This window comes from Roseburia yibonii (genome assembly GCF_014297335.1).
GTDB classification, from domain to species: Bacteria; Bacillota; Clostridia; order Lachnospirales; family Lachnospiraceae; genus Roseburia_D; species Roseburia_D yibonii.
This window is the reverse complement of record NZ_JACOQH010000012.1, coordinates 1-50624: the sequence shown is the minus strand read 5'-3', so window position 1 is coordinate 50624 and position 50624 is coordinate 1. Positions and strand designations below refer to the sequence as shown.

The following is a 50624-nucleotide window of genomic DNA, read 5'->3' as shown; positions in this document are numbered from 1 at the left end:
CAAAGCAATCACCCCGAAGGGATCAAGCAAAGCGCTTCGTTCGACTTGCATGTGTTAAGCACGCCGCCAGCGTTCATCCTGAGCCAGGATCAAACTCTCATGTTTAAAAGTTGATTCTTTCAGAATTTAGCTTGGCTAAATTTCCGTATCCAGTCCCGAAGGACCGTTACTGTTTTTGGGTGCGTCTTCTTTTGAAAACGCTGCGATTCTGCATTTGAATCGCGTTCTTTGAATTATTCTCTTACGAATCTTTCAAGGTTATTTCACTGTTCAGTTTTCAATGTCCTTTTGTTTGTGCTCTCTTGCGACAGCTTGTTTAGATTATCACATCTCAGCGTTGCTGTCAAGTGCTTTTTTGAAAAGTTTTTTGTTTTGTCATTTTTCTTTTCTAATCCAGCACTTGTTATCGCACATTTGCTCTAATTGTTTATCTGTCTAACACAATATCTATCAGACAGCTTAGATATAATAGCACGCAGAAACATATCTGTCAACCTTTTTTTGACATTTTTTGATATATTTCTGCGTGCCGCTTATTTTTTCTTATTTTATTTGCATAAAGCCATACAGAACCAGCGTTTAGTCTAATTTTCCGCCTTCTACGACCAGACTGTCGATATCTACTTCTGTTCCGTATACCGGTTCCAGAGTCTCTTTATAATCCTGATGGAAGAACTGCTCTCCTGCAAGAGATTCAATTTCACTGTTTACCCAGTCTAACAGCGTCTTATTGCCCTGTGCAACAGCAGGCGCAATCGTATCCTGATTACCGATAGAATCGATTCCTACAGAAAACCCGTCATTCTGAAGTGCCCAGGCAAGAACCTCGGTATTGTCTGTGGAGAGTGCGTCTCCTCTGCCGTCAAGAAGCGCATTATACGCGTCTGCGTACTGATCGAATTTCAAAAGGTTTACCTCCGGGTAGTTTTCTGAGAAGTATGCCTCTGCGGTTGTTCCCTTTGCAACGATCAATGTCTTACCGTTTAACTCATCTGCAGATGTGATCAGCGCATCATCCGGTGATACAACACCAAGTGCCACTTTCATATAAGGCAGACAGAAGTCTACGGATTCCGCACGCTCATCTGTAACGGTAAAGTTTGCGAGGATCAGATCTACTTTTCCTGTTTTCAGGTATTCCACACGGCTTGCCGGCTCTGTTGAAACATATTCTACGTCCACGCCAAGATCTTTTGCCAGACGATCCGCAAAATATACATCATATCCCTGATAGTCTCCGTTTTCATCTACATATCCAAACGGGTTTTTGTCGCTGAATACACCGATGGTGATCTTGCCGCTGTCTTTGATCTCATCCAGTGTACGATACACAGATGCACCTGCTGTCTCTGTGCCTGCTTCCGCATTTGCGGAATCGTTGTTGCTGCTTCCCTGGGATCCGCATCCTGCAAGTAAGGATACAGAAAGTCCTGCCGTAAGCAGTAAAGAAACTAATTTCTTCATAATAGAATCCTCCTTTTATTTGACCTGGTCAAATGTAAATGTATGCAAAAACCGACGCGCGCGCTCGGTCTTCGGCCTGTTAAAAAATTCTTCCGGAGCCCCTGTCTCCACGATCTCTCCGCCATCCAGAAATACGATCTTATCCGCAACCGCGCGCGCAAACTGCATCTCATGCGTCACGATCATCATGGTAGATCCACTCTTTGCGAGCTCCAGCATAACATCAAGTACCTCACGTACCATTTCCGGATCAAGTGCTGCGGTAACCTCATCAAACAGCATGATCTCCGGCTTCATGATCAGTGCGCGCACGATCGCCACACGCTGTTTCTGACCGCCGGAAAGCTGTCTCGGATACGCGTCTTTCCGTTCTAAAAGTCCGACACGCTCCAGAAGTTTCTCCGCTTCCGCCTCTGCCTCTTTTTTATTTCTCTTTTGCACCTTTGTCGGTCCAAGCAGGATATTATCCATCACTGTCATATGCGGAAACAGATCATAGCTCTGGAATACCATTCCTATCTTCTGCCGCACTTCGCTCCATTTTGTCTTTCCTTCTGAAATATTTTCGCCATCCAGACAGATCTCGCCGGACTGGATCGGTTCAAGCCCGTTGATGCAGCGGAGAAATGTACTTTTTCCGCAGCCGGAAGGTCCGATCAGCACCACCACTTCACCCTTGTGAATATCCAAAGAAACATCATTTAAAATCGTTCCTTCTCCATAGTCTTTATGCAAATGGCGTATTTCCAATAATTTTTCCGTTTCTTTCATTGATTGCTCCCTCAATTCTTCCATTTTTTCTCAAGCCTTCCAGCCAGCATGGAAACCGGCCAGCATACCAGAAAATACATAAAAAATATCGTCACATAGATCCAGAGCGCTGAATCCGGCACGGTATATCGGTTCGCCTCTATGATCTGCTGTCCAACCTTCAACACTTCCACCACACCGATCATAACGATCAGGGACGTTGTCTTTATCATTCGCGTAGCAAGATTGATCGACAGCGGGATCAGTCTCCGCAATGTCTGCGGAATGATGATATAGCGGTAGATCTGTGCATTCTCCATTCCAAGTGCCGCCCCGCTCTCATACTGATGCTTCGGGATCGAGATGAGCGCACCACGCACCAGATCTCCCATCTCCGCGGTTCCCCACAGGGTAAATACGATAACTGCGGATGTTTCCCCGGAAAGATTGAGCCCGAATGCTTTGGTTGCGCCGAAGTACACTAAAAACAGCAGCACCAGCTGCGGCATGATCCGTATAAACTCCAGATAGACACGGCTCAGACATTTGGTCACCGGGTTTTTAAATGTCATAACAACTCCAAGCAATATACCGAGCAGGACCGATAACAGAATAGAGACCAGAGAAAGCCGGATCGTTACCCAGAGTCCTCCGAGCAGTCTTATAAAATTATTTCCCATAAACAGAACTCTAATTCCCAAATCCTGCATAACGAAGTCTCCTTTCCAGTATGGATGCGATAATAGAAATTGGCAGCAGGATGATCAGGTACGCGATCACGAGCATAAGCAGAGATTCTTCTGTTTTATAATACAGACCGATCAGATCCTTTGCCACATACATAAGATCCGCCAGCGCCACAACGCTGAACACAGATGTCTCTTTGATCAAAAAGATCACATTCGCGCAAAGTGCCGGAACCGAAGTCGATAACGCCTGCGGAATGACAATATAACGCATCACCTGACTGTGTTCCAGCCCGATGCTGAGTCCCGATTCAAACTGAATCTTATCCACCGATTCCAGTCCGCTTCGGAATGCCTCTGCCATATAACTGCCTCCCAAAAATGTCAGTCCGATCACTGCACATGTCTCGGATGTCCAGACAATCCCCATCTTCGGAAGTCCGAAATATAATAAAAAGAGCTGTACTAACAGAGGGGTATTTCTGGAAAGTTCTATATATACTGCCACAATTCTTTTTAGCACCGGAACCTTATAATACTGAATCAACGCACAGACGAGCCCTGCCACCAGCGAAAGCAGGATTCCCGCGATGCTAAGCCGCAGTGTCAGTTTCGCCGCTTCCACATACATCGGTGCATATTGTGTCATAAATCCTATATCCACGCCTTTTTCCTTCCTTCTTTTAATTTCCATGTATTCATACCAAATTACTATGAATGCTAATACAAACCGTCCAAAAAGTCAATAGCTTTTTTTGTATCTTATAGCAAACAAAATTCCCCGGACAACACCGGGGAATTTTCATCACTTCTTTCGAAATTATTCTATATTATAAAATATGTTTAATCGTCATATCCGTTCGGATTGTTTTTCTGCCATCTCCAGGAATCTGCACACATTTCTTTAATTCCGTATTTTGCTTCCCAGCCAAGTTCTTTCTTTGCCTTTGACGCATCGGAGTAGCAGGTTGCGATATCTCCGGCTCTGCGTGGTTTGATCACATACGGGATCTTGATGTCATTTGCCTCTTCAAAATTCTTTACAATATCGAGAACGGAATATCCGTGTCCGGTTCCGAGGTTGTAGATGCAAAGGCCAGCTTTCTCCTCGATCTTCTTCAATGCCTTTACATGGCCGATCGCAAGATCTACTACATGGATGTAGTCACGCACTCCGGTTCCGTCCGGTGTGTCATAATCATTTCCAAATACCCCAAGCTCTTTCAATTTACCAACAGCGACCTGGGTGATGTACGGCATCAGATTGTTCGGGATACCATTTGGGTTTTCTCCCATCAATCCTGACGGATGCGCTCCGATCGGGTTGAAGTAACGGAGCAGGATCACATTCCATTCCGGATCTGCTTTCTGCATATCGGTCAGGATCTGCTCTAACATGGACTTGGTCCAGCCATACGGGTTGGTACACTGTCCCTTCGGGCACTCCTCTGTGATCGGGATCTGTGCCGGATCACCGTATACGGTTGCAGAGGAAGAAAAGATGATGTTTTTGCATCCATGCTGGCGCATCACATCCACAAGTGTCAATGTACCTGTAATATTGTTGTTATAGTATTCCCATGGCTTCTGCACGGATTCTCCGACTGCCTTTAAGCCCGCGAAATGAATACAACTGTCTAAGGATTCTTTTTCGAAAACCTCATTCAGTCTGTCGCGGTCTAAGATATCTCCTTTATAAAAAGTGACCTTTTTTCCGGTGATCTGCTCGACACGCTCTAAGGATTTCTCGCTGGAATTGCTCAGGTTGTCATATACCACCACATCATATCCAGCATTTAAAAGTTCCACACAGGTATGGCTTCCGATAAAGCCAGCCCCTCCAGTTACCAAAATTGCCATAACAAACATCTCCTTTTATCTGATCTTTTATGATTCTTCTGTTTCATTTCTGTAACTTTAGTCTAACGTCATTTTCCTTTTTCGTACATAAACAAATGTATAAAAAATATGTAATTATGTTGCATGACGATTCTCCGCATCTTATAATATAACTCATAAGACGAATTTTCGTTTCTTTTATTCTATCATAAAGGAGGCTTTGGATGAACCAGAATTACAAAAATTCCTACAAAGTATCGGAAAGGGGACTGGTCTCCCTGTCTGTTTATAATGTCGGTTTCCAGAAATGCGACCCACTTTACCAGTGGGGCCCCGGCATCCGGGATCATTACCTGATCCATTACATTATATCCGGCTCCGGAACCTATATCGTGGGCAAACAGCAGTATCACCTGCAGTCCGGCGACACTTTTTTAGTCTATCCAAATACGGAAGTCACCTATTTTGCTGACAGGGAGGATCCCTGGGAGTACTGCTGGGTCGGATTTACCGGAAGCGACGCTTCCATTATCTTAAACGCCACCGATTTCACCAGGGAACAGCCGGTGATCAAGGATACGCCGGAGGGCGACGCGATCAAATGCCAGCTTTTGCACATTTACGACGCCAGGGGAAATGAATTCAAACACGCCGTGGAAATGACCGGGCGCCTTTACACCGCGCTTGCACTCTTTATGCACAATGCGACCAAAAACACAGAAAACGCTTCCGTCAACCAGTATGTCCAAAAAGGCATCGAATACATTTCCGCCAATTACTCATACCCAATCACCGTGGAGGATATCGCGTCCTATGTAGGATTGAGCCGCAGCCATCTGTTTCGTTCTTTCGAGACCGTACTCGGGCAGTCCCCGAAGGAATATCTGACGGAATTTCGCATGAAGCAGGCCTGTTATCTTTTAGAACACTCCAGCCTGTCTGTCACCGCGATCGCCATTTCGGTCGGTTTTGACAACAGTCTTTATTTTTCCAAAACCTTTCACCGCGCAAACGGTCTCTCGCCCCGCGAATACCGTCAGTCAAAAAAATCCCCGTAGGCATCATCTGCCCACGGGGATTTCCGTTATCCGCAATTACGCAATCTTTGTTTTTGCAAGTTCTGCTAATGTTGCAAATCCTTCTGCATCATTTACTGCCATTTCAGCAAGCATTTTACGGTTCATTTCTACACCGGCTAATTTTAAGCCATACATGAATCTGCTGTAAGAAAGTCCGTTCATTCTGGCTGCTGCGTTGATACGAGCGATCCATAACTGTCTGAACTGTCTCTTTCTTTCTTTTCTACCTGCATAAGAACTTGTAAGGGCTCTCATAACAGACTGTTTTGCTACTCTATACTGTTTAGATCTTGCGCCTCTGTAACCTTTTGCTAACTTTAATGTTCTGTTATGTTTTTTCTTAGCGCCTAATCCGCCTTTGACTCTTGCCATGGTTTTATTCCTCCTTAACTAATTCCTATAAATATGGTAAAATCTTCTTCATGTTCTTAACGTTGGTTGCATCCGTCATAGCCGGTTTTCTAAGATTTCTCTTATTCTTTGTTGTCTTCTTCGTTAAGATATGTCTCTTGTAAGCTTTATTTCTTTTTAACTTTCCTGTTCCTGTAACTTTGAAACGTTTTGCAGCTGCTCTGCTTGTCTTCATTTTTGGCATTTTATGTTCCTCCTTTAAAATAAGTTATTTCTTTTCTGCCAGCACCATACTGATACTTCTTCCTTCTACCTTAGGTGCCTTTTCTACGACTGCCACATCTGCCAATTGCTCGGCAAAATCGTCCAGGATATGTTTGCTGCTCTGCATATGAGCCATTTCCCTTCCACGGAAACGTAAAGTAATCTTTACCTTGTTCCCCTTGGCAATAAATTTCTTCGTTGCATTGACTTTGGTATTCAAATCATTTGCTTCAATATTCGGAGATAAACGAATCTCTTTGAGCTCAACTGTTTTCTGCTTCTTTTTCGCTTCCTTCTCCTTGCGCGCCAGTTCATATCTGTACTTTCCGTAATCGATAATCTTGCATACCGGCGGCTTTGCAGTCGGAGCGATCTTTACCAGATCGAGTTCCGCTTCCTGAGCAAGCTTGTAAGCATCTCTCGCTGACATGATCCCAAGCTGTTCTCCGTTCTCTCCAATGAGACGAACTTCCTTATCTCTGATTTGTTCGTTGATCATTAACTCGCTAATGTCCGTGCACCTCCAAAAAATGATATATAATGCATAAAAAAATGTGGATAGGCAGTCTATCCACAATCAAACGAGTCGTTCTTCACGCTTTAAACAGAAACCATAGTCACGCATTTGTGCTAAGGTGAGAGTGGATATACTCTACTTTTTCCAAGCAACATTGACAGAATAACACAAAACAGGATACCCGTCAAGTATTTTCTGCCGGTGGCGGGACTTGAACCCGCACGACCTTGCGATCAACAGATTTTGAGTCTGCCTCGTCTGCCAATTCCGACACACCGGCATGTTGCATATCGGGCTTTTTGCCCGAACATATGGTATATTATCATATCCCATTTGTAATTGCAAGCAGTTTTTTTGTGTTTTCAGCTTGTAAGATCTGATTTTTTTCCTTACAATAGATACGATACTTTTGTTTCTAATTTTACAAGGAAAGAGAATCCAGACCATGAATTACAAAACACCGAAAAAGCTGGCTGTCATCCAGGATATGGCAGGCATCGGACGCTGTTCTTTGAGTGTCGCGCTTCCCGTTATCTCCGCGTGCCACGTTCAGGCATGCCCGATGCCGACTGCCTTATTTTCAAACCACACCGGCTTTCCAACCTATTATAAACACGATTTCACCCCGCACATTCCGGATTACCTGGATGCCTGGAAGAAATTAGACCAGCATTTCGACGGGATCTACTGCGGCTATCTCGGCAGCTCCGCACAGATGGAACTTATTTCCTCTTATATTAAAGAGGAAATATCTCTTCTGCCGGACACCCGTATCATGATCGATCCGGTATTCGGCGATCACGGACAGCTCTATCACGGTCTGTCCGACGACTATGTTTCTGCCATGCGCAGTTTCATCCATTCTGCGGATCTCATCACCCCGAATCTGACGGAAGCCTGCTTTCTGACCGGCACACCGTTTTGTGAGACGGAATGTTCTCCTTCCGTGCTTCACGCTCTGGGGGAGCGTCTGTGCGCGCTTGGTCCCTCCCGGATCGTGATCACCGGCATCCGGGATGGTGACTTTTTTGTTAATTTTACGTTTGATGCCGAACATAGCACATCGGACAGCTGCCGTGTTCCGGTAAGCGGAAGTTCCCGGCCGGGAACCGGTGACATTTTCGCGTCCATCGTCACCGCAAAGCTGCTCGCCGGCGTTCCGCTCAGTGAATGTGTAAAAACAGCAGCAGACTTCATCGCCGCCTGTACCAAAGCGTCCGATGAAGCCTGCGTGCCAGTCCGTGACGGTGTGATCTTTGAGCATTTTCTTTCTCTGCTCGCGACCTCCGGCCACGATCTCTATTAACTTTTCAGTAACCGGGTCTTTACATGTCTGCCGGATCTTTCATATCCTCTAAGATATCAAAGCAGTCAAACGTCTTAAAGTAATCTTCTGGTGTCTCCGCACGGCGGATCAGCTGTGTGGAGCCATCTTCCTTCAAGAGGATCTCCGCATGTTTTAATTTTCCATTGTAATTGTATCCCATGGAATAGCCATGCGCACCTGCGTCATGGATCACCAGAAGGTCTCCGATATCTACCTTCGGCAGCATACGGTCTACCGCGAATTTGTCACAGTTTTCACATAAGGATCCTGTCACATCATATTTGTGGTCGCACGGCTCCTCTTCTTTTCCCATAACGGTAATGTGATGGTATGCTCCATAGATCGCCGGACGCATCAGATCTACCGCGCAGGCATCCACACCGATATAATCTTTGTAGGTGTTCTTTTCATGGATTGCCTTTGTTACCAGACATCCGTACGGTGCAAGCATAAAACGTCCCATCTCTGTATAGATCGCAACATCTCCCATTCCGGCCGGAACCAGGATCTCCTCGTATACTTTCCTTACACCCTCTCCGATCACACGGATATCATTCGGTGTCTGATCCGGTTTGTAGGCAACACCGACTCCGCCGGAAAGATTGATAAAGCTGATCGAGCAGCCTGTTTTCTCACGGATCTCAAGCACCAGTTCAAACAGTGTGCGCGCCAGTGCCGGATAATAATCATTTGTAACCGTGTTGCTTACGAGGAATGCGTGGATACCAAAACGCTTTGCTCCTTTTTCTTTTAAAATACGGTAGCCTTCGATGATCTGATCTTTGGTAAATCCGTATTTCGCATCACCCGGATTGTCCATAATACCGTTGCTGATCTCATAAACTCCGCCCGGATTGAAACGGCAGCTGATCGTCTCCGGAATATGTCCGATCGCTTTTTCAAGGAACTCAATATGGGAAAAGTCATCCAGATTGATGGTCGCTCCGATCTTGTCTGCAAATACAAATTCCTCTGCCGGTGTGTCATTGGAGGAAAACATGATCTCCTCGCCTTTAAAATGCAGTGCGTCCGCGAGCATAAGCTCTGTGAGGGACGCACAGTCGCATCCGCATCCGTACTCTTTTAAAATGTTTAAGATAAACGGATTTGGTGTTGCCTTTACCGCGAAATATTCACGGAATCCCGGGTTCCAGGAAAATGCTTCCTTTACCGCCTGCGCGTTGGCGCGGATCCCTTTTTCATCATAGAGATGAAACGGGGTCGGATATTCTTTTATGATCTCATCTAATTTTTCCTTTGTTACAAATGGCTGTTTTTTCACTTCTTATTTTCTCCTTTCGTCCATTCAATCAGTTTTATTTCATTTTTTAATGAATCTTTAAAAATCTGAACAAAATTTGTCTGTCCGGTATACAGGCAGCTGCTGCCGTCTCCCAGCCCGACTTCTCCGGTCAGCACATGTGTGGAATCCGTGATCACACCAACCTGATAATCTTTCACCTGCGTCTCATAGACACGCGCGTGCTCCGGCATCTCCGTCCTGTCATCCGTGAGGATGACGACCTTGATCCCTGTCCGGCACATTTCTTCCAACTGTGGCAAAAACGATCTGATGACCGCATGCTCGGCTTTCAGGTATACCCTCTGCTCTGCCCGGGAAAGCATGCTTACGATCTTATCCGTGATCCTGTCATCCCCGGCAACCGTAAGATATCCTTCCGCTTCCGCCTTTTCCTTTGGCATGTAAAGCGTCAGTTCCTCTTTCACCCGCGTGAGCGCCCGGATCTTGTTTTCGCAGAACTCCGAAACCTCCACCGCTGTATAGCGGGTCGCAGCGCCTTCTTCCGGATATGCCGCGCCTTTATCCACCAGCCCTGCCAGTGCATTGTAGGCATTGGATCTGGAAATTCCCGTCTGCTTTGCCACTTCATATCCTGTCTGTGTCCCGGATACGACCAGTGCCAGATATACCGTCGCTTCCTGTCTGGTCAGCCCGAACTCCATCAGCTTTTCTGTCAGTTGATTCGCATCCATTTCCTGCTCCTTTTTATAGTGGTACTTTACAGGAATACTATATGGTCTTTTCCATGTCTTGTCAAGGTTTTTCCGACGTTTTTCTTTTTGTCTATTTCCAAAATACCCGATTTATGCTAAAATAGCAATAACTGTGATAGATTTTATCGACAACGAAAACACGGCACCACAAAGGAGACATGTTATGCAGATAAATTTCATCCCCAAAACATCAAACCGCACGGAGCTAAAACTGCCAAACAGCACGGAGCAATCCAATGACGGTTCCTTTTCTTCCGTTTTTAACGCGCAGAACAGCGAAACCACACTGGAATCCATCTTCAAGGAAGCTTCCGATACCTACCAGGTTCCGCTCTCGCTCTTAAAAGCAGTGGGAAAACAGGAATCCAACTTCAACCCAAAAGCGACCTCACGCTGTGGCGCGCAAGGGATCATGCAGCTTATGCCTGCCACTGCCGCAGGACTTGGCGTGACGGATGCCTACGATTCAAAGCAGAATATCATGGGCGGCGCGAAATATTTGAGCGAGCTGCTCTCAAAATACGATGGCAATACCACGCTTGCGCTTGCTGCCTACAATGCCGGCAGCAATAATGTCGCAAAATACGGCGGTGTTCCTCCTTTTAAGGAAACACAGGATTATGTGGTAAAAGTTACTTCCTATATGAAAAACGGTGTCACGCTCCCGGATCAGACGGTCTCTGTCGCATCCGAAAATATCGATGAAGAGCTTCCGACCGATGAGGCGGAATCCTCTTTTACACTCACCGCCAGCCGTGAGACCCCGGATGCTTCCGACGCGCTTGACGAGTTGTTTTCCTATAATGACTACTTAAAGTTCATCGATATCTTTTTGAACAATTTCCTGGACACGACTGCGAATCTCGCAGCTTCCGAGCAGGATAAAAAAGATGATTCCAACGACAGCTACACTGCCTATCAGAATATGCAGTCACGCGCTGCCATGGAAAATCTGTTTTCACGCAGCGAAGAAATATAAAAGGAATGTTTCAAAAAGGAAAGCCGGAGAATCGATCGATTCCCCGGCTTTCCTTTTCTCGTTGCTATTACAAAAACCGCGAAGACTGTATCTGCAATCTTCGCGGTCCTATTCGTAAGCTGCCTAGCGGACTTGAACCGCCGACCTCCGCCTTACCAAGGCGACGCTCTACCAGCTGAGCCAAGGCAGCAACTGAAAAACTCAACTCGTTTAATATACTATAAGATTCACCATATGTCAACAATAATTTTTCAAAAAATCAATTTTTTTGTCTTTTAAAAGCTTCTCAGTTTATCACTGTCGTCATCGCTGTTTTTATCAACCGACTGTATCTTCACATAATAGCCATAGCTGTCATTTACCTTTACAAAAACGCGGTCTCCTACCTTATGTCCGAGAATCGCTTTTCCGATCGGTGATTCAATGCTGATACGTCCCTCCAGGGAATTTCCACGCACCGTAGTGGTCAGCTTGAACTTTTCCACCTCATCATCCTCTTCAAAATAGATTTCCACAATATTATTGACGCCGACTTCATCCTCACCGGAATCATCTGATACGATCTGCGCGGTCTTTATCATCCGTTCCAGATAACGGATGCGGCTCTCATTTTTGTTTTTATCTTTTTTTGCCGCATAGTACTCAAAGTTCTCGCTCAGATCTCCCTGCGCTCTCGCCTCTTTGACTGCCTCGATCGCTTCCTTGCGCACGACCAGCTTGCGGTATTCGATCTCCTCTTCCATTTTTTTGATATCTTTTTCTGTCAGCTGATTATTCATTTCCTGATTCCCCGCTTTCCCATAATTTTCCATTGTAATAATCCAATAACAGGCGCACCACGCGGCTGTAACTCACCATACCGTCGGACACCCCGTTTGCTTTCAGGTTGCTCTGTAAAAACTTATCTGTAGCCTGGTTCGCAGTCTCTGTGGACACGACCGCTTTTTTCTCCACGCGTTCCCACGCCTCATCTGTCAGGAACACAATATCCTTTAATACCCACTCATTGACTGCAGGCAGCGCAGCCCGTTCTTCCTCCGAGGCGACCTTCTTTACTTCCCCTGCCACATAATTTAATACGCTTAAATACCCGCTGTACTGTAAGAACGGATCCTCGGACTGTATGCATGCAAGAAATCCGAAATAATTCGCCTCATCTTCTAAGATCACGCCCTTTAAATGCGAAAATTCATGACAGATCGTCGCCGCGTCATTCATAAGATACATTGTCCCGTTATAATTTGCCTCTAACGTAAACGGGAAATAGATGCCGCAGAGATACTGCTGGCTCATAAAATCAGACGACGCGATCTTTTTCGGGTTCGGATAATAACCGGAAAGATACGGATATTCCGTCCCCAGATTCTGCATTGCGGTTTTGCACGCCGCATACATATCGCCCCCGTAAACCACATTTCCGTCTGCATCACGCTGCATCATGCCGGACAGCTCATTTGCCCTTGTGACAAGTTCCTGATAAACCAAAAGCAGCTCTTCTTTTCCGTAAGTCCGGTTATCGTAATACTCCTCCTCCACGGTCGGTGCATGATACAGGACAAAACAGTTGAGTGTCTCTGTAAGCACTACCCAGGCAATGACCCATACCACAAAGCGAAAGTAACCTCTGCGGAATTTTTTCATCTTTTCAGAACGAAACACCAATGCTGTCACAGGCAGCACCAATGCAAATAAAATAACAAAAATGCCACAGTAAATCAGTATTTCCCCTACTGAGAAGGGAAATACCGACATCACTCTGGCAAGCGTATTCGTCCACAGCGGAAAGATATACCGCCGATACCATGACACCGCCGGTTTGCAGAACCACGATACCACATTGATCAGTACCGCCGCGCAAAAGAGCGCGGCTAAAACCTTGTTTTTTCTTTTCATGTTTCTTTCCTGTGCTTATTACTGCGGGTTCTTGATGCAGCAGCTGTCCGCGATCGTATTGCGCAGTTCTGCCAGATCCCCGCCATCCGGCTTACATCCAATGACAAATACATAAGTAGAAACCGAATTGGTCATAATATTAAATCTGGTCTGATAATCGATACCGTCCACCGAGAACACACCTTCAAATGTCAGGTATGTGTAATCTCCCTTGGTCGTCATCGCAAAGTTATCACCCGTATAATTGTAAAGTCCCATCTGTCCAAGGATGCTTGAACAGCTGTCCATATCCGTGATCGTTGCGAGCGCTTCCTTACTGATTCCGGAAAGTCCTGTCTTTGCATAGATAAACGCACGGTCATTCCGGTACAGGCTCTGGTTATCCGCCTGCATCAGGTTATTTCCGTAATCAAAGGTAAAATACAGATTGTCATTTAAAAAGGTCATGTCATCCACATCCACATAAGACAGGGTGACATCGGTTCCATTGGCATGCATTGCGGTAAGATCTGTTTTATACTCTTCGTTTCCGGCAGCCATTGCTGTCTTTTCCTTGAAACGCATATTGTCTACCATGTAATCTCCGATCGCCTTTACGGTCGCCGCATCCAGTGTGGCATTTCCGAAGATCAGGTTTAATTCCTGTTTTCCGTTTAACAGTGCATAGTATTCTCCCTGCCAGGTATGCTGTTCCGCAACACCATTGATCGTCGCGGTCTTATTTAACGGCGTGTCAAAGCTTACGGATAAGGTTCCGTTGTCCCGGTCTGTGATGACCGGCTCTGTCGTCAGACTGAACGCGTCATTGTTGCCGCCCCACTTCAACTGCGCATCACTTAATGTAACGGAATCCGTGATATTGCTGGTTCCATCTTCATTGGTATATACACATCCTTTTTCGCCTACTGCGTAACCCGCAACATAGAAGAAATATCCGGACGCGTCATAATACTGGTACTCCGAATCTTCCGGCTCACAGATGATATAATTGTTCCAGTCATCCTCTGTCGCCACGCCTCCACGATATCTGGTCGGGTCGATCAGTGAAGACGGCACCGGCATTTCAACGCCCGCGCGGTCAAGATCCATCATGATGAATGAGACATCTGTCCCGTTAATGTTTTCCGTGAATGTTTCTCCGATCTGATGGGAAGGAAGCGTCTTTGCCGCTTCTTCGGTCGCGCCCTCTGCCGCCGTCTCTGTTCCTTCGGTCTGATCCGCGCCTTTCGCGCCACATCCGCCTACCAGTCCTGTCATCATCCCTGCTATCAACATTACTGCTACCAGTCTTTTTTTCATTCTATCTCAACCTTTCTTATTCGCATTTCATTTTTATTACAATTCTATTACCAATTTATAAAAACTTTTCATACGTTTTTTATTATATTACGCTTCCCCACTTCAAATCAAGTTTTTCAGCCGAAAATTCACAAGATTTCATAAAAATATCACATTTTTAATTTTATTTTTCCAGACGTTTCCAATTTTTTACTAATTTATTTTCTGTTTCTGTCGAAATAAATATCAGAAGTATATATTCAAATACAAATTCCAGGGAGGGAATTTTATGAGTTTAACGATCAATGCCAATCATTCTTCCTCATATTACCTGAGGAATTTTTATTCTTCCAACCGCAGTGCGGCTTCCACAGACAGTTACCGCAGCAGATCCTCCAATCATACGCTGGTTCTCGCTGATTCCGAAGCTTTAAAAAAGGCAGCAGAGGCACTGTCTGATCTCGACTACGATGACAGCGATGAGGCAAACGGTGGAGATATTTACAACAGCATCACTGCTTTTGTGACTGCCTACAACAATTTTATGGACTCTTCTTCTTCTTCGGATTACGGTTACATCAAGAATCAGAAGAACCATATCAAGGATCTGATCTCCGAGCACTCTTCTGATCTAGAGTCTATCGGGATCACGATCAATACCAAAGGAAAACTTGAAATCGATGACGATGAACTTGGCAGCGCCAAACTGACCAAATTAAAACGCATTTTTTCAGACAATGGAGATCTCAGTTCATCCCTACAGAAATATGCCACTTCCGCTTTTCGGTATGAAAAGAACCACGTTCCGCAAACGGGCAGTGTTTCGAACAGTTCCAACGATACAGCTTCCGATTCCGCTTCCACGGATTCCACAGATACGGCAACGACCATGGCGGAACTGACCGGTAAGGTCATCGGTTCTAATGTAGATCTTGTGCTTTAATTTTTACCACTAAAAAAGCAGGTATTTCCCGTTTTGGGACGTACCTGCTTTTTGCCCGTCTGTTATTTCAATGTAAACATTTTTACAATCTTGTGAAGCTTATCGACATACTCCATATTGTTGTTGACCAGATCATAGTTTGTCGTTGTGTAAGATACCACTTCGGAAACTTTCTCTGCCATTTCATTTACGCCGTTTGCCGCCTCATTGATCGTCGAGTCGATTCCTTCTACCGCAGTCGCGACTGTCTCGATCCGTGAATTTAATTCCGTTACAGAGCTTTCCACATTGCCCATTCCGGATTCGAAAACTCCCGCATCTTCCTTATACTGCTCTCCGATCTCACGGAAAGTCTTGTAATCATTCAGTACGGTATTTTCCAAAAAGTCTGTGGAAGCATTTAAGCTGTCTGTCATGCTGTCCACGGCTGATTTTACCTCTCCGATGATCGCGTCGATATCCTCGACTGTCTGTGACGTCTGATTTGCGAGGTTTCCGATCTCTGTTGCAACTACCGCAAATCCCTTTCCTGCCTCGCCCGCTCTTGCCGCTTCAATACTTGCGTTAAGCGCCAACAAGCTGGTCTGTGAGGAGATCGCGCGGATCGACTCTGTCAGCTCGTTGATCTTGTCCACTGCTTTGGAGCCCTCGATTGCTTCATCCGTCTTTTGTTTTACCTCATTGTACATCTTCTCGGTACGAGTGGTCGCCTGCTGCGTAGTCTCCTGCATATGGTTTGCACGCTGCATGACTTCTCTTGAATTTTCCGCTCCGCTCCGTGAAAGCTCTGAGATCGCCATTGCCTCGTTCTTCATTCTGTCGATCTGCTCATTGATGCTGTCGGTTGTCGCGGATGTCTCTTCCATACTTGCCGCCAATTCTTCGGTTGTCGCAGAGTTATCGGTGCAGACCGTATTGATCTCGTTGCTGCTTTCCTTTAACTGATCTGTGTTCTGCTGCAGCTGTTCGCATGCCTCATCAATATCGCCAACGATGCCGCGCAGGTTCCTACGCATGACATGGGTCGCCCGGCTGATTGCGCCGATCTCATCTTTTCTGCGGTATAATTTATCCATATTTCCGTTCGGACGGAAGTGAAATCTGGATGTATCCACAAGGATTCCCGCCATACGCTCCAGCGGTTTTGCAATTCTAAATGCAACGCTGTACGCACAGATCATGGAAATACATACCAATACCACTGCCACAATGATGGCTCTTGTGCTGAGTGACCGTGAAGTGGAAAGGATCTCATCTTCTTCTGCCGTCATCGCAATGATCGAGTGATTGTCCACCACCGCATAGGCCGCATATTTCTTGCTTCCATTGTATTCATATTCCTTGACATCATTTGCCGGAACATTTCCGGATCCCAGTTCGGACACTACCTCCTGGATCACACTGCTCGTCGCCTGTGTTCCGATCTTGTCCGCCTGCGGATGATATAAGATGTTGCCGTCTTCATCCGTCATATAGATATACGCGGATCCGACACCCTCAAGCGTCACATTTCCAAGAAGCTCTTCATATAACGTATCTGATCCGTCCTCATGTGCAAGCGCGTTGTCCATGACATTCGCGTACGCCTCCGCCACATTAAGCATATTATTCTTTGCCTGGTTTGAAATCGCCGCACTGAATCCCGGTACGACCAAAAGCAGGACGATCACAATATCAAGCACAACCGCGATCGACACGGTATTGCTGATCGTTCCCCGCAAAGAGTGAAGAAAATTTATCTTCTTCTTTTCTTCGGTGTTTGTATCTTTCTGTTCCATAGATAACCATCCTCCATCTCAATCATAATAAGATTATTATAGTATATATCTTCCAGTTAAATCAATATCATATTGTACAATTTTCGACATTTCTCACAAAAAAAACAGAAGTTCCGGATTTTTCTCCGAAACTCCTGCCTTTTTCTCTCACAAGCCTGCCAGAACATGCATGGCGTGCTGCCCGATCAGAACCGTGGCGTGTTCTTCCAGATAAGACGAGCGCCATTCATCCTCCTCGACCGTCCTTGCGTACTCAAACGCCGCCGCGAAGAAATGATCGATCTTTTTTGCACTGCTTCCGGTCAGATCCACGATCAGATAAAAGATCTCTTTTTCTTTACAGAATTTCGCCCTGTCATACTCGGTAAAATCGAGTGACCTCGTAAACGCGATCGCCTCGGTAATCGTTCCAAAACCAAGCACTTCCAGCTTCTTTTCCGGAAGCAGCGATGCTTCCTCCGGAAACTCCGCGCTCTCACGGTCTGAAAAGGTAAGCGCAACCGCATTTCCCGGAAGGCAGACCGCCTGTACGGTCTTTGCGCCATCTCCTACGACACAGCCGGTCTCCTCCTCCACAAGATCCAGTATCTCGTTTAAAAAAGACTGTGCTTTCCCCGTATTTGAAAAAATATCATTCATCTCAAGACCATACTGTCTTATCTCCTCTTCGGTAACTACACATTGAATATCATTTCCGTTGATCATCTTTACTTTCATAGCATCACACTTTCTGCATCTCTTCGCCCAGATGCCCGTTAATATTCAAAATGCCAGATGTTTTTCTGTTATTATTTTACCACAATTAGGAAATATTTTTAAGTATTTTTTGATATTATAATTGTTTTTCGTTATTTTTTCTCATTTTTTCAATGAATTTTTGTGCTTCCTGCAGATTATCGCAGATCACCACACTCTTTTCTCTCATTTCTTCTGTCGGAGGCATGAGATCCGGCACCATGATCGGGTGCATTCCAGCCGCATGGGCAGAACGTATCCCGTTATAGGAGTCTTCGATCGCGTATGCCTGCACCGGCTCCACGCCAAGTTCCCTGCATGCCATAAGATAGATATCCGGTTCCGGTTTGCTGCGTTTTAAGAGGTCTCCGCCGATGACCACGTCGAAATATCCGGTCAGGCCATCCTGATCCAGTTCGGAAAGCACCGCCTCACGTCTGGTGGACGAAGCCAGTCCGATCCGGAATCCTTCTTTTTTTAAGTACTCCAGAATTTCCCGGATCCCCGGCTTTAACGGCACTTCTTTTTCGATCGCACGGTAAAAATACGCACGCATTTCTTCTTTATAAGTTTCATAAGGAAAATCCTCACCGTAATGATCTAAAAAGATCTGTCTTGAGACTTCATATGTCGTTCCGAGACACTGTCTGCAGACCGCATCGGTCCCTTCGATCCCGTGCTTTTTCCCTGTCTCTGCCCATCCTTCCAAAACCAGACGCTCTGTATCAAAGATCACGCCATCCATATCAAATACTACTGCTTCCATTTTCTCCTCCGGAATTTTTCCTGTCTTCTTTCCTGTTACTCTGCCACATACGGTATTTCATAAAAATAACGAGCACGACACCCGCCGCGACCACAGCCCAGAATACCACACTGCTGCTGTAGATCCTGTAAACATCACAGGCCGCTGTGTAAACGGTCATTCCCATAAATAAAACCTTGATGCCAAGCGCCAGACGAACCGCATAGATCCTGCTTTTTTGACGGGCGGGGATCAAAAGATTCCACACCGCGGGATAACGCTCCATCACCGAAAACAAAAGATAGATCCCTGCAACAAAAAGGATCGTCACCACCGCATCCGACAGTCCTGTCCCCGCCATCTTAAAATAATACAGTTCAAGACCGATCCCTGTCACGGCTCCCATCGCCGCTAAAATTTCCAGTACCACATCCATTACCGGTATCTTTGTATGCCGCATCCTCATTTTCCTCATTTCTTCTTTCTTCCGCCCATTATATCATGTCCCCACTTTCCGGACAAGCATCCGATAATTGCATTTCACGCGGCAATATGCTACATTAAAAACAGCGGACCGCTTTTTGTCCGCAATCTGAGCAAAAAGGAGTTTTATAACATGGACGAAAATACAAAAACTGAAACAATGGACGATTTTAAGGATGAACTGGAGGCTTCCTTCCGCACCATCCACGAGGGTGACATCTTAACCGGAACCGTCATCTCTGTTTCCGAGGAAGAAGCGACTCTGGATCTGAAATATTATGCGCCCGGCATCATAAAAGTATCTGAATTTTCCAATGACCCGGATTTTTCCATTCTGGAAAACATTCACGTCGGCGATTCTTTGGAGGCAACCGTCATAAGCCGTGATGACGGCGAGGGCAATATCCAGCTCTCCATGCGCGAGGCAAACGACATGCTCGCCTGGGATAAATTCAAAGAGTATCTGGACAATGAAACGACTCTGCAGGTAAAAGTAAAGGAAAGTGTGCCAAGCGGCGTAGTTGCCTATCTGGACGGCATCCGCGCGTTTATCCCGGCATCCCAGCTTTCCTTAAACTATGTGGAGGATACCGCACCTTACATCGGGAAGGAACTGGATGTCCGCGTGATCACCGCAGATCCGTCGAAGGAAAAACTGGTGCTCTCCGCAAAAGTGGTCGCGAAGGAAAAAGAGATCGAAGAACGCAACCACAGAATTTCCATGATCGTTCCGGGCAGCATCATGGAGGGAACCGTAGAAACCTTAATGCCGTACGGCGCTTTTGTAAATCTCGGCGATGGTCTGAGCGGTCTGGTTCATGTCTCCCAGATCTGCGAACGCCGGATCGGAAAGCCGTCTGAAGTCTTAAAAGAAGGTCAGAAGGTCAAAGTCAAGGTTTTAAATACCGATAACAGCAAGATCAGCCTCAGCATGCGCGCGTTAGAGGAAGAGATGGTCGATACTTCCGCAGAGGAAGCTGAAAGCATCTCCGACTACACTTCCAATGAAGCCGCATCCACAAGTCTTGGTGATCTGCTCAAAAACTTTAAATTAAACTAAAGAACAGAAACTAAAAAACAGCCGCAGGAACTCTCACATTCCTGCGGCTGTTTTTATTTCAGCTTATTTTTGATCCTCTGCAATGCGTTATCGATGGATTTCGGTGATCTCTCCATGATTTCCGCGATCTGCACATAATTCATGCCCTGCATGTAATACGCGAGGACTTCTTTTTCCATATCACTCAGACTCTTTTCGATCCGCTCTTTGATCTGCGCAACATTTTCCCGGTCGATCATCATCTGTTCCGGGCTTGTCTCGAGCAACTCCCCGATCCCACCGCTCTCCGGCTCCGATAACGAAACATAGGAATTGAGCGGCGCATGCTTTTTACGGTTCGACGCCTCGATTGCTGTATACATCTGTCTGGAAATACAAAGTTCCGCAAAATGATAAAAAGAGCTCTCTTTCTCCGGCCGGTAATCACGGATCGCCTTAAACAGCCCGATCATCCCTTCCTGGATCAGATCATCCGTATCTCCGCCGATCAGAAACATGACTTTCGCCTTTTTTCTGACCAGATGTTTGTACTTGTCCATAAGATAATCCATAATCTCATCCTGTCCGTCCCGCAGACGCGCGATCAGTTCTTCATCCGAACACTCCCACTTTTCCGGCATCGTCCCCTCCTTGGTCCTGCTTTTCTTTAGCTCATGCGCTGTCTTACGATCTCAAAGCTCAAAACACCGCACGCAACCGAAGCATTTAACGAATCGATATCTCCGCGCATCGGTATGGACGCGATAAAGTCGCAGTTTTCCTTTACCAGTTTTCCGACGCCCTCTCCTTCATTTCCGATCACAAGTCCGATCGGTCCTTTCAGATCAAGGTCGTACATTGTGGTTCCGCCCATGTCTGCGCACACAAACCAGATTCCCTTTTCTTTTAATTCCTTGATCGTCTGTGTCAGATTGGTCACTTTTGCCACCGGTGTATAGTTGATGGCTCCGGCGGATGCCTTTGCCACGGTCGCTGTAAGCCCGACCGCACGTCTCTTTGGGATGATCACGCCATGCGCTCCGGCAAGGTTTGCCGTTCTTATGATCGCACCGAGATTGTGCGGATCTTCGATATTATCCAATAGTACCAGAAACGGCGGTTCTCCTTTTTCTTCCGCGCGCGCCAGGATCTCATTGACCGTGGAATAACCGTAGGCTGCCGCCATTGCGATCACGCCCTGATGCTTTTTCGTCTCGGAAAGCTGATCCAGGCGTTCCTTTGTTACAAAATTCACGATCGTATCATGCTTTTTCGCCTCCCGCATGATCGACTGCACCGGTCCGTCCTTGCAGCCGTCAAGTACAAAAAGCTTGTCTATCGTCCGTCCGGAACGGAATGCCTCAAGCACCGCATTTCTTCCTTCAATCTTTAATTCTTCGATTTCCATTCTATTCTCCCTGTTTTTCTTCTATGGTCTTTCCTGTTTTCGCGTCATAGTGCTCCAGTCCGCACAGAACCAGTTCCACCAGACGTTCAAAATCATCCTTCAGATACAGATATCCCATGAGTGCCTCAAAGCCCGTTGCGCGCCGGTAATCCGCCATCGTCGCGTTCTTTGCCATGGTCGGCGACTTTGCGTTACGCCCTCTGCGGAACACATCACTTTCTTCCTCTGTCAGCTCCGGCTCGATCGCGTGCATCATTTCCGACTGCGCATGCGCTTTTACCAGCTGGCTGGTGGTCTGATGCAGTTTTCCCGCCTTTGTGTTTCCTCTGCCGACCACGACCGAGCGGATCACCAGATCGTAGATCCCGTCCCCGATGTAGGCAAGTGTCAGCGGAGAATAGGTGCGGATATCCACATCGCCAAGATGAAACCGCTCCTTGATATACGCATTTATGCCCTTTTCCATTTTACGCCTTCTCTCGTGTCTTCCAGGACAATGCCCTTTTCCAGTAAAAGATCTCTGATCTCATCTGCCCGTGCGAAATTCTTTTCTTTTCTTGCCGCCTGACGCTCCGCGATCAGACCTTCGATCTCGGTATCTAAGATTTCTTCTTTTCGCTCCACGCGGATACCGAGCACTCCGCACAGTGTATTTAAGCGGTCATAGAGCGCATCTAAATATTCTTTGCTGTTCTCCGAAGATGTGTTGGAATTGGCAAATTTTACCAGTTCAAAGACTGCGGATACCGCATCGGCCGTATTCGCATCGTCTTCCATTGCCGCCTCAAATTTCTTTACGAAATCCTCGCTTGCCGAAAATGCTGCCTTTTCCTCATCTGTCATATGCCCGGTTTTCGCGGCGCCGCTCAGATGTTTCAGATTATCCGCAGCTGTCAGCACACGCTCAAGACCGCTTTTCGCCGCATCCATGAGTTCCGCGCTGAAATTGAGCGGTGTACGGTAATGCGCGCTTAACATAAAGAAACGAAGCACCTGAAGATCGTACTTTTCCCCGATCTCACGGACAGTAAAAAAGTTTCCAAGGGACTTTGACATTTTCTGGTTGTTGATATTCAAAAATCCGTTGTGCATCCAGTAGTGCGCAAACGGTACACCGTTTGCCGCCTCTGACTGCGCGATCTCATTTTCATGATGCGGGAAGATAAGATCCTCTCCACCGGCATGGATGTCAATGGTATCTCCGAGATATTTTTTTGCCATGACCGAGCACTCAATGTGCCAGCCCGGACGACCCTCGCACCATGGGGATTCCCAGTATGGTTCACCGTCTTTTTTCGGTTTCCACAAAACAAAGTCAAGCGGGTCTTCCTTTAAGTCTCCGGTCACCTTGATGTTTCGGTGTCCGGCTTCCAGGTCATCAATATTTTTATGGGAAAGCTTGCCGTAGCCCTCGAATTTGCGTGTACGGTAATAAACCGTTCCGTCCGCCGCCGCATACGCATAGCCCTTCTCGATCAGTGTCTTTATCATTTCGATCATGCCGTCGATCTCCTGCGTTGCAAGCGGATGTGTTGTCGCCGGCTTCAGATTCAGATCCGCCATATCCTTTTTGCACTCGGCTATAAAACGCGCGGATACATCTTCTGCTGTGATCCCCTCTTCGATCGCTTCTTTGATGATCTTGTCATCGACATCCGTAAAGTTGGATACATAGTTGACCTCATAGCCCTTGTACTCCAGATAACGGCGGAATGTATCAAAAATGATCATCGGTCTCGCATTTCCGATATGGATATAGTTGTACACGGTCGGTCCGCACACATACATGCGCACCTTGCCTTCCTCGATCGGCTGAAATTCCTCTTTTTTTCTTGTCAATGTATTATATATCTTCATGGGTTCCTCCATTCTGCTTTATGCTCTGTTTTCCTGCTCATTCTGTCGCTGGCGCCGCTGACATTTTTCATGCGCTTCACGCAGCGCTTTCAGTTCCTGTTCCAGGTCGATCACCTCATTGCACAACGCAGAATTTTCTTTCTGCAACAGGTCGATATCCTCTTTGACCGGATCCGGCAGATGTACCTGATCCATATCATTGCGCGGCACTTTCTCGTTATCCCGCTTTACGATCCTGCCCGGCACACCGACTACGGTACAGTTTGGCGGTACCTCCTCGATTACGACGCTGCCCGCGCCGATCTTTGAATTTTCACCGACGGTAAAGGAGCCGATGATCTTCGCGCCCGCGCTGACCATCACATTATCACCCAGTGTCGGATGACGCTTTCCGGTTTCTTTTCCGGTTCCGCCTAAGGTAACTCCCTGGTAAAGTGTCACGTTATCCCCAACAATCGCAGTCTCTCCAATGATGACGCCGGAACCATGGTCAATGAAAAATCCCTTTCCGATCGTTGCGCCCGGATGGATCTCGATCCCGGTCTTTCTGGCCGCACGCTGTGAAATATAGCGTGCCCAGAAATAATGTCCCTTTAAATACAGTTTATGCGCCCTGCGGTAACTCAGCATGACCCAGAATGTCGGATACAGCAATACTTCCGCTGAACTCTTGATCGCCGGATCTCTCTCTTTTATCACCTGAATTTCTTCTTTTATGTACTGAAAAAATCCCATTTCAAACGCTTCCTTTCCGTCTTGTGCAGTTTTTCTGCTATTATATCTAATGCCTGCGGGTGATACTTTGTGAATAAAAAAACGGATAACTTCTCATTAGAGACGAAGTTATCCGCGGTTCCACTCTATCTAAAAGATATCTGTCATATCTTTCCCTCTCTTACGTAACGTGTAATCTACGGATCAGACTACTGTATCTGCTTTCATCTGATCTGCTCCCGGATGCACTTTCAGATAATCTCTGCAAAAACTGCTTTCAGCCGGTGACAGTTTCTCTCTTGTGCAGATGTATCATCCTACTCTTTCCGTTCCCTGCATTTTTCTTTTATTCTCACACAAGTTTACGCAAATTCCCTGCGTTTGTCAAGATTTTTTTATCATTTGCCGCTATCTGCAGCCGCCACAGCCCGCGCAGCCACCCGGCGTACCTCCGATCGCGACACTGCTCTCATAGATGGAAGACAGCGCGCAGATCGCCTGTGCGGAAATTCCCTGTTCGGTTCCGGTAAATCCGAGCCCTTCTTCGGTCGTTGCCTTGATATTGACCTGGTTTTTCTCCAGATGCAGCACCTCTGCCACATTTTTTTCCATCTCATCGATATACGGGCGAAGCTTTGGCTTCTGTGCGATCACGGTCGCGTCGATGTTTTCGATCACATAGCATTCTTTTTCCAACAGTCCCCCCACATGGGCAAGCAGCTTCATGCTCGATATGCCTTTATACGCCGGATCGGTATCCGGAAAATGCTTTCCGATATCCCCAAGCGCCGCAGCGCCGAGCAGCGCATCCATGATCGCATGTAACAGTACATCCGCGTCTGAATGCCCAAGCAGTCCCAGATGATGCGGGATCGTAACTCCTCCTATGATAAGGTCTCTTCCCTCGACCAGTTTATGCACGTCATAACCCATTCCTACTCGCATAGATTTTTCCTTTCTTCTCTTATCTTAAAGTCTTAAAGCGCTGCCACATCCGAAAGCAGCTCATTTACCTGTTCTTCGGTCGTTGCCCAGCTCGTGCAGAACCGCACCAGCGCATGCGTGGCGTCCGTATTTCTCTCAAATGAATAACTGTATTTTTCTCCCAGTCTTTCCAGATCAGCAAGCGGCAGGATGAAAAACTGCTGGTTCGTCACGGAATCCATGTAACTCTCATATCCTTTTCTTAAGAATGCCTCTTTGATCTTTGCCGCAAGCACGTTGGCATGGCGTCCGAGCTCTGTATACAGGTCGTCCTCCATTAACACCTCATACTGGATGCCGAGCAGTCTGCCCTTGGCAAGCATACCGCCCTGTCTTTTTATCATATAGCGGAAATCCTTTTTCAACCGCTCATCCGTAATGACAACGGCTTCCCCGAACAACGCGCCTGCTTTGGTGCCACCGATATAAAACACATCACTGATCGCGGCATAATCCGCAAGCGTAAGGTCATTTCCCTCTGCGCCAAGTCCGTAAGCCATTCGCGCGCCATCCACAAAAAGGATGAGATCATATTTGCGGCAGACTTTTCCGATCGCCTCTAATTCCGCTTTTGTATACAGTGTACCATATTCCGTCGGGTTTGATACATAGACCATGCCCGGCTGCACCATATGCTCCGCATTTCCTGACGAAAAGTGTTCCCTGCAACATGCATCGATCTGCTCCGCCGCTATTTTTCCATCTTTGTTTGAAAGCGCGATCACTTTATGTCCGGTCGCCTCGATCGCGCCGGTCTCATGTACGTTGATATGCCCAGTATCGGCGGAGATCACGCCCTGCCACGGTCTTAATGCCGCCGCGATGACAGTTGTATTTGCCTGGGTTCCGCCTACTAAAAACTGTACATAGGCATCTTTATTCCGGCATTTTTCCAGGATCATCTGACGCGCCCGCTCGCAGTGTCCGTCTTCCCCGTAGCCGGTTGTCTGTTCCATATTTGTCTCGGCTAACATCTCGATGATCTTCGGATGCGCGCCCTGTGTATAATCACATTCAAAATGTATCATTTGTTTTCCTCCTTTTCGCTCCGCCTTTTTCTGATCTGAGCGAAGTCAATTACCATAATAGGACATTTTTTCTGAAATGAAAAGTCCAAAGACCCGGAATTGCACTTTTTTCCACTCTATGATAACATACATAACAAGTATGTAAATCAAAATAAGGAGTTTTCCATGAACAAGAAACGCAGTTTTTTTATCATTATGCTTTTGATCCTGCTTTTATTTGTCTCTGTCTGTTCCGGTATTCTGTTCGGCAGTGTAAATCTAAGCTTTTCTGATATCTGGGCTGTCCTGACCGCAAAAGACACTTCTTCCACTGCCTGCGTCCTGTTAAAGACCGTGCGCATTCCACGCGTCTTCGGCGGACTTTTTGCAGGCGTCGGACTTGCCTGCGCCGGCGTGATCCTGCAGGGTGTGATGAACAATTCCCTTGCCAGCCCGAATACGATCGGTGTCAATTCCGGCTCCGGCTTTGCCGTCATGCTTGCCATGATCTTTTTCCCGGCAAATTCGGCAGCACTACCGGTCTTTGCGTTCCTTGGCGCACTGCTCACTACACTTGCGATCTTTTTACTTGCATCGCTCTCAGACAGCTCCCGCACCACGATCATTCTTGCCGGTATCACCGTCTCTACTTTTTTAAACGCGGCGATCAACACGGTAAAACTGCTTGATACCGATATCACGATCAATCTGACTTCTTTTCTGATCGGAACACTTTCCGGGCTGACCGCACAGCGGATCCTGTTTCCCGGCATCTGTATCATCGGTGCATTCTTTCTTTCCCTAATGCTTGCGGTGCCATTAAACCTGCTCGGTCTCGGAGATGACATCGCGCATTCTCTCGGACTGCGCGTTTCACTCACACGCTTTTTGCTGTTAGTGCTCTCAAGTGTGCTTGCCGGCTGTGTGGTAAGCTACGCCGGACTGCTTAGTTTCATCGGACTTGTCGTTCCGCACATCTGCCGCAGGCTTTTTGGAAATGACGCGCGCTTTCTGTTGCCCTGTTCCGCCCTGCTCGGCGCAAGCTTTGTGATCCTGTGCGATCTTTTCGGGCGCGTTTTATTTGCACCGTTTGAACTGCCCGCCGGCATCATCATGGCCTTTATCGGCGGTCCGTTCTTCTTATACCTCTTATTAAAAAAGAAAGGAGGACGAAGAGTCCATGCTTGAGTTTTCCCATGTATCGGCAACCTGCCAGCACACGAAGATCCTTACCGATATTTCCGTCTCCTTTCCAACCGGAGAGATCACCACGATTGTCGGACCGAACGGCTGCGGAAAAACAACGCTGATCCAATGCTTAAACGGCGTTTCCAAAGTAACTTCCGGTCAGATCTTTTTAGAGCACGAAGATCTGCTTAACATCCCGCTGCGCGAACGTGCAAAACGCATCGCCTTTCTTCCGCAGGTGCGCACGATCATTCCGACGCTTCCGGTTCGGACTCTGGTGGAACACGGTCGCTTTCCGCACCTTGGTTTCTCCAGGCGAAAGACCGAAAAAGACCGCGAAATCGTCACCCGTGCCATGGAATTTACGCATGTGGAGACTTACGCCGATCAGTATGTGGACACGCTCTCCGGCGGCATCCGCCAGCGCGTTTTCTTTGCCATGATCCTCGCCCAGGACTGTGACTATATCGTACTCGACGAACCGACCACTTACCTTGACTTTATCGGGCAGCGGGATTTTCTTTCGCTGATCCGCTCTTTAAAGGAAAATGGAAAGACCGTCATTTTAATCCTCCATGATTTAAATCAGGCGCTTAGTCTTTCCGACCGCCTCGTGGTGATGCAGGAACAAAAGGTCGTTGCAACCGGGACTCCGGACACCTGTATCCAAAGTCATATCCTGGAAGATGTCTTCCACGCTTCCTTAAAACAGTTTCACGACAAAGACGGGACCTACTACTTTTTCGAGTAGTGTCCCGTCTTTATCTTTTGTTTATTTCTTTCTATTTTTTCCTACTGTTCATCAAAAAGCTGCAGTCCCGCTGTCTCGCCGATCACGATAACTGCCGGTGTCTCTATCCCTGCTTCTTTTGCTTTTTGGACAATATTATGTAAATTTCCACGCACTGCCTGTGTACTTCCATCGGTGTTCTGCCTGACCACTGCTGCCGGCGTCCCGCCGCTTTTTCCTGCCGCGATCAGTTTGTCCGCGATCGCTGCCAGATTTCCAATTCCCATCAGAAATACCAGTGTTCCGTGAAGTGCCGCCAGATTTTCGATATCCTCCGGCAAACCGTCTTCTGTTCCCGCTGTATGTCCGGTGATCACATGAAAACTGCGGGCAAGCCCACGGTGTGTGACCGGAATACCAGCTCCCGCAGGCGCCACGATCGCAGACGTTGTCCCGGAGATCTCCGTTACCGGGATTTTTGCTTTGCGCAGAGCGATCATCTCTTCACTGCCCCTGCCAAAGACAAACGGATCTCCGCCTTTTAAGCGCACCACCCGTTTTCCCTCTCTGGCCTTCTGCACTAACAGATCATTGATCTCCTCCTGACGAAAGCTGTGCCTGCCACTCCGTTTTCCGACATAGATCTGCTCACAGCTCTCGGAAACATGGGACAAAAGACGCTCATCGATCAGATCATCATAGATAAGCACCTCCGCACGCCGCAGTGTATTCAGTCCTTTCACTGTGATCGCGTCATATGCACCGCAGCCGGCTCCGACAAGCGCAACACTGCCTGTCTTTTTCTTTTCCTGTTTTCCTGCCGCAGCTCTTAAACGTTCCTGCATTTCTTCTTTGGTAAGCGGGCGTCCTTTATCCAGACAAAAGAGCGCCGCTTCTTTTAAAACGGCTGCCCTCACCCTGCCATCCGGGATTTCCCGTTTGACCGGCTCACGGAAAGCCAGCAGTCCATCCAAGATCTCTTCCGTTTTCTCCGGCAGGGCTGCCGCAAGACGGCTTCTGAAATATGCCGCCGTCATCGGGCTTGCGCCTTCTGTGGAAATTCCCGCACAGAATTTTCCTTCTTTGACCAGTGACGGAAAGATAAAACCGCACTTTTCCTGGTCATCCACCACATTGACAAGAATATTTTTTCCCTGGCACAATGCGCTGATATGCGCGTTGAGTTTCTCGTCATCCGTCGCCGCGATCACAAAACACTTGCCATCCACATCCGCATCCAAAAAAGGACGCTCTTTACAGTTAATCTCCGGATCCTCCTTGATATCTTCCGACAGATACGGTGCAACCACAGTCAGCTTTGCTCCAAACGGCTTTATTTTTTCGATCTTGTGGGCGGCAATTCTGCCTCCGCCCACGATCAATCCCTCTTTGCCTTCCAGTTCCACAAAAAACGGAAAATATCCCATCTGTTACTCCTCCGGATAAAGAATATCTGCCAGCTGTTTGTATGCCTCGCCCCATTTTGCATTCGGCTTCAGATTGAACAGCCGTTTGTCCAGCACATAGTAATGTCCGTTTTGCACTGCGGAAAGACTGTTCCATGCCGGATTGGAGATCAGCATATCCTGTACATTCTGCATTGCCGCATCCACATCATTTCCCTGAACGGTCACGAAAATGTACTGCGGATCTGCCGCAATGATGGCTTCCATGCTTAAGTCATCAAGAAGTCCGGCATCACTGTCCGCGATATTCACACAGCCCAGATCTGCGAGCATCTCTCCACAGACATTGCCATCACTGCCCTTTGCCTTTACATTGCTTGATGCCGCGCGCAAGAATAAAACTGTCGGTGCGCTTCCGTCCACACGTTTTTTTATCTCCTCGATCTGTGCCTGTACATCCAGACCGTTTTTCTCATAAAGATCCTTACGTCCGGTGATCGTTGTACAGATATCGAGCATCTTCAGATAATCATCAAAATTGGATACATCAAAATAGGCAACCGGAATTCCCGCCTGATTTAAAACATCCTCAAGTGCCAGATCCCCATCGGTGTTGGAACTTGCCAGTACAAAGTCCGGGTTTGCCGCGATTAACTGTTCCACATCCGGCTCTAAAATGCTGCCAAGATTGACTACATCCGCTCCGAGATCCAGATCCAGGCTTTCCCAGGAATCATTTGCCGCCGCAACGACATCTCCGCCTGCAAGCTGCCATACATCCGTAAAGCTTCCGATCAGTGCCGCCACACGCTGCGGGTGATCCACCGTCACCTCACGTCCCAGATCATCCGTAAATGTCACCGGTCCGGTCTGCTCCGTCTCTGCGATCTGTTCTGTCGCAGACGCCGTATCTTCGACTGCTGTCTCCGTCGCCTGATTTTCCCCTTCTGCGTCTGTCTGCTTTAATGTTTCCTGTCCCGCGCTTCCGCAGCCTCCAAGTAAAGTCACTGCCGCAAGCACTCCTGCCAGCCATCTGTTTCGTTTTTTCATGATATTTGCTCCTCATCCTTTGTTACTTTTTGTTTTGCCTGTAATTCCTATCGGGTTTGTAGGATTATATCATTTTTCCGGAGCAGATGTCAATTCAAAATCGGGTTGCTCTTTAAATTATACATAAACTTACCTTGGCGGATTGCATCTCGAACACGGTGTCAGTCCCATGGATTTTGCAGTCTCCAAACTCACCTCATGGTCACTTTTCGCCAGATACTGGCATCCCGCAGAATGATATTTCGATCCGGTATCCGTAATATGTACCGTAACGCCGCTTCCACTGTCAGCCGGTGCAGGTGCCGGCGCCGGATTACTGTCCGCATTGCTTACTGCCTGTCCCCCGTTTCCGGATGCATCTGAATTTCCACCGGTACTTCCGGAATTATCCACTGCCACAGCCGCATTTGACGATGCTGCCGCAACAGCTACCTCATTTTCCGCAGGTGCCCCGTCATTTTGCGTCTGCGTTCCATCTGCTTCCGGTGTATTTTCATTCGTTACTGCCTCAGGCTGTGCCGGTTTTTCCGTCTCTTTCTCAGATGCTTTCTCATTTGAAGCCTCTTCCTGCACCACTTCGGTCTCCGTCTGCTGCTCCGTCTCCATCTGTTCGGATACGATCTCAGACTGCGCTTCTTCTGTCTCCTGTTCAAGTTCAACCGGCTCTGCCGATGTCTCTGTCTCCACCACACACTCTGTTTCCGTCGCCGCATCTGCCGAAACTTCCGGTGCAGGATCTGTCCTCGCGACCGAAACTGCCATAATAACCGCAAACAGGATTCCTACCGCGCCGGTAATGATTCCCGCCACTGCCATGTGACGTTCTTTGTTATCTCTGCTTACTCCAAGAACCTTCACACCCAAAATGATCGCAATGATGGCTGCCGGCAGCCCAAGGAACATACAGCCAAAGATCAGCCCCACAATTCCTAATACCAGCGACCACACAGCAAATTTTTTCTGTTTTTCTTCCATAACTTCTTCTCCTTTGCTCTGTCAGATTTAAAACAAACTCCTACGATTTTATTATACCGCTGCCCAGGAATGCATCCCATCTGTATTTTTCCTACTTTTCCGACTGGGGTCTGTCCTATTTAAAAAAGCAGAATCTCTTTCCACGAAAAAAAGACCACCCACCCGGGATCCGTTTACTCTAATCTCGGATACGATGATCTCTTTTTTATTTCAGCTTTATATCGATAACTGCCGCTGTTTACAGCTGCTTCATCTGCTCATAAACTTTTTTCCAGTCATACTCCGGCGCAAAACTTTTCGCCTTTTCACAGATCTGTTCTACCCTGGAAACATCTTCCTCCAGTTCTTCCGCAATCACCTCCGGCGTTTTTCCTTTTTTCAGCTTTGTACAGATCAGCCGAAAAAGCAACTGTTCTTCCCCGACAAGCCTGCCTTCTTCTCTGCCTCGTTCGATTCCGACCGTCACTCCTTCTGTTCTGCCCTGCTCAATCCCGGCTGCTACGCCTTCCTCATAACTCTGCTGTCCCAGCTGACGCAGGGTCTCTTCCTCATCATATTCAAAGATACACATCTCTATGGCCTCCTCTCTGTATTTTAACAGGAAATCCCGCAGGATCCCTTCTCTGATGCAGGTATCCACCGTATGTTTCACCGCTTCTTCCCGTCCCATGCTCTTTTCACAGGTTCTGAGCCGGTCAACAAACTGCGCGTACTCAAGCAGCGTATGGCACTGTTCCATCAGCTCTTTATTCCTGCCAAGGTTGATATTTAACATCACGACCTTTAATTCCAGTGCCGGATCTTCCTCCGGGTTTATGAATGCATCGGACAGCTTTAACACCTGCCGCTCCGGCTGCATATCCCTTCCGTTATAGAACACGAAAAAGCGCGGTGTCGGTATCTTTACGAGCTGTCTCCCATAAATTGTCCGCCCACCACTCCAGCTTCGCAGCTCCTTTGCCACATAATGCAGGTTGCGGAGCGGGATATTCGGGTTATAGGTGCTCTGATGCTCATACAGATCCATGTAAAAATCCATGACGACCGCAAGGTCATTCTTCATGTTCATGTAAATGGCGTTTTCCAGTGTCACAACGGTAAGCGCCTCCGGATCGGTGTATGACGTGCCATTTACTGCATTATAAAGCCCGAGCAGCTCTTTTTTCTCGCGGAACACCATGCGGAACAACCGGTCTTTGTAACTGCGGTATACCTGATTTCCTGTTTCTTTTGTTTTGTCCATATTTTATTTTCCTCCTGTCGCCGCAGGAGCAGTTCTTCGAAAACCCCTGCTTTTTGATTGTGGAAAAAGCATGAATTTTCTGAAATAACAAGAATGTTTAGAACCGCCGGATGGCGGACAGACGGACTGTTGTCCGGATAGAAAATATGCTTTTATATATTTATCTTAGCACACGCCGATTCCGGGAACAAATTAAATTATTATAAACTCTTCATGTCCTCGTCACCAATACAAAAAGACCGGACAAAGCAAACTGCCTCATCCGGTCTTCTCTTTCTATAGTAGCGAGAGGGGGATTTGAACCCTCGACACTACGGGTATGAACCGTATGCTCTAGCCAACTGAGCTATCTCGCCATATTGATTACCTTGCGGTAAAATGGGACCTATAGGGCTCGAACCTATGACCCTCTGCTTGTAAGGCAGATGCTCTCCCAGCTGAGCTAAGATCCCATTTGCGGTCAAAATTCATCGACCGACTTAGTCATTATACTATCCAAAAAAAGTAAAGTCAATACCTGTTTCCCATATTTTTTACTTTTCCAGACGGACACAGTTTGCCAGATATTCCGCATCCGGTATTGCCGCATCACGTACCGCGCGCTCAATGGCCAGGGACATGACTTTCGCTGCAAGCGTTCCCGCCACATTGATATCCGCACGCACATTCCCCATAGAAACCGCATAGATCGTATCGCCATCCGCCATAGTTCCGACCGGATTTATGTTTCTCGCATAAGCGCAGCGCGCCATGGATGCGATCTTATTTGCCTCATCCTGTGCAAATCTTCCATTTGTCACGATCGCCCCGATCGTTGTATTTTCCTTATAAAAATCTGTAGGCTTTGCGATCTTAAGAAATTCCGCACAGGTATCAAGTTCCTTTGTGCGGTCCGGGCTCTTTAGCCCCGCGATCTTTTTCCCGGTCGTGGAATCAAAAATATCTCCGAATGCATTCACCACAACCACTGCTGCCATTTTCAGTTCCCCGACTTTAAGCGCCGCAATGCCAAGACCGGACTTCTCGGCACATTCCATACCGAACAGTTTTCCAACCGTTGCTCCACAGCCAGCACCCTCATTCCCACTCTTCGGCTCTTTTGCAGCCTCGGCATCCACGCAGGCATCATAGCCCATCTGCGCATCGGGGCGGATCGACGGATCTCCATATCCGAGATCATAAATGCAGGACTGGCACACAAGCGGCACTTTCGCAAACCTGGTGTCATAACCAATGCCATGCTCTTCCAGATAACGCATGACACCGGCAGCCGCTTCCAGACCATACGCCGAACCGCCGGAAAGAACAACTGCATGGATCGGATTGTTTGCCGTAAGCGGTGAAAGAAGCGGGGTTTCTCTGGACGCAGGTCCTCCACCGCTGATATCCACGCCTCCGGTCGCCGGCTGATCAAACAGCAGCACGGTCACGCCGGTTTTTCCCTTTTCACTCTTTGCCTGTCCGATCCGCAGTCCCTCAATATCCGTTGCCTTTATTTCTGTTGCTATTGTATCAATTTCCATGGTTTTTCCTTCTTTATCAAAAATTATTCCGCAAGCAGGCGTTCCACCAGCTTTACACATTCCGCCGCATCCTTTGAGTAACCGTCCGCACCAATCTCATCCGCAAAACTCGGGGTGATCGCAGCACCTCCGATAATGATCTTTCCCTTGTATCCCTTTTCCTGCGCCAGTTCCACGACATCCTTCATGCGCATCATCGTTGTTGTCATCAGCGCAGAAAGCCCGATCACTTTCGCATTTTCTTTCAATGCCGTATCCACGATAATGGAAGCCGCCACGTCTTTGCCGAGATCCAGTACCCTGTAACCGTAATTCTTTAACATCAGTACGACCAGGTTCTTCCCGATATCATGGATATCGCCCTCCACAGTCGCCATGACGATCGTCGCCATCTCCTCCTCGCTGCCGTCCCGGACAAGCATCGGCTCCAAATATTCAATCGCCATTTTCATCGCGTTTGCGCTTGCGATCAGCTGCGGCAGGAAATAAATCTGCTTGTCAAACAAAACACCGACCTCATTGATCGCAGGAATCAGATCTTCACTGATGATCGTATCCGGCACTTTTCCGGCATCCAGTTCTTTTTTTACCTCGCCTAAAATACCACCCTTGTTTCCATGCAACACCGCGTCAAACACCGGATTTTTCGGTGCCTTTTCTTCTTTTACGCCAGAACCGGAAGCATCTTCTTTCGTCACCTTCTCATCCAGAAGATTCATCCGGTTAATATAACGGATATCACTTCCGTCCTTATGTAACAGCATATCCGTGGCAAATGCCGCATTCATAAGCAGCTCCTGCGACGGATTTGCGATTGCCATTGTAAGCCCATTCGCGATCGCCATCGTAAGAAATGCCGTGTTGACGTACTGTCTGTCCGGAAGTCCGAATGAAATGTTTGAAAGTCCGCAGATTGTCGCCAGTCCAAGCTCATTTTTACAATAGGAAATCGTATCGTAACACTCGAGCGCCGCAAGCGGATTTGCGCCTACGGTTGCCACCAGACCGTCCACCACGATGTCTTCCCTTGCAAAACCGAGTTCCAGCGCGCGATCCAAAATAATATTTACAATCTCACGCTTTTCTTCCAGAGACTTCGGCAGTCCCTCATCGGAAAGCGGCAGTAAAATAAACATGGCCCCGTATTTCCGTGCGATTGGAAGCAGCTTTTCAAACTTTTCTTTTTCCAGGGAAATGGAATTGATCAACGCACGCCCCGGATAAATGCGGAGCGCCGCCTCAATGATATCAACGTGGCTCGAATCAATACAGAGCGGACAGTCCACCGTCGTACTTACTTCGTAAATGACATCGAGCATCATCTGTTTTTCGTCAATACCATTCATACCCATATTGACATCTAAGATGGAGGCACCATTCTCCTCCTGCGCCCGCGCCATGGAACGCACAAGATCCAGACTTCCCTCTTTTAATTCCGCCTGTAATTTTTTCTTTCCGGTCGGATTGATCCGTTCGCCCACAACCAGAAACGGGCCATCCAGATCGATCTCCACGCTTTTTCGCTCTGAGGTTAAAATCCGTCTTCTTTTATCAGAGATCTCGCGCACCGGAATCTCTCGCACCGCATCACTCAATGCTTTGATATGCGCAGGTGTCGTACCGCAGCAGCCACCCACAATCGCAGCTCCCTCTTCAACCAGTTTTTTTCCGACTGCCGCAAATTCCTCCGGCGTCGTGTTATAAACCGTCACTCCGTCCACCAGCTCCGGCAGACCGGCATTTGGCTTCGCAAGAACCGGGATATTTGCATAAGCAACCATTTCCTTTACCGGAGCAAGCATTTCCTCCGGCCCTGTGGAACAGTTCAGTCCGACCGCATCCGCGCCAAGGCTCTGCATAACGACCACTGCAGTTGCAGGGTCTGTTCCGTAAAGCGTTCTTCCGTCCTCATTGAACGTCAGGCTCACCATCACCGGCAGATCACAGGTCTCCCGGATCGCAAGCACTGCTGCACGCGACTCCTGAAGACTCATCATTGTTTCCACCACAAACAGATCCACGCCTGCCTTTAAGATCGCACGCACCTGCTCTTTATAGATGTCCACAAGTTCCTCAAACATCAGATCTCCCATTGGAAACAACTGCTGCCCGGTCATCGTGAGATCGCCTGCCACCAGTGCCCTGTCACCTGCCGCCTCTCTTGAAATTCCAACCAGCCGCTCATTCATTTCCTCCAGGTGTTCTTCGAGTCCGTATTCTTCTAACTTGATGCGGTTTGCCGTAAACGTCGGTGCATATAAAATATTGGTCCCCGCCTCCACATAATCCTTCTGCAGTCGGATCATCACATCCTCATGCTCTAAGATCCACTGTTCCGGGCAGACGCCGACCGGCATTCCCGCATCCTGCAGGTTGGTTCCTGTCGCGCCATCTAAGATGACCGGTCCGTTTTTCACCAGTTCACGAAATGCTTCTCTTGTCATATTACCGCTCTCCTATTTTTCTGATTTCCGTAATAATATTGCTGATGAGTCCCGCCCGGTTAAACGGCGTCATCATATAAAATCCATCTGCCACGTCATACAGTTTCTTCGCTGTTTCCACGGAGATCTGCGTCGCGACCGCCTCTGCTTCTTCCCTGGTCATCTCCTTGTCGTAACGATACACAATATCCCTTGTGATATGGATCCCCGGCATCTCATTGCAGACAAAAAGCGCGTTTTTATAGCTGACAAGCGGCATGATCCCGCAGATCAGTCTGGTATCCACATGCTCTTTGATATAACGGATACGCTCCACATCCGCATCCGTATAGATCGGCTGTGTCAAAAAGAACGTACAGCCCTCCGCGATCTTTAACTGCATCCGCTTTATGATCGCATCCACATTGACCCCGTGATAATTCAGTGCGCCGCTGTAGCAGACCGGATCCTCCGCAAAAACATCCGCATTCATTTCTTTTACATAATTCATGAGTTTGATCGAATTAAAATCAAACACCGATGAGATCTTTCCTTTAAACTCGCGCGCAACCGGATCGCCCGTAATAAACAGAAACTGCCGGATGCCCGCCATATAATCGCCAAGCAGCGTAGAACGGAGCGCAAGCACATTTTTGTCTCTGCAGCAGATATGCGGCATAACCGGAATTCCCACTTCACGCTGTACTTTTTCTGCCAGAAGTCCGGCATCCATCCGGGCTCTCGCCATCGGGGAATCTGCAAGCGTAATGAGATCGACCTGATTTTCCTTTAGCAGCTTCGCACCGTTCATCACTTTTGCGATATCTGTCTGAAATGGCGGATCTAATTCAACAATATATACTTTTTCTTTTTTTGCGAATTTTTCTTCCAAAGCATGGCTCGATTTTTCACCCGCTTCCGGCACGATCTGCCCAATGCGCTTTTTCCCGCGCGGACTTTCTTCTAACGCCTGTCCCAGTTTTTCTATGTAAGAGGGCTCGGTTCCACAACAACCGCCCAAAATATCCACACCAAGTACCTCGATCTTTTTTTGCATCTCAACGAAATATCTTTCATTGCTCGAATATACGGTCTTCCCGCGCAAAACTACCGGATATCCGGCATTCGGGAGTGCTGTCAGATATTTTTCATTCGGAAATTCCGCATCTTTTAACAGCTGATAGAGATGCGCCGCTTCCACGCCACAGTTAAAACCATAGGCATCGATGGCATCATCGCCCGCTGCCAGCTCGATCACACGCTTCACGCTGATCCCGGATTTGGTATAACCGCTCTTGTCAAACGAGAACTGCGCAATGACAAAGGTATCGCCCTTCTCCTTAATGTAAGCCGCAAGCGGTGATACATATGCGAAATCCGAAAGCGTTTCAAACAAAAAGATCCTTGCCCCGCACGCAAAAAACGTATCGCAGATCGTCTTATACTCCGCAAGCACATCCTCATATGCTTCCTCTCCCGAATCATAGATCGGTCCCAAGTCCGCCGCGATAAAAACTTCGCTGCCGCTTTCTGCCACCGCTTTCTCCGCGATCTGATAACCCGCTTTGATATTTTCGGTCACTTCCTCCATTGTATCAAAAAACATGGTATTGGTCGCAAACGTGTTCGTACGGATCAGTTTTGCGCCCGCGGCAATATAATCCAGATGGATCTCCTTCACCCGCTCCGGTGCCTCGGTATTCGCCCGCTCGACAAAAATCTGCTCATCCTTATATTTTTTCTGGTAATAGGTTCCCATCGCTCCATCCGTGATCAGACGATGTTCCTTCAAATACGCAGCAATATTCATCTCTTTTCCCCACTTTTTGTATATTTTCCGTAAACGGCACTTGGCCAGTCTTCATATTCTTTCATTATATTAAATTCGCCATACGGTGACAAGACACATTTTCCCATAGCTGGCTATAGGCTGAATCTATAGCAAAATGTCTTTCCCATAACGCAACGAAAGGATGCACTCTGTGCATCCCTTTGATTGCTTTTATAACGAAAATGTCACTGCAAGCACATATTCGGTCTCGTCCTTCGTCTGAAACTTTTTAAGCAGGCGGTACTGTCCATTAGGCAGCTTCCCGTAATCCTCCAGCCAGTTGACCGGACAGGCTCCCTCCGCCACTGTGTGCGGCTCCACGACTAACGGTTCATCTTCCCAGTCATGGGTAAGCGACTGGCTCGGCATCTTGTACCACTGCCCCTTTGTCCACTTTTCAAGGATAAAATCCTCCTCAAACGTGAGCTCATTCTCAGACTCATTACAGATATCCAAAACCAGACCGTCCTCGGACACCGTACCGTCCTCGATCGTCATCGTGACACCTTTACAGTTATTAACTACCGAGTTTTTTTTCTCTTCATGGCTCGCCAGAAAAATCAATGTTGCCGCCGCTGCGATCCCAAACGCACCGAGGATCCGTGCCGTTTTCTTTCTCATGACCAATCACACTTCCTGCTTGTTTTCTATATAACAGACTAGCGGAATTTTTCGGAAAATGCAATGATTTTTCCATGTTTTTATGAAAATTTTATAGTTACCTTCTATCTCCTTTTCTCAAGGATCTGATCGATCAGACCATATTCTAACGCTTCCTGCGCAGTCATATAATGATCCCGCTCGGTATCTCTTTTTATCTCTTCTAAACTTTTTCCTGTATTTTGAGCTAAGATCCGGTTTAAACGCTGCTTGCTTTTCTGTATGTGATCGGACACGATTCTGATATCTGTTGCCTGCCCCTGCACACCGTTTCCGTGGATTGCCGGCTGATGTATCATGATTTCCGTATTTGGCAGCGCCATACGTTTTCCCTTTGCGCCTCCCGCCAGCAAAAATGCTCCAAAACTGGCCGCAAGCCCGATACATATGGTTGACACCTCACATTTTATATACTGCATTGTATCATAAATCGCAAAGCCCGCGGTAACCGAACCGCCCGGACTGTTGATGTACAACTGGATATCTTTCCCCGCGGCTTGTCTGCTCAATCACATATGGAACCATACTCACGCAGCCATGCCTCCTCTCCATGCATAAGTTACGCAAAGCATACTTTCCGGCGCACTGTTTCCTAAGGCCGCCTGTTTTTGCAAATATACACCATTTTTTCTGTAGATTTGCGGCGTCTTAATAAAAATTGCCCTGATTGCACGGTCTGTTTTCCAAACATGGAAAGATATTCCTGTGCTTTCTGTAACGATATGTTTAACTTCTTCTGAAGTCTTGTCAGAATGTCATCCTCTGAAAGTCCAAATTCATAGCCGGTTTTAATGATACCTTTCGCTTCTCCTTCTGCAAGTCCCTGTGCTGCTCCCTCTTTTCTTGTCTCTTCAAATACCGTACACATATCCGCATCCCCTTTCTTTTCCATCATATTGTAATCCATTTTACAATTTGCGGCTCCTGCAACCGTCATGATAACAGATTTCTCCACTTCATGCTTTCTTGCATAGTTTATTGCCTTTTCTCTTATCACATTCCATTTTGCGCTCTTGTCCAATATGATTTCAAGCAGATTGAATAAATCCTGATTATTAATATTATGCAATTTCAGATCATTTTTTCTTGCTTCTACCAAATGCATCTTATAATCATTGACAAATGATTCCATTGTTTTTGGAATATTAAGCATTTCATGTAAAGAAGCAGCCCCATCCCATGACTTTTCCCCATAATAGACTACAATTGTGATAACGGGGATCAGTTCATCCGGCTTTATGACCTGTTCCCCATCAAACAATACGGCATTAAAGAAATCTGCAAACTGTTCATTGTTGCGCCAGTAATTCTTTACGACTGTATCTGCCCTTAAATTTCCTCTTTTTACACTCAAATTCCTGCTCCTTTATTATACTCTAAAAAATCACTGTATTTCAATAAAAACAGCGGTTCCCCTTCTTTACACTCACAATTTTGATTGGATTTCCATGCAGACTTTGCATATTTGACTATTTAAAATAGATAAAAAGATTTTTCCTTATTATAATAACCTATGTCTGATATATTTTCAATTTAATTTTGATACAAAAACAGGATGCAAAAAAACCTCATAGAAAGGATTTCTCCTCTCTACAAGGTCTTTACAAAATCTTCTTATCTGAAGTAAGCCACGCCGGACTCAAAGATCTTCATATCCTGTTCGCCGTAAATATTGATCGCTACAGAATCTCCGCGACGCTCGGAGTGTGCCATCTTTCCGAGTACACGACCATCCGGGCTGGTGATACCCTCGATTGCCATATAGGAACCGTTGACATTCCATTCCTCATCCATGGTCGGATTTCCTGCCTCATTTACATACTGGGTTGCAACCTGTCCCTCTGCAAACAGCTTATCCAGCCATTCCTTCGGTGCTACGAAACGTCCCTCGCCGTGAGATGCCGGATTGCAGTATGTCTTTCCAAGCTCTGCCTGTGCCAGCCACGGGGATTTATTGGATACCACTTTCGTGTATACCATCTTTGAAATATGACGTCCGATCGTATTGTAGGTCAGTGTCGGTGAATCTGCTGTCTGCTGTCTGATCTCACCGTATGGTACCAGGCCAAGCTTGATCAGTGCCTGGAAACCATTACAGATACCAAGTGCCAGTCCGTCTCTTTCATTTAACAGCTTATTGACCGCCTCTGCCATCTTTGCGTTACGGAATGCGTTTGCAAAGAATTTTGCGCTTCCTTCCGGTTCATCACCTGCGGAAAATCCACCCGGGAACATGATGATCTGCGCCTGATCGATCGCTTTGGTAAACTCATCTACAGAATCACGGATATCTTTCGCTTCAAGGTTTTTAAATACCTTGATCGTAACATCCGCGCCGGCGCGCTCAAATGCCTTTGCGCTGTCATACTCACAGTTGGTTCCTGGGAATACCGGGATAAACACATTCGGTCTTGCGACTTTATGCTTGCATACATAAACCTTATCTGCTTTATACAAACCGGTCTTTACTTCCTCTTTATCTTCCGTTGCTCTGGTCGGGAATACTTTTTCCAGTGTGCCTGTCCATGCATCCAGTGCTTTGTCCATGGAAATTTCCACGTCACCGTAGGTAAAGGCTGCTTTTTCGGTTACTTCCGCGATCTTCTTTACCGAATCCGCAATCTCTGACTTGCCAACGATCTCTTCGAATTTTGCCACATCTTTTACTTCAAGCACAAGATTTCCAAATCCAGGCGCAAACAGTTCTTCTTTTGTCACTGCATTTGCATCTACCGCTACGCCAAGCTTGTTTCCGAATGCCATCTTGCTTAACGCAAGCACGATTCCCTTTCCGTCAAGCGCGTATGCCGCTGCAACCGCACCACTCTGGATCAGCGTATGAACGGTATCGTACAGTTTCATAACCTGTGCATAAACCGGAAGATCATATGCGTCTTTTTCCATGGTAAATAAGTAAACCGGATTTCCGGCTTTCTTAAATTCCGGTGTGATAATGTCACCTTCTTTTGCCACATCTACTGCAAAAGATACCAGTGTCGGCGGTACATCGATCTCATTAAAGGAACCGGACATGGAGTCCTTTCCTCCGATAGACGGCAGTCCGAACGCGATCTGCGCGCTGTATGCGCCGAGCAGTGCAGCAAACGGCTGGCTCCAGCGCTTCGGATCCTCGCTCATTCTGCGGAAATATTCCTGGAATGTAAAACGGATCTTGTGGTAATCACCACCGGCAGTCACGATCTTGGACAAAGATTCAAGTACTGCGTAAACTGCTCCGTGATACGGGCTCCAGCTGGAAAGATACGGATCAAATCCATATGCCATCATTGTGACTGTATCAGTCTTTCCCTTTAATACCGGAAGCTTTGCCACCATACTCTGGGTCTCGGTAAGCTGATACTTACCACCGTAAGGCATGTATACACTGCCTGCACCGATGGAACCGTCAAACATTTCCACCAGTCCCTTCTGGGAACAGCCGTTTAAGTCAGCAAGCATGGAGAGCCATGCATCCTTTACATCCGCAACTTTTTTCTCATTGAAATAATTATCCTCTTTGACCGGCATCTCAACTTCCACATCGGTCTCCTGATGTGCTCCGTTGGTATCAAGGAACGCACGCTTGATATTTACGATCTCTTTTCCTCTCCATACCAGCACCAGTCTCGGCTCTTCGGTGACAACTGCCACTTCTGTTGCCTCAAGGTTTTCTTCTTTTGCATATTTTAAGAAAGTATCTACATCTTCTTTTGCGACTACGACTGCCATACGCTCCTGGGACTCGGAAATGGCGATTTCCGTTCCATCCAGACCTGCATATTTCTTCGGCACCTTGTCAAGCTGCACGCGCAGACCATCTGCCAGCTCACCGATTGCAACGGAAACTCCGCCCGCACCAAAGTCATTACACTTTTTGATGATGTGGCTTACTTCCTCTCTGCGGAACAGTCTCTGCAGTTTACGCTCGGTCGGTGCATTACCTTTCTGTACCTCAGCACCACAGGTATCAATGGATTTTGTAGTATGTGCTTTGGAAGAACCGGTTGCCCCACCACAACCGTCACGTCCGGTCTCACCGCCAAGCAGGATAATGATGTCGCCCGGATCGGAATTCAAACGCTGTACCGCACGTCTCGGAGCCGCACCCATAACCGCGCCGATCTCCATACGCTTCGCAACATAATTCGGATGATAAATTTCTTTTACATAGCCGGTCGCAAGTCCGATCTGGTTTCCGTAAGAACTGTATCCATGTGCAGCGGAACGCACGATCTTCTTCTGCGGCAGCTTTCCGTTCATGGTATCTTTTACCGATACGGTCGGATCTGCCGCACCGGTCACACGCATTGCCTGATAAACATAGGTACGTCCGGAAAGCGGATCACGGATCGCACCGCCAAGGCAGGTTGCAGCGCCACCGAACGGCTCGATCTCGGTCGGATGGTTGTGTGTTTCATTTTTGAAGTTTACAAGCCACTCCTCGGTCTTTCCGTCCACTTCTACCGGAACAACGATCGAGCAGGCATTGATCTCATCGGATTCCTCCTGATCTGCCAGCTTTCCTTCTTTTTTCAGGCGCTTCATTGCCATGAGCGCAAGATCCATCAGGCAGACAAATTTATCCTCTCTTCCTTTGTAAAGATTCTTGTGTGTCTCAAGATAATCCTTATAGGTATCCTCGATCGGTGCCTTGTAAAATCCATCATCAAATTTTACATCCTTTAACTCCGTAGAGAAAGTAGTATGACGGCAGTGATCGGACCAGTAAGTATCAAGTACACGGATCTCCGTCATGGACGGATCACGTTTTTCATCGTTCTTAAAATAATTCTGAATATGGAGGAAATCTTTAAATGTCATGGCAAGACCAAGAGAGTCATAAAGCTCCTTTAAATTTGTCTCATCCATTGCCGTAAAACCGTCAAAAATCTTTACATCTGCCGGCTCTTCAAATTCTGTTACGAGTGTTTCCGGTTTCTCCATACCGGTTTCTCTTGAATCTACCGGGTTGATGCAGTGATTCTTGATCGCTTCCATCTGCTCATCACTCACATCACCGTAAATCACATACGTTGTTGCGGAACGGATGACCGGTTTCTCTTCCTCATTTAAGAGTTTTACGCACTGTACGGCAGAATCTGCTCTCTGATCGAACTGTCCCGGTAAAAACTCCACGCTGAAAGTCTTACCACCCTCCAGATCAAAGTTCTCTTCATACAGATCATCTACCGGCGGCTCGGAAAAAACAGTACCAAGTGCTCTTTTATAAGTCTCATCCGAAATATTTTCAATATCATAACGGATCAGAACCCGTACTCCGGTAACTGTTTTAATGCCAAGGTAGCTTTTGATCTCTGCCTGCAGTTCCTTTGCCTGCACTGCGAAATCTTTCTTCTTCTCTGCGTACACGCGTCTAACGTTACTCATGTTTATCCCTCCATAAATGTGCTGTCTGTACAATCTTCTTTCTTTATCTTAGCATAGTATAACACAGCTTCTTAAATTAGTATAATTAATATATCTAATTCTTTTTATAAGGCATTCTAATTGTTATGCGTTGACATATTTATAAGCAGGTCTTATAATATTATTCAGTAAAAATCAAAGGAGATTTTATCATGGACATCAATTATGAATTATATAAAGTGTTTTATTTTGTCGCTACTTCTCTGAGCTTTTCCGAAGCGAGCAAACAGCTCTACATCTCACAGTCTGCGGTCAGCCAGTCCATCAAGACACTGGAAAAGAAGCTCGGACAGCCTCTTTTTATCCGCAGCACAAAAAAAGTCCAGCTCACACCCGCCGGAAAAATTCTCTTAAAGCATGTAGAACCGGCGATGAATCTGATCCGCCGCGGCGAAAACCAGCTCCTCGATTCCAATATCTTAGGGCTCGGGCAGCTTCACATCGGAGCCAGTGACACGATCTGCCGATATTTTTTAGTTCCTTATTTAAAGCAGTTCCACAAAAAATTCCCGAATGTCCCGATCAAGGTTACCAACGCCACCTCGTTGAGCTGCGTAGATCTCTTAGAACAGGGAAAAGTGGATCTGATCGTGACCAATTTCCCAAATGCCAAACTGACACACTCCTATATGCAGAAGACGGTCTTTAATTTTCACGATGTTTTTATCGTAAATCCGGCACATTTTACGTTCAAACAGCAGACCGTCTCTTTAGAAGAATTAAACCAGTATCCGATCCTGATGCTGGACCGCAAAAGTACGACGAGCGAATTTTTACACAACCTGTTTTTACAGCATCAGTTAGAGCTGCTCCCGGAAATCGAATTGAGCAGTAACGATCTTCTGATCGACCTTGCAAAGATCGGACTTGGCGTTGCCTTTATTCCGGATTACTGCCTGACCAGAGAATCCAGGGATCTTATTATTTTAAAAACCAAAGAGCCCATGCCGGTCAGACATCTTGTGGCGAGTATCAATCCGAATCTGCCGACATCCTCCGCGACCGAAGAATTTTTAAAGCTTCTTCCCGAGGTCTGATTCCTCATCTTTTTTATCCCAGAAACGCTTTACGCACGCTTCTACGTTCCGCAGGGAGCAGATCTCATACTGCTCCCATTCCCGCGGAAACAGATCTCTGTTCTCACGGTTTAAAAAGCGCTCATCCAGCAGTGCGATCACACCGACATCCTCTGCCGTCCGTATTACACGCCCCGCTGCCTGCTGCACCTTATTCATTCCCGGATAACGGTAGGCATAGGCAAAACCGTCTCCCTCTCTCCTGTCATAATAATCTTTTAAGATCTCCCGTTCGTCAGACAACTGCGGCAGACCGGTTCCAACGATCAGTGTGCCAATCAGCCGGTCATTCTTCAGATCGATCCCCTCTCCGAAAATGCCGCCCATCACGCAAAAGGCGATGAGCGATCTTTCCCGTTTCTTTTCAAATTCTGCAAGAAACTCTTCTCTCTCCTTCTCCCGCATTCCATTTGTCTGCATCAGACAGTCCGCTTCCCCGTCATTCAACCGCTCAAACACTTCCGCGACCTGCGCCATATACTGATAGGACGGAAAGAATACGATATAGTTTCCCTGCCGCGCCCCGGTCACTTTTTTCACATATTCTGCCATCCGTGTATACTCTGTCTCATTCCGCCTGGTGTACTTACTTGTGACATCACCGGCAACAACAAGCAGGCTCTGCTCCCGATGAAACGTCGTCTCCGCATAGACCGCGTAATTGTCCTCTTTCGTGCTGAGCAGCTTTTTGTAATATCCGATCGGAAGAAACGTTGCCGAAAAAAAGATCGTACTGTTTCCTTTATCCAGACATTCCTGCAGATTTTTCGACGGATCCACACAGTAAAATTTAATAAAAAATCTTCCATCCCCGTCATAATCCGAATAAATCACATAGTTTTCATCCACCCTGTCATAGATATTTAAAAAATTCCGCACATCAAAATAAAGTTCCAGGCATTCCTCTTTCCCTGTAAACTCACTGCTCCTCTGAAAAAACTTATCCATCTCCGCGCCAAGCCGCATCAGCGCAAAGATAAGATCCCCGACATCCGGCAGGATCTCATAATCGTCACATTCTCTCTTATAGCGCAGCATGATCTGATTGCACTTTGCAAGCTCCTGCTCCAGGCGCTTGCTGTGCGACTTCAAAATTCTTTTTGCCGCCAGAAAATCTTCCTTATATAGTGTGGCACTGTACATCTCCCTGCCACGCTCGACCAGATTATGCGCTTCATCCACAAGGAAAATATAGTCGCCCTTCAGCCCTTCCGCAAAAAAACGCTTCAGATACACATTCGGGTCAAATACATAATTATAGTCACAGATGATATTATCGACCCAGCTTGCCGTATCCAGACAAAGTTCAAACGGGCAGACCATAAATTTCTCCGCCTGCTCTAAAAGCACCTCTCTGGTATACATATTTTCATGCAAAAGCAGATCATATACCGCATCATTGACACGGTCGAAATGTCCTTTCGCATACGGACAGCTCTCCGGATTGCAGTCCACCTCTTCACACTTGCACAGCTTCTCCTTTGCCGTGATCATCACCGTCTTTGCCTGATAACCATGTTCCATCAAAAGCTGGATCGTCTCGCGCGCCACATTTCCGGTGATCGTTTTTGCCGTGAGATAAAAAATCTTATCCGCCAGATTTTCCCCCACTGCGCGCACTGCCGGAAATATCGTGGAGATCGTCTTGCCGACTCCGGTCGGAGCCTGGATAAACAGATTCTTCTTGCGCCGGATCGTGCGGTAAACATCTGAAACCAGCTTTTTCTGGCCCCTCCGATAAGGATACGGGAATTCCAGATCCTGGATCGATGCCTGCCTGATCTTTTTCCAGTCATACGAAAAATCCGCCCATTTTTTATAAGCAGCAATCAGATTTAAAAACCAGATTTCCAGTTCCTCCAATGTGATTTCCTCGGAAAAACGTTTGATCTCTTCGGTATCCAGATTGCAGTACGTCATCTGTATCCCCATCTGTGCGCAGTCATGCTGCACCGCATAGATGTAGGCATAGCACATTGCCTGCGCGCGGTGTACCCCGATCGGTTCCGTCAGACCGGCAAGATCCATATACACGCCCTTGATTTCATCGATCGTTATCCGGTCATCTTCCCCGTAAATGATCCCGTCTGCTCTGCCTTCCACCACAAGTTCATAACGTTCCTCTTCGAGAATGATCCGAAGCGGTACTTCGGCATGGTATTCCACTCCCATCCGTTTTTGGATCTTCCGGTGCATCTTAGCTCCCGCCTGCATGGCATTTTTATCCGGTGTCTTGTCCTTACGGTTATCCAGATCTCCGGAACGCAAAATAAATTCGACCAGGTTGCGCACCGAAATCCGAACCTGCTCTCTTTCCCTTTCTTCCATACGAACTCCTTTACTCTGACTTCCAGTATAAAACAGCTCACTCTCTCCCGCAAGCGCAAAGTCCCATACAGCCAAACCGGATTTGCTTTCCCATAACAGAAACAGGCAGAACCACCAAAGTGATCCTGCCTGCCAATTTATTTCTATTTTATTTACGCAACTGCATATTTTCTTAAAACATTCTCAAAGTTCTCATCACGGCCGCCACAGGTTACCGTAAGTTCTCTGGAGAACCCGAGCCCTAACACACCGAGAAATGACTTTGCGTCGATCAAAATACGACCATATGAAATATCGATATCAAAATCACATTTATCGGCTGCCTTTACAAAGACAGAAACATCCTCTCTGTCTGCCAGTTTGATTTTCTGCTCTAACATGTCATTCACCTTCCTACTCATAAAACTCCAAAACAAATTTCTTTTATCCCAAACTTTTTACGATTATGCGCTTTTTTCTCATCCTTGTCAAATTTCCCTCATTTTCTGTTTAATGATAAAATTCTTGCATTTTGACATGATTTTTTTTCTATCCCTCCAAAATTTATTCGTGTCTGTATGTGAATCCACCTGTTTCCTGCGACTTAACATACTACATTATGCATGATAGCCTAAAAAATAACCATTTATTCATCATTTTAAACAAAATCTATAAACTTATTTTCTCTGGTTTCCTCCTTATTTTTAAGTCTTTTCTCTGTTTTTACAGAAAGAAATATTGAAAGAAGCTGTGATTTTTGCCTCACAGCTTCTGAAAATGGGGAAGAAATAATAATATATTGAATCACCTGTCTTGGTGATAATTATAAGATACGCTATGTTTGTGAAAAATCAATGTCAAAATTCTAAAAGCATTCGAAATACTTTCTTAAATTTTCTTAATCTTTTTGATCTCCGCAGTCAAAAGCTCCGCTGCCTGTCTGTGACAACGGGCACCCGGATGTTCTCTCGATCCGATCGTATCCGGTGTTGCCGGTATAAGTTCCACAAAACGAACCGCAACGTCCCCGCTCTCCCTTTGATACTCATCAAGCATCTCCTCAATCAGATCCTTTAACGGCGTACCAAGCATTCCGTACGCCCAGATAATTTCTGCCGCCGGATTACACTGCCGCACTTCCTTTAAAAAGTCTTTCATTGCGTCACGCAGACGCTTTGCCGACTCTGCCTCATACGATCCGTCCGCATCAAGTTTCTGATCAAACAGCTTTCCGTTGTCATCATAAAAAACAGCCGGCTGTGAAAACGCGCTCTCGTCATTCGTTCCAAGATTTATCACCACGACATCCGGCTGCCACGCCTTAAAATTCCATGCTTTTCCTGCTCCCGCAGCCGCGTTCTCTCCATCCGCCGCGAGCCCGCACACCTGTGTATAATATTTTGGAAGACTGCATTTCGGGTTTCCATCCCAGCTGGACAGTACACCCCATCCACTCTGTGAGATAATATGATAATCCGCATCCAGTGCCTCCGCCGTCATAAAAGCATAGTGATTCACACTGCCAAACACCATAGAAGACCAGCAAAGCTCTCTCTTTGCCCCTTCTGTTCCCTCTCCCGAGGTAATGCTGTCTCCCACAAACTCAATCTTCATTTTCTTTTCTTCCACCGGATAAAATTCTCCATCTATCCGAAAGCCATGAATTTTAAGGAAACTGCCCGGTTCATCACTCATCGGCTGTACATCTTTGGAAATCCGGACTGTGCGCAGTGTTTCCTTATCCAGACTTCGAAACACCGGTATCCAGTATCTCCCTTTCTGCACCATCTGCCTGCTGATTGGCACATGATCGATTAAAATCGAGATCCACGGCTCATAGACATCATACCCGGCTTCCACCTCTACCCAGAGTTCGCTCGCCTTAACGCACACTTCCACGCCGCTCGCCGTCCAAAATAGCGTGAGCGGATCCAAAATGCCACTGTTTCTTCCATATATATGTAAACTGCTCTCCGGCAGATCTCCAAGCTTGTACTCTTTCATTTTTCCATTCCATCCTTTTCGTCTTTCATTCTTCTAATTGCCTGCTCTTTAAAAATACCTGTATTTCATCACATTTGCAAGTATTTTTCATGTTTTCTGTATCGCTATTACAGAAAGGAAAAGGACACCGTTCCGATACTCGGAACAATGCCCTTTCCAGAGGGGAGAGTTTATGAAATACTTATCACTTCATCTGTGATAAATATATCATACAAATATATTTTGTCCACTTTGTGACCAAAATATAAATTAATTCTAAAATACTTCTTTCAATTTTTCTCATCATTACAAAAAGACTCATGATTTCCACAAGTCTTTTGGATAGCAGGGGTAGAAGGACTCGAACCCTCGACATTTGGTTTTGGAGACCAACGTTCTACCAACTGAACTATGCCCCTATATACTTTCAAAATTTCACACAGACCTTGAAAAACGTTCAACCTTCTTTCGGAAGTCCGATGTCCTTCGTCCATCGAACGACCAGAAACACTAACCTCAATCTTCCTTACACTCAGCTTTCGCCAAGTGTTTCTTGGTCAAGCCCTCGACCGATTAGTAACAGTCAGCTCCATGCGTTGCCGCACTTCCACCTCTGCCCTATCTACCTGATACTCTCTCAGGGGTCTTACTTCCTCAGGGGAAGGG

The 50624-nt window shown here is 46.9% G+C and carries 45 protein-coding genes, 5 tRNA genes, 2 rRNA genes, 1 pseudogene and 1 other annotated feature; of the genes and pseudogenes, 8 read left to right on the top strand and 45 right to left on the bottom strand.

Features of this window, described 5'->3' with window-relative positions; translation table 11 throughout:
* The 6 genes from H8Z76_RS13025 to galE all read right to left on the bottom strand — a co-directional run.
* Positions 1 to 105 (bottom strand): 16S ribosomal RNA (locus tag H8Z76_RS13025); the annotation flags it as partial.
* A 474-nt stretch (positions 106 to 579) separates the two neighbouring features.
* Entirely contained in the window at positions 580 to 1464 is an 885-nt protein-coding gene (locus tag H8Z76_RS13020) for a cysteine ABC transporter substrate-binding protein (protein ID WP_022515627.1), read from the bottom strand.
* Between the two features lie 15 nt (positions 1465 to 1479).
* Positions 1480 to 2235, bottom strand: coding sequence for an amino acid ABC transporter ATP-binding protein (locus tag H8Z76_RS13015; RefSeq protein WP_022515626.1), 756 nt, complete (start codon positions 2233 to 2235; stop codon positions 1480 to 1482).
* An 11-nt stretch (positions 2236 to 2246) separates the two neighbouring features.
* Positions 2247 to 2924: an amino acid ABC transporter permease gene (locus H8Z76_RS13010; RefSeq protein WP_186982774.1), complete on the bottom strand. Its 678-nt coding sequence runs from the start codon at positions 2922 to 2924 to the stop codon at positions 2247 to 2249.
* Positions 2905 to 3564: an amino acid ABC transporter permease gene (locus H8Z76_RS13005; RefSeq protein ID WP_186982772.1), complete on the bottom strand. Its 660-nt coding sequence runs from the start codon at positions 3562 to 3564 to the stop codon at positions 2905 to 2907. The genes H8Z76_RS13010 and H8Z76_RS13005 overlap by 20 nt, the downstream gene beginning before the upstream one ends.
* 179 nt (positions 3565 to 3743) lie before the next feature.
* Positions 3744 to 4760 carry a UDP-glucose 4-epimerase GalE gene (galE, locus tag H8Z76_RS13000; RefSeq protein WP_022515623.1) on the bottom strand — a complete coding sequence of 339 codons (1017 nt, stop codon included), beginning with the start codon at positions 4758 to 4760 and terminating at the stop codon, positions 3744 to 3746.
* A gap of 203 nt (positions 4761 to 4963) precedes the next feature.
* Here galE and H8Z76_RS12995 point away from each other — a divergent pair, with 203 nt between their 5' ends.
* Positions 4964 to 5797, top strand: a complete 834-nt coding sequence (locus H8Z76_RS12995; RefSeq protein ID WP_186982770.1) for an AraC family transcriptional regulator — start codon at positions 4964 to 4966, stop codon at positions 5795 to 5797.
* Positions 5798 to 5833: 36 nt separating this feature from the next.
* On the opposite strand, the gene rplT is transcribed toward H8Z76_RS12995, so the two are convergent.
* The 4 genes from rplT to H8Z76_RS12975 form a co-directional block, all read right to left on the bottom strand.
* On the bottom strand, positions 5834 to 6190 hold the full coding sequence (rplT, locus tag H8Z76_RS12990; RefSeq protein ID WP_022515621.1) for a 50S ribosomal protein L20: 357 nt from the start codon (positions 6188 to 6190) through the stop codon (positions 5834 to 5836).
* A 25-nt stretch (positions 6191 to 6215) separates the two neighbouring features.
* On the bottom strand, positions 6216 to 6413 hold the full coding sequence (gene rpmI / locus H8Z76_RS12985; protein WP_014079772.1) for a 50S ribosomal protein L35: 198 nt from the start codon (positions 6411 to 6413) through the stop codon (positions 6216 to 6218).
* Positions 6414 to 6437: 24 nt separating this feature from the next.
* Positions 6438 to 6932: a translation initiation factor IF-3 gene (gene infC / locus H8Z76_RS12980; protein ID WP_022515620.1), complete on the bottom strand. Its 495-nt coding sequence runs from the start codon at positions 6930 to 6932 to the stop codon at positions 6438 to 6440.
* A 214-nt stretch (positions 6933 to 7146) separates the two neighbouring features.
* Positions 7147 to 7230: transfer RNA gene (locus H8Z76_RS12975), tRNA-Leu, on the bottom strand.
* A 165-nt stretch (positions 7231 to 7395) separates the two neighbouring features.
* Here H8Z76_RS12975 and H8Z76_RS12970 point away from each other — a divergent pair.
* The gene (locus H8Z76_RS12970; protein ID WP_186982768.1) at positions 7396 to 8256 is read left to right on the top strand and encodes a pyridoxamine kinase; all 861 of its coding nucleotides are present in this window, start codon (positions 7396 to 7398) and stop codon (positions 8254 to 8256) included.
* A gap of 19 nt (positions 8257 to 8275) precedes the next feature.
* Here H8Z76_RS12970 and H8Z76_RS12965 read toward each other — a convergent pair whose 3' ends face one another.
* Positions 8276 to 9559 (bottom strand): diaminopimelate decarboxylase, encoded by a 1284-nt coding sequence (locus tag H8Z76_RS12965; RefSeq protein WP_186982766.1) that lies wholly within the window; start codon positions 9557 to 9559, stop codon positions 8276 to 8278.
* Positions 9556 to 10272 (bottom strand): TrmB family transcriptional regulator, encoded by a 717-nt coding sequence (locus H8Z76_RS12960; RefSeq protein WP_022515618.1) that lies wholly within the window; start codon positions 10270 to 10272, stop codon positions 9556 to 9558. Before H8Z76_RS12960 ends, H8Z76_RS12965 begins: the two co-directional genes overlap by 4 nt.
* A 184-nt stretch (positions 10273 to 10456) precedes the next feature.
* Between H8Z76_RS12960 and H8Z76_RS12955 the strand changes: the two genes are divergently transcribed.
* Positions 10457 to 11272: a lytic transglycosylase domain-containing protein gene (locus H8Z76_RS12955; RefSeq protein ID WP_186982764.1), complete on the top strand. Its 816-nt coding sequence runs from the start codon at positions 10457 to 10459 to the stop codon at positions 11270 to 11272.
* Positions 11273 to 11389: 117 nt separating this feature from the next.
* Here the strand turns inward: H8Z76_RS12955 and H8Z76_RS12950 are convergent.
* The 4 genes from H8Z76_RS12950 to H8Z76_RS12935 form a co-directional block, all read right to left on the bottom strand.
* Positions 11390 to 11462, bottom strand: a tRNA-Thr gene (locus tag H8Z76_RS12950).
* Positions 11463 to 11547: 85 nt separating this feature from the next.
* On the bottom strand, positions 11548 to 12051 hold the full coding sequence (locus H8Z76_RS12945) for a GreA/GreB family elongation factor (protein ID WP_022515616.1): 504 nt from the start codon (positions 12049 to 12051) through the stop codon (positions 11548 to 11550).
* On the bottom strand, positions 12044 to 13165 hold the full coding sequence (locus H8Z76_RS12940; RefSeq protein WP_186982762.1) for a DUF3810 domain-containing protein: 1122 nt from the start codon (positions 13163 to 13165) through the stop codon (positions 12044 to 12046). Before H8Z76_RS12940 ends, H8Z76_RS12945 begins: the two co-directional genes overlap by 8 nt.
* 18 nt (positions 13166 to 13183) lie before the next feature.
* Positions 13184 to 14464 (bottom strand): hypothetical protein, encoded by a 1281-nt coding sequence (locus H8Z76_RS12935; RefSeq protein WP_186982760.1) that lies wholly within the window; start codon positions 14462 to 14464, stop codon positions 13184 to 13186.
* Positions 14465 to 14732: 268 nt separating this feature from the next.
* Between H8Z76_RS12935 and H8Z76_RS12930 the strand changes: the two genes are divergently transcribed.
* Positions 14733 to 15386, top strand: coding sequence for a hypothetical protein (locus tag H8Z76_RS12930; RefSeq protein WP_022515613.1), 654 nt, complete (start codon positions 14733 to 14735; stop codon positions 15384 to 15386).
* 62 nt (positions 15387 to 15448) lie between these two features.
* On the opposite strand, the gene H8Z76_RS12925 is transcribed toward H8Z76_RS12930, so the two are convergent.
* From H8Z76_RS12925 to H8Z76_RS12910, 4 genes are all read right to left on the bottom strand, one after another.
* Positions 15449 to 17164 (bottom strand): methyl-accepting chemotaxis protein, encoded by a 1716-nt coding sequence (locus H8Z76_RS12925; RefSeq protein ID WP_186982759.1) that lies wholly within the window; start codon positions 17162 to 17164, stop codon positions 15449 to 15451.
* Between the two features lie 147 nt (positions 17165 to 17311).
* Complete coding sequence (locus H8Z76_RS12920) at positions 17312 to 17881, bottom strand: adaptor protein MecA (RefSeq protein WP_186982757.1); 570 nt, start codon at positions 17879 to 17881, stop codon at positions 17312 to 17314.
* Between the two features lie 115 nt (positions 17882 to 17996).
* Positions 17997 to 18665, bottom strand: a complete 669-nt coding sequence (locus H8Z76_RS12915; RefSeq protein WP_022515610.1) for an HAD family hydrolase — start codon at positions 18663 to 18665, stop codon at positions 17997 to 17999.
* Positions 18646 to 19104, bottom strand: a complete 459-nt coding sequence (locus H8Z76_RS12910; protein WP_186982755.1) for a hypothetical protein — start codon at positions 19102 to 19104, stop codon at positions 18646 to 18648. Before H8Z76_RS12910 ends, H8Z76_RS12915 begins: the two co-directional genes overlap by 20 nt.
* A gap of 156 nt (positions 19105 to 19260) precedes the next feature.
* On the opposite strand from H8Z76_RS12910, the gene H8Z76_RS12905 reads away from it, so the two are divergent.
* Complete coding sequence (locus H8Z76_RS12905; protein WP_022515608.1) at positions 19261 to 20187, top strand: 30S ribosomal protein S1; 927 nt, start codon at positions 19261 to 19263, stop codon at positions 20185 to 20187.
* A gap of 53 nt (positions 20188 to 20240) precedes the next feature.
* Here the strand turns inward: H8Z76_RS12905 and sigH are convergent, their stop codons facing one another.
* The 7 genes from sigH to H8Z76_RS12870 form a co-directional block, all read right to left on the bottom strand.
* Entirely contained in the window at positions 20241 to 20807 is a 567-nt protein-coding gene (sigH, locus tag H8Z76_RS12900; RefSeq protein ID WP_186982753.1) for an RNA polymerase sporulation sigma factor SigH, read from the bottom strand.
* Positions 20808 to 20833: 26 nt separating this feature from the next.
* Complete coding sequence (gene rlmB / locus H8Z76_RS12895) at positions 20834 to 21574, bottom strand: 23S rRNA (guanosine(2251)-2'-O)-methyltransferase RlmB (protein ID WP_147619498.1); 741 nt, start codon at positions 21572 to 21574, stop codon at positions 20834 to 20836.
* 1 nt (position 21575) lies between these two features.
* Positions 21576 to 22040, bottom strand: coding sequence for a Mini-ribonuclease 3 (locus H8Z76_RS12890; RefSeq protein WP_022515605.1), 465 nt, complete (start codon positions 22038 to 22040; stop codon positions 21576 to 21578).
* Positions 22025 to 23431 carry a cysteine--tRNA ligase gene (gene cysS / locus H8Z76_RS12885; RefSeq protein WP_186982751.1) on the bottom strand — a complete coding sequence of 469 codons (1407 nt, stop codon included), beginning with the start codon at positions 23429 to 23431 and terminating at the stop codon, positions 22025 to 22027. Before cysS ends, H8Z76_RS12890 begins: the two co-directional genes overlap by 16 nt.
* 18 nt (positions 23432 to 23449) lie before the next feature.
* Complete coding sequence (gene epsC, locus H8Z76_RS12880) at positions 23450 to 24166, bottom strand: serine O-acetyltransferase EpsC (RefSeq protein WP_147619493.1); 717 nt, start codon at positions 24164 to 24166, stop codon at positions 23450 to 23452.
* Positions 24167 to 24261: 95 nt separating this feature from the next.
* Positions 24262 to 24488 (bottom strand) — a binding site (T-box leader).
* A gap of 65 nt (positions 24489 to 24553) precedes the next feature.
* A complete protein-coding gene (ispF, locus tag H8Z76_RS12875) occupies positions 24554 to 25090 on the bottom strand; it encodes a 2-C-methyl-D-erythritol 2,4-cyclodiphosphate synthase (RefSeq protein ID WP_186982749.1) in 537 nt (178 codons plus the stop codon).
* Between the two features lie 32 nt (positions 25091 to 25122).
* The gene (locus H8Z76_RS12870; protein ID WP_186982748.1) at positions 25123 to 26157 is read right to left on the bottom strand and encodes a threonine aldolase family protein; all 1035 of its coding nucleotides are present in this window, start codon (positions 26155 to 26157) and stop codon (positions 25123 to 25125) included.
* A 165-nt stretch (positions 26158 to 26322) separates the two neighbouring features.
* On the opposite strand from H8Z76_RS12870, the gene H8Z76_RS12865 reads away from it, so the two are divergent.
* Together H8Z76_RS12865 and H8Z76_RS12860 are read left to right on the top strand one after the other, a co-directional pair.
* Complete coding sequence (locus H8Z76_RS12865) at positions 26323 to 27324, top strand: FecCD family ABC transporter permease (RefSeq protein ID WP_186982746.1); 1002 nt, start codon at positions 26323 to 26325, stop codon at positions 27322 to 27324.
* The gene (locus H8Z76_RS12860; RefSeq protein ID WP_186982745.1) at positions 27317 to 28075 is read left to right on the top strand and encodes an ABC transporter ATP-binding protein; all 759 of its coding nucleotides are present in this window, start codon (positions 27317 to 27319) and stop codon (positions 28073 to 28075) included. The genes H8Z76_RS12865 and H8Z76_RS12860 overlap by 8 nt, the downstream gene beginning before the upstream one ends.
* Positions 28076 to 28116: 41 nt before the next feature.
* Here the strand turns inward: H8Z76_RS12860 and cysG are convergent, their stop codons facing one another.
* The 13 genes and pseudogenes from cysG to H8Z76_RS12795 form a co-directional block, all read right to left on the bottom strand.
* On the bottom strand, positions 28117 to 29481 hold the full coding sequence (gene cysG, locus H8Z76_RS12855; protein WP_186982744.1) for a siroheme synthase CysG: 1365 nt from the start codon (positions 29479 to 29481) through the stop codon (positions 28117 to 28119).
* Positions 29482 to 29484: 3 nt separating this feature from the next.
* Positions 29485 to 30510 carry an ABC transporter substrate-binding protein gene (locus tag H8Z76_RS12850; protein ID WP_186982742.1) on the bottom strand — a complete coding sequence of 342 codons (1026 nt, stop codon included), beginning with the start codon at positions 30508 to 30510 and terminating at the stop codon, positions 29485 to 29487.
* A 129-nt stretch (positions 30511 to 30639) separates the two neighbouring features.
* The gene (locus tag H8Z76_RS13715) at positions 30640 to 31485 is read right to left on the bottom strand and encodes a DUF4190 domain-containing protein (protein WP_022515596.1); all 846 of its coding nucleotides are present in this window, start codon (positions 31483 to 31485) and stop codon (positions 30640 to 30642) included.
* Positions 31486 to 31723: 238 nt separating this feature from the next.
* Entirely contained in the window at positions 31724 to 32728 is a 1005-nt protein-coding gene (locus tag H8Z76_RS12840) for an RpnC/YadD family protein (protein ID WP_186982740.1), read from the bottom strand.
* 282 nt (positions 32729 to 33010) lie between these two features.
* Positions 33011 to 33084: transfer RNA gene (locus H8Z76_RS12835), tRNA-Met, on the bottom strand.
* A 23-nt stretch (positions 33085 to 33107) separates the two neighbouring features.
* Positions 33108 to 33180 (bottom strand) — tRNA-Val (locus tag H8Z76_RS12830).
* A gap of 81 nt (positions 33181 to 33261) precedes the next feature.
* Positions 33262 to 34251: a P1 family peptidase gene (locus tag H8Z76_RS12825; RefSeq protein WP_147619487.1), complete on the bottom strand. Its 990-nt coding sequence runs from the start codon at positions 34249 to 34251 to the stop codon at positions 33262 to 33264.
* Positions 34252 to 34274: 23 nt separating this feature from the next.
* Complete coding sequence (locus tag H8Z76_RS12820) at positions 34275 to 36695, bottom strand: homocysteine S-methyltransferase family protein (protein WP_186982738.1); 2421 nt, start codon at positions 36693 to 36695, stop codon at positions 34275 to 34277.
* A gap of 1 nt (position 36696) precedes the next feature.
* Positions 36697 to 38484 (bottom strand): bifunctional homocysteine S-methyltransferase/methylenetetrahydrofolate reductase, encoded by a 1788-nt coding sequence (locus tag H8Z76_RS12815; RefSeq protein ID WP_186982737.1) that lies wholly within the window; start codon positions 38482 to 38484, stop codon positions 36697 to 36699.
* Positions 38485 to 38676: 192 nt separating this feature from the next.
* Entirely contained in the window at positions 38677 to 39126 is a 450-nt protein-coding gene (locus H8Z76_RS12810) for an immunoglobulin-like domain-containing protein (RefSeq protein WP_147619481.1), read from the bottom strand.
* A gap of 104 nt (positions 39127 to 39230) precedes the next feature.
* Positions 39231 to 39659: pseudogene (locus H8Z76_RS12805) on the bottom strand (ATP-dependent Clp protease proteolytic subunit); the annotation flags it as partial.
* Positions 39660 to 39757: 98 nt separating this feature from the next.
* A complete protein-coding gene (locus H8Z76_RS12800; RefSeq protein ID WP_243240556.1) occupies positions 39758 to 40519 on the bottom strand; it encodes a hypothetical protein in 762 nt (253 codons plus the stop codon).
* A gap of 260 nt (positions 40520 to 40779) precedes the next feature.
* Positions 40780 to 44553: a phosphoribosylformylglycinamidine synthase gene (locus H8Z76_RS12795; RefSeq protein ID WP_186982734.1), complete on the bottom strand. Its 3774-nt coding sequence runs from the start codon at positions 44551 to 44553 to the stop codon at positions 40780 to 40782.
* A gap of 191 nt (positions 44554 to 44744) precedes the next feature.
* On the opposite strand from H8Z76_RS12795, the gene H8Z76_RS12790 reads away from it, so the two are divergent.
* Positions 44745 to 45629 carry a LysR family transcriptional regulator gene (locus H8Z76_RS12790; RefSeq protein ID WP_022515007.1) on the top strand — a complete coding sequence of 295 codons (885 nt, stop codon included), beginning with the start codon at positions 44745 to 44747 and terminating at the stop codon, positions 45627 to 45629.
* Here H8Z76_RS12790 and H8Z76_RS12785 read toward each other — a convergent pair.
* The 5 genes from H8Z76_RS12785 to H8Z76_RS12765 form a co-directional block, all read right to left on the bottom strand.
* On the bottom strand, positions 45606 to 47996 hold the full coding sequence (locus tag H8Z76_RS12785) for an ATP-dependent DNA helicase (protein WP_186982732.1): 2391 nt from the start codon (positions 47994 to 47996) through the stop codon (positions 45606 to 45608). The genes H8Z76_RS12790 and H8Z76_RS12785 overlap by 24 nt on opposite strands.
* A gap of 152 nt (positions 47997 to 48148) precedes the next feature.
* Positions 48149 to 48376, bottom strand: a complete 228-nt coding sequence (locus H8Z76_RS12780; protein ID WP_147619471.1) for an HPr family phosphocarrier protein — start codon at positions 48374 to 48376, stop codon at positions 48149 to 48151.
* 487 nt (positions 48377 to 48863) lie between these two features.
* Positions 48864 to 49979 (bottom strand): SGNH/GDSL hydrolase family protein, encoded by a 1116-nt coding sequence (locus tag H8Z76_RS12775; RefSeq protein WP_186982730.1) that lies wholly within the window; start codon positions 49977 to 49979, stop codon positions 48864 to 48866.
* A gap of 325 nt (positions 49980 to 50304) precedes the next feature.
* Positions 50305 to 50377 (bottom strand) — tRNA-Trp (locus H8Z76_RS12770).
* Positions 50378 to 50511: 134 nt separating this feature from the next.
* A 23S ribosomal RNA gene (locus H8Z76_RS12765) occupies positions 50512 to 50624 on the bottom strand; the annotation flags it as partial.

Coding starts and splice junctions, on each gene's coding strand:
- H8Z76_RS13020 (WP_022515627.1), bottom strand. CDS start 1,464: ATGAAGAAATTAGTTTCTTTACTGCTTACGGCAGGACTTTCTGTATCC.
- H8Z76_RS13015 (WP_022515626.1), bottom strand. CDS start 2,235: ATGAAAGAAACGGAAAAATTATTGGAAATACGCCATTTGCATAAAGAC.
- H8Z76_RS13010 (WP_186982774.1), bottom strand. CDS start 2,924: ATGCAGGATTTGGGAATTAGAGTTCTGTTTATGGGAAATAATTTTATA.
- galE (WP_022515623.1), bottom strand. CDS start 4,760: ATGGCAATTTTGGTAACTGGAGGGGCTGGCTTTATCGGAAGCCATACC.
- H8Z76_RS12995 (WP_186982770.1), top strand. CDS start 4,964: ATGAACCAGAATTACAAAAATTCCTACAAAGTATCGGAAAGGGGACTG.
- rplT (WP_022515621.1), bottom strand. CDS start 6,190: ATGGCAAGAGTCAAAGGCGGATTAGGCGCTAAGAAAAAACATAACAGA.
- rpmI (WP_014079772.1), bottom strand. CDS start 6,413: ATGCCAAAAATGAAGACAAGCAGAGCAGCTGCAAAACGTTTCAAAGTT.
- infC (WP_022515620.1), bottom strand. CDS start 6,932: ATGATCAACGAACAAATCAGAGATAAGGAAGTTCGTCTCATTGGAGAG.
- H8Z76_RS12970 (WP_186982768.1), top strand. CDS start 7,396: ATGAATTACAAAACACCGAAAAAGCTGGCTGTCATCCAGGATATGGCA.
- H8Z76_RS12960 (WP_022515618.1), bottom strand. CDS start 10,272: ATGGATGCGAATCAACTGACAGAAAAGCTGATGGAGTTCGGGCTGACC.
- H8Z76_RS12955 (WP_186982764.1), top strand. CDS start 10,457: ATGCAGATAAATTTCATCCCCAAAACATCAAACCGCACGGAGCTAAAA.
- H8Z76_RS12945 (WP_022515616.1), bottom strand. CDS start 12,051: ATGAATAATCAGCTGACAGAAAAAGATATCAAAAAAATGGAAGAGGAG.
- H8Z76_RS12940 (WP_186982762.1), bottom strand. CDS start 13,165: ATGAAAAGAAAAAACAAGGTTTTAGCCGCGCTCTTTTGCGCGGCGGTA.
- H8Z76_RS12935 (WP_186982760.1), bottom strand. CDS start 14,464: ATGAAAAAAAGACTGGTAGCAGTAATGTTGATAGCAGGGATGATGACA.
- H8Z76_RS12930 (WP_022515613.1), top strand. CDS start 14,733: ATGAGTTTAACGATCAATGCCAATCATTCTTCCTCATATTACCTGAGG.
- H8Z76_RS12925 (WP_186982759.1), bottom strand. CDS start 17,164: ATGGAACAGAAAGATACAAACACCGAAGAAAAGAAGAAGATAAATTTT.
- H8Z76_RS12920 (WP_186982757.1), bottom strand. CDS start 17,881: ATGAAAGTAAAGATGATCAACGGAAATGATATTCAATGTGTAGTTACC.
- H8Z76_RS12915 (WP_022515610.1), bottom strand. CDS start 18,665: ATGGAAGCAGTAGTATTTGATATGGATGGCGTGATCTTTGATACAGAG.
- H8Z76_RS12910 (WP_186982755.1), bottom strand. CDS start 19,104: ATGCGGCATACAAAGATACCGGTAATGGATGTGGTACTGGAAATTTTA.
- H8Z76_RS12905 (WP_022515608.1), top strand. CDS start 19,261: ATGGACGAAAATACAAAAACTGAAACAATGGACGATTTTAAGGATGAA.
- sigH (WP_186982753.1), bottom strand. CDS start 20,807: ATGCCGGAAAAGTGGGAGTGTTCGGATGAAGAACTGATCGCGCGTCTG.
- rlmB (WP_147619498.1), bottom strand. CDS start 21,574: ATGGAAATCGAAGAATTAAAGATTGAAGGAAGAAATGCGGTGCTTGAG.
- H8Z76_RS12890 (WP_022515605.1), bottom strand. CDS start 22,040: ATGGAAAAGGGCATAAATGCGTATATCAAGGAGCGGTTTCATCTTGGC.
- cysS (WP_186982751.1), bottom strand. CDS start 23,431: ATGAAGATATATAATACATTGACAAGAAAAAAAGAGGAATTTCAGCCG.
- epsC (WP_147619493.1), bottom strand. CDS start 24,166: ATGGGATTTTTTCAGTACATAAAAGAAGAAATTCAGGTGATAAAAGAG.
- ispF (WP_186982749.1), bottom strand. CDS start 25,090: ATGCGAGTAGGAATGGGTTATGACGTGCATAAACTGGTCGAGGGAAGA.
- H8Z76_RS12870 (WP_186982748.1), bottom strand. CDS start 26,157: ATGATACATTTTGAATGTGATTATACACAGGGCGCGCATCCGAAGATC.
- H8Z76_RS12865 (WP_186982746.1), top strand. CDS start 26,323: ATGAACAAGAAACGCAGTTTTTTTATCATTATGCTTTTGATCCTGCTT.
- H8Z76_RS12860 (WP_186982745.1), top strand. CDS start 27,317: ATGCTTGAGTTTTCCCATGTATCGGCAACCTGCCAGCACACGAAGATC.
- cysG (WP_186982744.1), bottom strand. CDS start 29,481: ATGGGATATTTTCCGTTTTTTGTGGAACTGGAAGGCAAAGAGGGATTG.
- H8Z76_RS12850 (WP_186982742.1), bottom strand. CDS start 30,510: ATGAAAAAACGAAACAGATGGCTGGCAGGAGTGCTTGCGGCAGTGACT.
- H8Z76_RS13715 (WP_022515596.1), bottom strand. CDS start 31,485: ATGGAAGAAAAACAGAAAAAATTTGCTGTGTGGTCGCTGGTATTAGGA.
- H8Z76_RS12840 (WP_186982740.1), bottom strand. CDS start 32,728: ATGGACAAAACAAAAGAAACAGGAAATCAGGTATACCGCAGTTACAAA.
- H8Z76_RS12825 (WP_147619487.1), bottom strand. CDS start 34,251: ATGGAAATTGATACAATAGCAACAGAAATAAAGGCAACGGATATTGAG.
- H8Z76_RS12820 (WP_186982738.1), bottom strand. CDS start 36,695: ATGACAAGAGAAGCATTTCGTGAACTGGTGAAAAACGGACCGGTCATC.
- H8Z76_RS12815 (WP_186982737.1), bottom strand. CDS start 38,484: ATGAATATTGCTGCGTATTTGAAGGAACATCGTCTGATCACGGATGGA.
- H8Z76_RS12810 (WP_147619481.1), bottom strand. CDS start 39,126: ATGAGAAAGAAAACGGCACGGATCCTCGGTGCGTTTGGGATCGCAGCG.
- H8Z76_RS12795 (WP_186982734.1), bottom strand. CDS start 44,553: ATGAGTAACGTTAGACGCGTGTACGCAGAGAAGAAGAAAGATTTCGCA.
- H8Z76_RS12790 (WP_022515007.1), top strand. CDS start 44,745: ATGGACATCAATTATGAATTATATAAAGTGTTTTATTTTGTCGCTACT.
- H8Z76_RS12785 (WP_186982732.1), bottom strand. CDS start 47,996: ATGGAAGAAAGGGAAAGAGAGCAGGTTCGGATTTCGGTGCGCAACCTG.
- H8Z76_RS12780 (WP_147619471.1), bottom strand. CDS start 48,376: ATGTTAGAGCAGAAAATCAAACTGGCAGACAGAGAGGATGTTTCTGTC.
- H8Z76_RS12775 (WP_186982730.1), bottom strand. CDS start 49,979: ATGAAAGAGTACAAGCTTGGAGATCTGCCGGAGAGCAGTTTACATATA.